The 55,758-nt window shown below is 70.9% G+C and carries 54 protein-coding genes and 1 riboswitch (1 of these 55 only partly in view); of the genes, 27 read left to right on the top strand and 27 right to left on the bottom strand.

Annotated elements, in window-relative coordinates:
- Positions 1-189 carry the beginning of a trypsin-like peptidase domain-containing protein gene (locus HW130_RS30295; protein WP_177152959.1) on the bottom strand. Its footprint begins 1,914 nt before the window's first position, so only the first 189 of its 2,103 coding nucleotides appear in the window; it begins with the start codon at positions 187-189; its stop codon lies beyond the left edge, outside the window.
- Positions 182-574 carry a CU044_2847 family protein gene (locus HW130_RS30290; protein ID WP_177152958.1) on the bottom strand — a complete coding sequence of 131 codons (393 nt, stop codon included), beginning with the start codon at positions 572-574 and terminating at the stop codon, positions 182-184. The genes HW130_RS30295 and HW130_RS30290 overlap by 8 nt, the downstream gene beginning before the upstream one ends.
- Positions 575-735: 161 nt before the next feature.
- Here HW130_RS30290 and HW130_RS30285 point away from each other — a divergent pair, with 161 nt between their 5' ends.
- The 3 genes from HW130_RS30285 (at position 736) to HW130_RS30275 (ending at position 3,658) form a co-directional block, all read left to right on the top strand.
- Positions 736-918 (top strand): DUF6104 family protein, encoded by a 183-nt coding sequence (locus tag HW130_RS30285; protein WP_019075209.1) that lies wholly within the window; start codon positions 736-738, stop codon positions 916-918.
- A 909-nt stretch (positions 919-1,827) separates the two neighbouring features.
- Positions 1,828-2,688, top strand: a complete 861-nt coding sequence (locus HW130_RS30280; RefSeq protein WP_177152957.1) for a DUF4097 family beta strand repeat-containing protein — start codon at positions 1,828-1,830, stop codon at positions 2,686-2,688.
- Position 2,689: 1 nt separating this feature from the next.
- Positions 2,690-3,658 (top strand): PadR family transcriptional regulator, encoded by a 969-nt coding sequence (locus tag HW130_RS30275; protein ID WP_177152956.1) that lies wholly within the window; start codon positions 2,690-2,692, stop codon positions 3,656-3,658.
- A 42-nt stretch (positions 3,659-3,700) separates the two neighbouring features.
- On the opposite strand, the gene HW130_RS30270 is transcribed toward HW130_RS30275, so the two are convergent.
- The 4 genes from HW130_RS30270 to HW130_RS30255 form a co-directional block, all read right to left on the bottom strand.
- Complete coding sequence (locus tag HW130_RS30270; protein WP_177152955.1) at positions 3,701-6,457, bottom strand: ABC transporter substrate-binding protein; 2,757 nt, start codon at positions 6,455-6,457, stop codon at positions 3,701-3,703.
- Between the two features lie 101 nt (positions 6,458-6,558).
- Entirely contained in the window at positions 6,559-7,959 is a 1,401-nt protein-coding gene (locus tag HW130_RS30265) for a glycoside hydrolase family 5 protein (protein ID WP_177152954.1), read from the bottom strand.
- 72 nt (positions 7,960-8,031) lie between these two features.
- Complete coding sequence (locus HW130_RS30260; RefSeq protein ID WP_177152953.1) at positions 8,032-8,997, bottom strand: zinc-binding dehydrogenase; 966 nt, start codon at positions 8,995-8,997, stop codon at positions 8,032-8,034.
- Between the two features lie 210 nt (positions 8,998-9,207).
- Positions 9,208-10,419: an NADP-dependent malic enzyme gene (locus HW130_RS30255; RefSeq protein WP_177152952.1), complete on the bottom strand. Its 1,212-nt coding sequence runs from the start codon at positions 10,417-10,419 to the stop codon at positions 9,208-9,210.
- 524 nt (positions 10,420-10,943) lie between these two features.
- Between HW130_RS30255 and HW130_RS30250 the strand changes: the two genes are divergently transcribed.
- The 4 genes from HW130_RS30250 (at position 10,944) to HW130_RS30235 (ending at position 14,504) form a co-directional block, all read left to right on the top strand.
- The gene (locus HW130_RS30250) at positions 10,944-11,909 is read left to right on the top strand and encodes an ABC transporter substrate-binding protein (protein ID WP_177152951.1); all 966 of its coding nucleotides are present in this window, start codon (positions 10,944-10,946) and stop codon (positions 11,907-11,909) included.
- 43 nt (positions 11,910-11,952) lie between these two features.
- Positions 11,953-12,906, top strand: a complete 954-nt coding sequence (locus HW130_RS30245) for an amino acid ABC transporter permease (RefSeq protein ID WP_177152950.1) — start codon at positions 11,953-11,955, stop codon at positions 12,904-12,906.
- A gap of 3 nt (positions 12,907-12,909) precedes the next feature.
- The gene (locus tag HW130_RS30240) at positions 12,910-13,671 is read left to right on the top strand and encodes an amino acid ABC transporter ATP-binding protein (protein WP_305737814.1); all 762 of its coding nucleotides are present in this window, start codon (positions 12,910-12,912) and stop codon (positions 13,669-13,671) included.
- Between the two features lie 218 nt (positions 13,672-13,889).
- Positions 13,890-14,504 carry an ABATE domain-containing protein gene (locus HW130_RS30235; protein WP_177152949.1) on the top strand — a complete coding sequence of 205 codons (615 nt, stop codon included), beginning with the start codon at positions 13,890-13,892 and terminating at the stop codon, positions 14,502-14,504.
- On the opposite strand, the gene sodX is transcribed toward HW130_RS30235, so the two are convergent.
- Positions 14,423-14,848, bottom strand: coding sequence for a nickel-type superoxide dismutase maturation protease (sodX, locus tag HW130_RS30230; protein WP_177152948.1), 426 nt, complete (start codon positions 14,846-14,848; stop codon positions 14,423-14,425). The genes HW130_RS30235 and sodX overlap by 82 nt on opposite strands.
- 149 nt (positions 14,849-14,997) lie before the next feature.
- Between sodX and sodN the strand changes: the two genes are divergently transcribed.
- Positions 14,998-15,393, top strand: a complete 396-nt coding sequence (gene sodN, locus HW130_RS30225) for a superoxide dismutase, Ni (RefSeq protein WP_089511141.1) — start codon at positions 14,998-15,000, stop codon at positions 15,391-15,393.
- A gap of 301 nt (positions 15,394-15,694) precedes the next feature.
- Here the strand turns inward: sodN and HW130_RS30220 are convergent, their stop codons facing one another.
- Both HW130_RS30220 and HW130_RS30215 read right to left on the bottom strand, forming a co-directional pair.
- Complete coding sequence (locus HW130_RS30220) at positions 15,695-16,138, bottom strand: DUF6304 family protein (protein ID WP_177152947.1); 444 nt, start codon at positions 16,136-16,138, stop codon at positions 15,695-15,697.
- Positions 16,139-16,661: 523 nt separating this feature from the next.
- Positions 16,662-18,080 carry a family 2B encapsulin nanocompartment shell protein gene (locus HW130_RS30215; protein WP_177152946.1) on the bottom strand — a complete coding sequence of 473 codons (1,419 nt, stop codon included), beginning with the start codon at positions 18,078-18,080 and terminating at the stop codon, positions 16,662-16,664.
- Positions 18,081-18,227: 147 nt separating this feature from the next.
- Between HW130_RS30215 and HW130_RS30210 the strand changes: the two genes are divergently transcribed.
- Positions 18,228-19,166 carry a 1-aminocyclopropane-1-carboxylate deaminase/D-cysteine desulfhydrase gene (locus tag HW130_RS30210; RefSeq protein ID WP_177152945.1) on the top strand — a complete coding sequence of 313 codons (939 nt, stop codon included), beginning with the start codon at positions 18,228-18,230 and terminating at the stop codon, positions 19,164-19,166.
- Here HW130_RS30210 and HW130_RS30205 read toward each other — a convergent pair.
- Positions 19,148-20,743 (bottom strand): Na+/H+ antiporter, encoded by a 1,596-nt coding sequence (locus HW130_RS30205; protein ID WP_177152944.1) that lies wholly within the window; start codon positions 20,741-20,743, stop codon positions 19,148-19,150. The genes HW130_RS30210 and HW130_RS30205 overlap by 19 nt on opposite strands.
- 43 nt (positions 20,744-20,786) lie before the next feature.
- On the opposite strand from HW130_RS30205, the gene HW130_RS30200 reads away from it, so the two are divergent.
- The 3 genes from HW130_RS30200 (at position 20,787) to HW130_RS30190 (ending at position 22,674) form a co-directional block, all read left to right on the top strand.
- Positions 20,787-21,047: a UBP-type zinc finger domain-containing protein gene (locus HW130_RS30200; protein WP_177152943.1), complete on the top strand. Its 261-nt coding sequence runs from the start codon at positions 20,787-20,789 to the stop codon at positions 21,045-21,047.
- 245 nt (positions 21,048-21,292) lie between these two features.
- Positions 21,293-21,706: an anti-sigma regulatory factor gene (locus HW130_RS30195; protein ID WP_018845530.1), complete on the top strand. Its 414-nt coding sequence runs from the start codon at positions 21,293-21,295 to the stop codon at positions 21,704-21,706.
- Entirely contained in the window at positions 21,595-22,674 is a 1,080-nt protein-coding gene (locus tag HW130_RS30190; protein WP_375256601.1) for an RNA polymerase sigma factor SigF, read from the top strand. The genes HW130_RS30195 and HW130_RS30190 overlap by 112 nt, the downstream gene beginning before the upstream one ends.
- Positions 22,675-22,718: 44 nt before the next feature.
- Here the strand turns inward: HW130_RS30190 and HW130_RS30185 are convergent, their stop codons facing one another.
- Positions 22,719-23,129 carry a hypothetical protein gene (locus HW130_RS30185; RefSeq protein WP_177152941.1) on the bottom strand — a complete coding sequence of 137 codons (411 nt, stop codon included), beginning with the start codon at positions 23,127-23,129 and terminating at the stop codon, positions 22,719-22,721.
- A 70-nt stretch (positions 23,130-23,199) separates the two neighbouring features.
- Between HW130_RS30185 and HW130_RS30180 the strand changes: the two genes are divergently transcribed.
- Both HW130_RS30180 and HW130_RS30175 read left to right on the top strand, forming a co-directional pair.
- The gene (locus HW130_RS30180; protein ID WP_177152940.1) at positions 23,200-24,168 is read left to right on the top strand and encodes a diacylglycerol kinase family protein; all 969 of its coding nucleotides are present in this window, start codon (positions 23,200-23,202) and stop codon (positions 24,166-24,168) included.
- Positions 24,169-24,486: 318 nt separating this feature from the next.
- Entirely contained in the window at positions 24,487-24,744 is a 258-nt protein-coding gene (locus tag HW130_RS30175; RefSeq protein ID WP_003953983.1) for a WhiB family transcriptional regulator, read from the top strand.
- Positions 24,745-24,909: 165 nt separating this feature from the next.
- Here HW130_RS30175 and HW130_RS30170 read toward each other — a convergent pair whose 3' ends face one another.
- From HW130_RS30170 to HW130_RS30150, 5 genes are all read right to left on the bottom strand, one after another.
- The gene (locus HW130_RS30170) at positions 24,910-26,385 is read right to left on the bottom strand and encodes a sensor histidine kinase (RefSeq protein WP_177152961.1); all 1,476 of its coding nucleotides are present in this window, start codon (positions 26,383-26,385) and stop codon (positions 24,910-24,912) included.
- A gap of 517 nt (positions 26,386-26,902) precedes the next feature.
- Positions 26,903-28,450, bottom strand: a complete 1,548-nt coding sequence (locus HW130_RS30165; protein ID WP_177152939.1) for a glycoside hydrolase family 3 protein — start codon at positions 28,448-28,450, stop codon at positions 26,903-26,905.
- Between the two features lie 9 nt (positions 28,451-28,459).
- Complete coding sequence (locus HW130_RS30160) at positions 28,460-29,326, bottom strand: carbohydrate ABC transporter permease (protein ID WP_177152938.1); 867 nt, start codon at positions 29,324-29,326, stop codon at positions 28,460-28,462.
- Positions 29,323-30,318: a carbohydrate ABC transporter permease gene (locus HW130_RS30155; protein ID WP_177152937.1), complete on the bottom strand. Its 996-nt coding sequence runs from the start codon at positions 30,316-30,318 to the stop codon at positions 29,323-29,325. The genes HW130_RS30160 and HW130_RS30155 overlap by 4 nt, the downstream gene beginning before the upstream one ends.
- A 121-nt stretch (positions 30,319-30,439) precedes the next feature.
- Positions 30,440-31,741 (bottom strand): sugar ABC transporter substrate-binding protein, encoded by a 1,302-nt coding sequence (locus tag HW130_RS30150; RefSeq protein ID WP_177152936.1) that lies wholly within the window; start codon positions 31,739-31,741, stop codon positions 30,440-30,442.
- Between the two features lie 463 nt (positions 31,742-32,204).
- Here HW130_RS30150 and HW130_RS30145 point away from each other — a divergent pair, with 463 nt between their 5' ends.
- The 6 genes from HW130_RS30145 to HW130_RS30120 all read left to right on the top strand — a co-directional run bounded on the left by HW130_RS30145 (position 32,205) and on the right by HW130_RS30120 (position 39,400).
- Positions 32,205-32,972, top strand: coding sequence for a GntR family transcriptional regulator (locus HW130_RS30145; protein ID WP_177152935.1), 768 nt, complete (start codon positions 32,205-32,207; stop codon positions 32,970-32,972).
- A 207-nt stretch (positions 32,973-33,179) separates the two neighbouring features.
- A complete protein-coding gene (locus HW130_RS30140) occupies positions 33,180-33,461 on the top strand; it encodes a DUF3311 domain-containing protein (protein ID WP_177152934.1) in 282 nt (93 codons plus the stop codon).
- The gene (mctP, locus tag HW130_RS30135) at positions 33,458-35,092 is read left to right on the top strand and encodes a monocarboxylate uptake permease MctP (protein WP_177152933.1); all 1,635 of its coding nucleotides are present in this window, start codon (positions 33,458-33,460) and stop codon (positions 35,090-35,092) included. The genes HW130_RS30140 and mctP overlap by 4 nt, the downstream gene beginning before the upstream one ends.
- A gap of 82 nt (positions 35,093-35,174) precedes the next feature.
- Positions 35,175-35,675 (top strand): GNAT family N-acetyltransferase, encoded by a 501-nt coding sequence (locus HW130_RS30130; RefSeq protein ID WP_177152932.1) that lies wholly within the window; start codon positions 35,175-35,177, stop codon positions 35,673-35,675.
- Positions 35,676-35,721: 46 nt separating this feature from the next.
- Positions 35,722-35,854: riboswitch (cobalamin riboswitch) on the top strand.
- Between the two features lie 139 nt (positions 35,855-35,993).
- Positions 35,994-38,387, top strand: a complete 2,394-nt coding sequence (locus tag HW130_RS30125; protein ID WP_177152931.1) for a ribonucleoside-diphosphate reductase subunit alpha — start codon at positions 35,994-35,996, stop codon at positions 38,385-38,387.
- Entirely contained in the window at positions 38,387-39,400 is a 1,014-nt protein-coding gene (locus HW130_RS30120) for a ribonucleotide-diphosphate reductase subunit beta (RefSeq protein WP_177152930.1), read from the top strand. Before HW130_RS30125 ends, HW130_RS30120 begins: the two co-directional genes overlap by 1 nt.
- Positions 39,401-39,464: 64 nt before the next feature.
- On the opposite strand, the gene HW130_RS30115 is transcribed toward HW130_RS30120, so the two are convergent.
- From HW130_RS30115 to HW130_RS30075, 9 genes are all read right to left on the bottom strand, one after another.
- Entirely contained in the window at positions 39,465-40,202 is a 738-nt protein-coding gene (locus HW130_RS30115; RefSeq protein WP_177152929.1) for a D-Ala-D-Ala carboxypeptidase family metallohydrolase, read from the bottom strand.
- A gap of 170 nt (positions 40,203-40,372) precedes the next feature.
- Entirely contained in the window at positions 40,373-41,005 is a 633-nt protein-coding gene (gene def / locus HW130_RS30110) for a peptide deformylase (protein WP_177152928.1), read from the bottom strand.
- 81 nt (positions 41,006-41,086) lie between these two features.
- A complete protein-coding gene (locus HW130_RS30105; RefSeq protein WP_177152927.1) occupies positions 41,087-42,067 on the bottom strand; it encodes a hypothetical protein in 981 nt (326 codons plus the stop codon).
- 117 nt (positions 42,068-42,184) lie between these two features.
- Positions 42,185-43,477 (bottom strand): HD-GYP domain-containing protein, encoded by a 1,293-nt coding sequence (locus tag HW130_RS30100; protein ID WP_177152926.1) that lies wholly within the window; start codon positions 43,475-43,477, stop codon positions 42,185-42,187.
- Entirely contained in the window at positions 43,474-44,811 is a 1,338-nt protein-coding gene (locus HW130_RS30095; protein ID WP_309140628.1) for an HD-GYP domain-containing protein, read from the bottom strand. The genes HW130_RS30100 and HW130_RS30095 overlap by 4 nt, the downstream gene beginning before the upstream one ends.
- 162 nt (positions 44,812-44,973) lie before the next feature.
- Positions 44,974-45,270: a mycothiol system anti-sigma-R factor gene (rsrA, locus tag HW130_RS30090; RefSeq protein ID WP_177152924.1), complete on the bottom strand. Its 297-nt coding sequence runs from the start codon at positions 45,268-45,270 to the stop codon at positions 44,974-44,976.
- Positions 45,267-45,932 (bottom strand): sigma-70 family RNA polymerase sigma factor, encoded by a 666-nt coding sequence (locus HW130_RS30085; RefSeq protein ID WP_177152923.1) that lies wholly within the window; start codon positions 45,930-45,932, stop codon positions 45,267-45,269. Before HW130_RS30085 ends, rsrA begins: the two co-directional genes overlap by 4 nt.
- Positions 45,933-46,179: 247 nt before the next feature.
- On the bottom strand, positions 46,180-46,815 hold the full coding sequence (locus tag HW130_RS30080) for an alpha/beta family hydrolase (protein WP_177152922.1): 636 nt from the start codon (positions 46,813-46,815) through the stop codon (positions 46,180-46,182).
- 36 nt (positions 46,816-46,851) lie between these two features.
- Positions 46,852-47,667, bottom strand: coding sequence for an SOS response-associated peptidase (locus tag HW130_RS30075; RefSeq protein ID WP_177152921.1), 816 nt, complete (start codon positions 47,665-47,667; stop codon positions 46,852-46,854).
- A 50-nt stretch (positions 47,668-47,717) separates the two neighbouring features.
- Between HW130_RS30075 and HW130_RS30070 the strand changes: the two genes are divergently transcribed.
- The 4 genes from HW130_RS30070 (at position 47,718) to HW130_RS30055 (ending at position 51,288) form a co-directional block, all read left to right on the top strand.
- Positions 47,718-48,458, top strand: a complete 741-nt coding sequence (locus HW130_RS30070; protein ID WP_177152920.1) for a M50 family metallopeptidase — start codon at positions 47,718-47,720, stop codon at positions 48,456-48,458.
- 40 nt (positions 48,459-48,498) lie between these two features.
- On the top strand, positions 48,499-49,836 hold the full coding sequence (gene aroA / locus HW130_RS30065; protein WP_177152919.1) for a 3-phosphoshikimate 1-carboxyvinyltransferase: 1,338 nt from the start codon (positions 48,499-48,501) through the stop codon (positions 49,834-49,836).
- Between the two features lie 4 nt (positions 49,837-49,840).
- Positions 49,841-50,854 (top strand): ribosome small subunit-dependent GTPase A, encoded by a 1,014-nt coding sequence (gene rsgA / locus HW130_RS30060; RefSeq protein ID WP_177152918.1) that lies wholly within the window; start codon positions 49,841-49,843, stop codon positions 50,852-50,854.
- A 110-nt stretch (positions 50,855-50,964) separates the two neighbouring features.
- On the top strand, positions 50,965-51,288 hold the full coding sequence (locus tag HW130_RS30055; protein WP_177152917.1) for a multidrug efflux SMR transporter: 324 nt from the start codon (positions 50,965-50,967) through the stop codon (positions 51,286-51,288).
- Here the strand turns inward: HW130_RS30055 and HW130_RS30050 are convergent.
- Positions 51,254-51,910, bottom strand: coding sequence for a TetR/AcrR family transcriptional regulator (locus HW130_RS30050; RefSeq protein ID WP_177152916.1), 657 nt, complete (start codon positions 51,908-51,910; stop codon positions 51,254-51,256). The genes HW130_RS30055 and HW130_RS30050 overlap by 35 nt on opposite strands.
- 136 nt (positions 51,911-52,046) lie before the next feature.
- Between HW130_RS30050 and hisN the strand changes: the two genes are divergently transcribed.
- Both hisN and HW130_RS30040 read left to right on the top strand, forming a co-directional pair.
- Positions 52,047-52,856 (top strand): histidinol-phosphatase, encoded by an 810-nt coding sequence (hisN, locus tag HW130_RS30045; protein ID WP_177152915.1) that lies wholly within the window; start codon positions 52,047-52,049, stop codon positions 52,854-52,856.
- Positions 52,857-53,024: 168 nt separating this feature from the next.
- On the top strand, positions 53,025-53,423 hold the full coding sequence (locus HW130_RS30040; protein ID WP_177152914.1) for a cyclic nucleotide-binding/CBS domain-containing protein: 399 nt from the start codon (positions 53,025-53,027) through the stop codon (positions 53,421-53,423).
- A gap of 102 nt (positions 53,424-53,525) precedes the next feature.
- On the opposite strand, the gene HW130_RS30035 is transcribed toward HW130_RS30040, so the two are convergent.
- Positions 53,526-55,004 (bottom strand): catalase, encoded by a 1,479-nt coding sequence (locus tag HW130_RS30035; protein WP_177152913.1) that lies wholly within the window; start codon positions 55,002-55,004, stop codon positions 53,526-53,528.
- 131 nt (positions 55,005-55,135) lie between these two features.
- Here HW130_RS30035 and HW130_RS30030 point away from each other — a divergent pair, with 131 nt between their 5' ends.
- Positions 55,136-55,552 (top strand): Fur family transcriptional regulator, encoded by a 417-nt coding sequence (locus HW130_RS30030; RefSeq protein WP_177152912.1) that lies wholly within the window; start codon positions 55,136-55,138, stop codon positions 55,550-55,552.
- The last annotated feature ends 206 nt before the right edge of the window (positions 55,553-55,758 follow it).

Raw genomic sequence — 55,758 nt, 5'->3', positions numbered from 1 at the left:
CACCCGGCTGCCGTCCGGCATGGTGACGGTATAGCTCTCGCCGCCCGCGGCGCGGACGACGTGCGCGGCGGTGAGCACCCAACCAGGCGCGACGAGTCCGCCGGAGCCCCAGTGTGTGCCGTCGTCGGCGCCCAACGCAACGGTCGCGGCCCGGACCAGCCGGTCCAGGCGGGACGTCTGCTCAGGCATGCCCCTGCGTACCCTGGCCGCCGCCGTCACGGTTGTCGCCGGGACGCCAGGTGAGCGTGACGGACAGCGACGCCTTGGCCTCGCCGTCCGCGAGGAACGCGACGACCTTGCCCGACTTCGCCGCCAGCTCCACGCCGAAGCTCACGCTCACCTCGTCGGGCCTCGCCGCCTCCCGTGCGGCGTCGAGCACCGAGGTGCCGACGGTACGGATCACCCGCTGCACGCCGTCCACCCGGTCGAGGAGGGTGTCCAGCGCGCCGACCTCCTCCTCGTCGCCGTACTCGGTGGGACGTCCACGCAGGTCGAGGTCCTCGGGGTCGAGCGTCTCGACCCGGGCGAGCACGGTCTCCCCGCCGATCTCGACCTCGCGCACCCGGTATGCCATCAACGCCCCCGTGTTCGTCCAACTCGTCGCCCCGGCCGTCGGTTCGGGCTCGCACAGGCTACTGCAGCCCATGGCCGCCGGCAGGCGGTTCGCCGACACCGCCGGCACGCGGCATACGCTGGGGGAAGGCACCGGCCCGCATCACCCGAAGGAGCGCTCTCTTGTACTTCACCGACCGCGGCATCGAGGAGCTGGAGAAGCGGCGCGGCGAGGAGGAAGTCACCTTCGAGTGGCTCGCAGAGCAGCTGCGCACGTTCGTCGACCTCAACCCCGACTTCGAGGTCCCCGTCGAACGCCTCGCCACCTGGCTGGCCCGCCTCGACGACGAGGACGACGACGAGTAAGCCGCTGCCCGTGCGCCCGCTGCGACGCCGGGGCGTGCGCCCCGAGTGGGCCCCCGGGGCCTCCGGAGTGGGCATCCGGGCCCTTTCCGCCTGCGGGATCGTCCCGGTACCTCACGACGCGTTACGTCCGGGCAGCTCTGTCCCCCGCCTCGGTGGAGAGACGCCCAAGGCCGCCCCGGAGGACGTGGGCCCCTCGGCACGAAACTGCTGCGGGGCCCGTCCCGTACGGGAAGGCACGGGGCCGACGAAGGCTGCGGCGCGCAGCTGCCGCGTCCGGGGTTGGGGGCATCAGCCCGTGATCCCCTCCCTCAGGATCTGAGGACGGAGCCAAAGCCCGCAAAAGCGCCCGGCGGCGCGGTAATGCCGCCGCCGCAGCGCGGCACGCAGTGCCGCCCCAAGGGCGTGGACACAACGCCGCGCGCGCCCCGCACGCTCTTGGGAGGGACGAAGCCCAGGCCGCCGACGCAGCGCGGCTTCCCCGTGCCGCCCCAAGGATGTGGACGCAACCCAGCGTGCCGTCCCCCGCACGTCTGGCGTCGGAATTCCCAGGCCAGGAAATGACCCTGCGGCGCGAAGCTGCCGCAACCGGACGAAGGCGGCCGTCTCCGCCCCTCCACGGAGGGGTCTGGAGCCCCCAGTGTCGGCAAGGGCGGGGTGGGGGAGCCTCCGCAGCGCGAAGCCGCGCGTCCGCGTCCCCCCGTAGGGGCCGAGAGCCGAGGCCCCGGTTTCGCGAAGGAGCGGGGTCGGGGAAGGCCCCGAGCCTTCGGACGGGGGCGCAACCCCCTGATGAACCCCGTTCCCGCGGGCCCGGGGAATCGCGGCCCTTGACAACCCGTAACCGCGATATATCGTGTCACCAGGAGACGCGATATGTTGCGTCGCGCCCCTTGGGACCGGGAGGTCATCGCCATGGCAGAGACGACATGGGACGTCGCCGAGCCGAAGAAGCTCACCTTCGACGAACCGGTCACGACGGTCAACGTGCGCATCGTCAACGGAACCGTCAACGTCGTCGGGACCGACGAAGGTTCCACCCGGCTGGAGGTCTCCGAGATCGAGGGCCCCCCGCTCGTCGTCACCCGGAACGGGGCCACGCTCACCGTCGCCTACCCGGACCTGCCCTGGCAGGGCTTCCTCACGTGGCTCGACCGCAAGGGCCGCCGCCGCAGCGCGGTCGTCTCCCTCGCCGTCCCCGCCGAGGCCACCGTCGAGGTCGGCGTCGTCGGGGCGAACGCGGTCGTCTCCGGCGTCCGGGGCCCCGCCGTCGTACGCGGCGTCACCGGTGACACCACCCTCGTCGGGCTCTCCGGTGCCGTCCGCGCCGAGACCGTCTCCGGCGACCTCGAGGCGCAGTCGCTCAGCGGCGACCTGCGCTACCACTCCGTCTCCGGCGACCTCACCGTCATCGCGGGCTCCGGCCGCTCCGTGCGGGCCGACTCCGTCAGCGGCGACATGGTCGTCGACATCGACACGGCCGGCGGCCCGACCGACATCGCGCTGAGCACCGTCTCCGGCGAGGTGGCCATCCGGCTGCCCCATCCCGCCGACGCCCGCGTCGAGGCGAACACCGCGAGCGGCGCCGTCTCCAACGCCTTCGAGGACCTGCGGGTCGCGGGCCGGTGGGGGGCCAAGCAGATCACCGGCACCCTGGGCGCGGGCACCGGCAGACTCAAGGCCACCACCGTCTCCGGCTCGATCGCGCTGCTGCGCAGGCCACCGGCCGAGGAGGACGAGGCGTACGCCGACGCCCCGACCGGGAAGGTTCTCTGACATGCCCCCCGTATTCGCCCACGGCCGCCTGCGGCTCTACCTGTTGAAGCTGCTGGACGAGGCTCCGCGCCACGGCTACGAGGTCATCCGTCTCCTGGAGGAGCGTTTCCACGGCCTGTACGCGCCGAGCGCCGGCACCGTCTACCCGCGGCTGGCCAAGCTGGAGGCCGAGGGCCTGGTCACGCACGCCACCGAGGGCGGCCGCAAGGTGTACTCGATCACCGACGCGGGCCGCGCCGAGCTCGCCGGACGCAGCGGGGAACTGGCCGATCTGGAGCTGGAGATCCGCGAGTCCGTCTCCGAACTCGCCGCGGAGATCCGCGACGACGTGCGGGGCGCGGCGGGCAAGCTGCGCAGCGAGATGCGGACCGCGGCGAGCGAGACCCGCCGGGAGTCGGCGGGCCCGCGCAGCGGCGGGGGCGACTTCGCCGACAAGGAGTCCTGGCGGGCGGCGAAGGAGGAGCTGCGCCGCGCGAAGCAGGAGTGGAAGGAGCAGGCGCAGCGCGCCAAGGACGAGTCGCGCCGGGCGCGTGAGGACGCCAAGCAGGCGCGCCGCCAGGCGCAGGAGGCGGCCGACGCCGCCCGAGCGGAGATGCAGCGCATCGCCCAGCAGGTGCAGGACCAGGTCCAGGACCACTTCGCGCGCGGCGACTGGCCGACCGGCGTGCGCGAGGGCCTGTCGGAGCTGGCCGGTCAGCTCGGCGGTCTGGCGCGGGGCACCGCCTGGCCGCCGTGTCCGAAACCGGACGCGGCCGGCACCGGCCCCGACTGGGCGAAGGACACCGTGGACGTCAAGGATTCGGCCGACCCGGCACGTGATCTCGAACGGCTCCTGGACCGCTTCCGGGACGACGTACGGGACGCGGCGCGCGACCACGGCGTGACACAGGAGCAGCTGGGCGAGGCCTGTCGGCACCTGTCGACGGCGGCCGCGCACATCGTGGCCCTGCTGCGCGGCCCCAAGGAGTAGCGCGGCAGGCGGGGCCGGACGACCGTCCGGCCCCGCGCGCGGTCACGGGCAGGGATGCCGCTCCGGTCCCCAGGTCCGGCGTACGTCACCACGCCCGACCGTCCCGCACAGCAGCACTGTCTGCGCCCCTTTCGGGCCGCCCCGCTCGACCGCTATGAGCTTCTTCTCGCTGACCCGGCCGCCGCCCGCCGCCCCGTGCGCGTCGATCCGCCCGGTGGCGCCGTCGAAGCCCCCGCCGCCGAGCCCCTGGTAGAGCACCGCCTGGAGCAGCCTGCGGTCGAGACGCTCGTCGTGGCCGCCGGTGCCCCGCCACGCCTGGTCCACGCCCTCCGCGAGGTAGCGCATCGCGTCCCAGGCGAGCGCCACATGAGCGTCCTGCCGCATCGCGCCCGTACGAGTGCCGTGGTCCTCGGCGTACGTGCGGTCGTACGCCGAGAGGAAGGCCGCCGCCTCGCCGCTGACCTCAGCCAGTGCCGGGGCGCGGCCGTGCGAGACGTAGAAGAGGGTCAGTCCGGCGAAGACCTCCCAGGGGCGCCGCTCCTCCGTGAGGGCGTTGGTGACGTCGTCGCCGCCGAGCACGCTTATTTTCGGGCAGTCGCGCGCGGCACGGCTCAACTCGCCGAGGAACAGCTGGAAGTGGCTGCCCCGGCCGGCCCACACCACGGCCGTGCGCGGCTCCTCGGCCACCGCCCGGCACACCTCGCGCGCCAGGTCCTCCACCGCCGCGATCGGGGTCCCCGCCGGGGCCCCGGGCAGCGGCGTGGGTTCGGGGGCGTCCGTCGGCGTGTACAGGAGCGACTCGGTCCGCTTCTCGTCGTACGCCGCCCGGAACGCCGCCGCGAGGCTCGCGCTGTAGGCGTCCGAGGGGTCGGCGATCAGCCGTACCCGCACGGCGGGTTTCCCGTCCACCATGGGTGCGTGCTCGGCGAAGGCCGCCATCACCTGCCCGGCTCGCGTGTCGGTCGGCGCGGTCTGGTAGTAGTGCCCGCCCTGGCGCAGCAGTTCGTCGGCGGTGCCCGAGGTGCCGACCATCGGCAGGCCGGCCTCGTCGAAGATGCGCATCGCCTCGTACGTACGGCGGCGGCTCTGGCCGAAGCCGACGACGCCGACGATCGAGCGGTCCTTGTCGGCGAGTTCGACGATCCGGTGGGCGACGGCCGGGGCGTCCTTGAAGCGGTCGCCGGCGTTCGCGGCGAGGACGCGCAGCGGGACACGCTCCCCGGAGCGCAGTGCCTGCCCGTTGGCGTACGCCTGGGCGAGGGCGAGACCGCGCAGTTCGGCGAGGGTGCCGCCGCGGACGGGGTCCTCGGCGTCCTTGCCACCGCTGAGCGGGCCGAAGTAGACGACGGTGCGGGCGTCCGGCCGCGGGTCGTCGGCACGCCGACCCGTGAGTTCCTTCTCGACCTCCTTGTTCTGCCGCTCGATGCGCTGCAGGACGTCCCGTACGGCCCGCTCGCTGTCCCCCGTGCCGAAGGACGCCGCGCCTTCCGCGACGCCGACGCACTGCCCGTCCGTACCGAGGAACGTGGAGCCGAGACACGGGTCGGGACCGATCCTGGTGAAGGGGACGCCGGCGACGAGACCGGCGACGACCGCGAGGGCGATCACACCCCCGGTGGCGGCCACCGCCACGTCGGTGCCGGGCCCCCAGCGCGTCGCGGGCGGGGCGAGGGTGGGCCAGCGACCCAGCCAGTACGTCGCGGCCTGGTCGTCCGCGGGCCCTTCGGAGACCGGAACCACCATTCCGGAGGGCCGCCCCGGCGGGGTGCCGCGCTGGGCGATGTTGGCCAGCTCGGCGCCGGCGGCGGACAGGCCGGGGACCTCGATGTCGGGGATACGGCTGGCGAGCGTGCGCACGCCTGCGGCGACGGCGACCACGGAGGTGCACCGCAGGTCCTCCATGGCGGCGCGCAGTTCGCGCAGGAAGCGCTGGACGCGCGACTCGGCGGGGCCCGCCTCCTCCACCAGGAGCACGAAGCGGCTGACGCGCCGGCGCCGCCAGGGGTTGAACATCCGCTTGCGGGCCGCGCCTTCCAGGTCGGCGAGCAGAGCGTGCACCAGGATCCGGTCGAGCTGTTCGGGGTCGCCGTCCGGGCCGCCGCCCACGAGGTCGAGGGCCGAGCGGAAGAAGTCGGTGGGCGGCGTGCCCTGCTGCTGGCGCACCCACTCGGCGTACCAGCGGCGTCCTCCGTGCCGGCTCCTGCCCAGCATCGTGCGGCCCGCCCGCCTGCCGTACAGGGCGCGTGGCAGCCGCTGGAAGAGCGGCCCCGCGACGAAGTTCCACAGCAGTTCGAGCAGGGTGCCGCCGTTGGCCTGGTCCCGGCCGCCCAGCCACCACAGCCCCCGGGCGAGCGCGGAGACCTCCCGGTGCTCGGCGTAGCAGTGGTCGCGCAGTTCGCCGGGGCGGCGCTCCATGAGGCCGCCGACGGCGGGCGCGGTGACGACGGCGCGCAGCAGCCGGTAGGACGGCAGGCGCAGCCGTCCCGTGCCCGGCGGCATCGTCGCGTCCAGTTGGAAGGCGATCTGCTCGAAGAGGTCGAGCGGCGGCGCGGCCGGGTCCGCCGTGGCCCCGTCCAGGCAGGCGTGCGGGGCGAGCCGGCCCTCCCGCCCGCGCAGCCGCGACCGTAAGCCGGCGACGATCCGGCGGCCGGCCTGTCCGTCCCCCGGTTCGCTCAGCAGCACCACCGGGACGCGGCTGCGGCTGCGGCGCGGCTGCACCACGAGTTTGTCGAAGGCGTCCACGAATTTCTCGACGCCCGGATAGGCCGGGACACGGCTCTGCTGATCCCCCGTCGACATGTTCTCCTCCCCCTTCACGCGCGATCACGTGAGTGTCAAGGCTCGTGCCCCGCACGGCTGGTGCGCAATCGTCGCCCGGCGCACCCGACCGGCGCGGGGATTCATCGTGGGGCGCGTGGAGTGACCAGAGCCGTGACGTGCGCGCCGGGCCGTGCGTGCACGCGCGCGGTCGCCGCGCGGTCCGCGGGCAGCACGGGCGTGGCGGTCCGGGCGGGTCCGGTCAGCTCGATGCGCCAGCCGCCGGGCCGGGGCGGCACGGAGATCTCGGTGACGCCGCCCGCGGCCCGGTACGCGAGCCGGTAGGCCGCGGTGTCCGGCTCGAACGCCTCGGCGGTGATCCGGCCGGCGACCGCGGGGGCGTACGGGGCCGCGGTCTGCTCCTTGTTGGTGCGGAACCGCCCCTCGGCGTCGACGGCGCAGTATCCGCCGCCGTAGCACCAGACGTAGCCCGCCCAGCCGGAACCGTAGCGGTTCAGGGACCGCAGGGCGTCGCGGTAGAAACGGCCCATGTTCGGCAGCGCGTTGTTGAGCGGGCCCCACTCCCCCACGACGACCGGGACGCGGTACTGCCGCGGGTAGACGGTCACGGCCGACTCGTACGCCTCGATCCAGCCGGCCGAGGGGTCGTAGTCGGCGCCCGCCTCCATGGCCGTGTTGTAGAAGTGGGGTGCGTAGACGGCCCTGGGGTCGTCGATACGGCCGAGGCCGGTGGGGACGCCCTCCCCCACGATGGGAGTCGGCTCGAAGAAGACCCAGGTGTCGTCGTCGGCGGACCGGACGGCGTCCGCGAGGCGGTTGTACATGGGGGTGAGCTGCTCGCGCTCGATACGGCGGGCGGCCGCCGGAAGGTCCTCGCCCTGCGCGATCTCGCCCATGGGCTCGTTGATCAGGTCGTAGCCGACGACGGCAGGGTGGTCCGCGAGACGGCCGGCGAGCACCCGCCACATGTCCGCCTGGGCGCGCCGCAGGTCCGGGTCCTCGTAGAGATGGGTGAACGCGCGCTGCACGGCCGGTTCGAAGTACTCGGCGAACCAGTCGTCGGGGTGCGGGGTGAACGGCAGCCCGTCGGTCCTCGTCGCCCACTCCGGGATGCCGCGGTGACCGAAAGCGGGCCCGAAGACGTCCTGGTGGGCGTCGACCAGGACCTGGACACGGTGCTTGTGCGCCCAGCCGAGGACACGCTCGATCCTGCGGAGGTACGCCTCGCTGTAGCGGCCCCGCTCGGGCTCCAGGTCGTCCCAGAAGACGAGCAGCCGCGCGAAGCCGAAGCCCTGGGCGCGCAGGTCGCGGAAGTGGCGCTCGGTGATCGCGGACAGGGCGGCCTCGCCGCGATGGGTCTTGTCCTCGACGTTCCAGCCGCGCAGGGTGAGGACGCGGCCCCTCTCGTCCGTGAGGCGGGGTATGTCCGGAGGTGTCTCCCGGCCGTCGGCGCTCTTCGCGTGAGCGGCTGACGTGGACAGGACGGCGGCGCAGACGAGGGCGACGAGCAGACGGCGGTACATGGGGCCTCCGGCACGGTCGGTCGACAGTGCCGGAGATCCCATCAGCAGAACTGACGGCCCATCAAGAGTCCGTCACGGATTGGTCAGGACGATCTTTCCGAACAGGTCGCCGGAGGCCAGCTTCTCGAAGCCCTCCCGGGCCCGGTCGAGCGGCAGCACCTGGTCGATCACCGGCCGCACACCGGTGGCCGCGCAGAACGACAGCAGGTCCTCCAGCTCGTCCTTGGACCCCATCGTCGAGCCCACGACCTTCAGCTCCAGGAAGAAGATGCGGGTCAGCTCGGCGTGCGAGGGCCGGTCGCCACTCGTCGCGCCCGAGATCACCAGCGTGCCGCCGGGCCGCAGCGACTTGACCGAGTGGGACCAGGTGGCCGCGCCGACCGTCTCGATGACGGCGTCGACGCGCCGGGGCAGCCGCGCGCCCGGCTCGTACGCCTCCTCGGCGCCGAGCTCGACCGCCCGCTTGCGCTTGGCCTCGTCCCGGCTTGTGGCGTACACCCGCAGTCCGGCCGCCCTGCCGAGCACGATCGCGGCGGTGGCGACGCCACCGCCCGCGCCCTGCACGAGGACGGAGTCACCGGGCCGGACGCCCGCGTTGGTGAACAGCATCCGGTACGCGGTCAGCCAGGCGGTCGGCAGGCAGGCGGCCTCCTCGAAGGTGAGCTCCTTCGGCTTGGGCAGCACGTTCCAGGACGGCACCGTGACCTGCTCGGCGAAGGTGCCCTGGTAGCGCTCGGTGAGGATGGAGCGGGGCTCGTCGGGGCCGACGCCGTGGCCGCTCTGGCCGATGACGGAGTGGAGGACCACTTCGTTGCCGTCCTGGTCGACGCCGGCGGCGTCGCAGCCGAGGATCATCGGCAGCTTGTCCTCGCCGAGGCCCACGCCGCGCAGCGACCACAGGTCGTGGTGGTTGAGGGAGGCGGCCTTGACGTTCACGGTCGTCCAGCCGGGACGGACCTCAGGAGCGGGGCGCTCGCCCAGTTCGAGTCCGTTCAGCGGCTGGTCGCGGTCGATGCGGGCGGCGTAGGCGGCGAACATGACCTTGAGACTAGGACGGCCCGGTGCGTGGCGGAACCACACATCGGTGTGACGCGCGCTGCTTTCTTCGGGCTCAGCTCGCCCCTGTGCGGTACGCGGCCGGAGCGGCAGTCCCCGCACCACCACCCGTTCGGCCCTGCGCGCCCCCAAAAATGCGCGACGGGCCGCGGCCCACCCCCGCACGGGGTGACCGCGGCCCGTCGCGGCGCGTCAGCGCCGGGCGACACCCTCCGCGCGCGCGGCGGCGGCGACCGCCGCCGTGACCGCGGGGGCGACCCGCTCGTCGAACGGGGACGGGATCACGTAGTCGGCCGACAGTGCGTCACCGACCACGTCCGCCAGCGCGTTCGCAGCGGCGATCTTCATGCCCTCGGTGATGCGGGAGGCCCGCACCTGGAGCGCGCCCGCGAAGATGCCCGGGAACGCGAGGACGTTGTTGATCTGGTTCGGGTAGTCCGAACGGCCGGTGGCCACGACCGCCGCGTACTTGTGCGCGACGTCCGGGTGGACCTCCGGGTTGGGGTTGGCCATGGCGAACACGAACGCGTTCGGGGCCATCGACGCGACCGCTTCCTCCGGCACCGTGCCGCCCGAGACGCCGATGAAGACGTCCGCGCCGGCGAGCGCGCTCTCCAGGGAGCCCGACAGGCCCGCCCGGTTGGTGAGCTCGGCGAGCTCGCGCTTGACCGGGGTCAGGTCCTCGCGGTCACGGCTGACGATGCCCTTGCGGTCGGCGACCGCCACGTCCCCGAGTCCCGCCTCCAGCAGGAACTTCGCGATGGCCACACCGGCAGCGCCTGCGCCCGAGATGACCGCGCGCAGGTCACCGAGCCCGCGCTCGGTCAGCTTGGCCGCGTTGCGCAGGGCCGCGAGGGTGACCACCGCGGTGCCGTGCTGGTCGTCGTGGAAGACGGGGATGTCGAGGCGCTCCTGGAGCTTGCGCTCGATCTCGAAGCACCGCGGCGCCGAGATGTCCTCGAGATTCACTCCGCCGAAGGACGGCGCGAGGCGCACGACGGTCTCGACGATCTCGTCCGTGTCCGTGGTGGCGAGGGCGATCGGAACCGCGTCCACGCCGCCGAACTGCTTGAAGAGGATCGCTTTGCCCTCCATGACCGGGAGGGACGCCTCCGGGCCGATGTCGCCGAGGCCGAGCACCGCGGTCCCGTCCGTCACGACGGCGACGACCTGGGACTTCCAGGTGTAGTCGTGAACGAGCTCGGGCTTCTCGGCGATAGCCGTGCACACCTTGGCGACACCAGGCGTGTACGCGAGGGACAGGTCGTCCTTGTTCCGCACCGGCACGGTGGCCTGGATGGCCATCTTGCCGCCGCGGTGCAGCGCGAACGCCGGATCGAAGGGCTCGTCGGAACTCTCCGTGCCGGTGTTGTCGCTGCGAGGATTGACGATCTCCGCTGCCATTGTGGTTGACCCCTTAAGTCTTCATCAGTTGAGGGTGGCCGCTCCTGGTTGAGGAGGGGTGGGCGGGCACCGCGTCCGTCCGCTGCACCGGGCGGTTGGCCCGCCCCGGCAGAGGGTTCTCACGCACGCGCGGGCGCGCCGCACAACGCGCCCGTAGCCCCGGATGAGGGGTGTAAGGATCCTTCATACCGGACAGACCGCACCGCGGACGAGTCTGTATCGGCGCGGTGACGTGGCTCATAGCGCCAAAACGGACAACTCAACCCTCTGTTATGTACCTGACCAGATCATGGGGCGACGGGAGATCTTCCGGCCGGAGGGCGGTATTCCAGCGAATGGTCCGGCCTTGATGTACCGGCCCGCTGAGGTTCGGGGGTTTCCCGTTATCCGATTTTGACATGCGCGTCCCCCTGAATGGGGCAGTCCGAATGGCAAGATGCCGAAAACACACAAGCTGGCGACACTCGAAGGTGAGTGCACAGCTGCTCGTAACGCCCCTCTACACATGCCGGAGGACCCCGATCATGACCGCAAGCTTCACCCGTCGTACGACTGCCGCCAGGTCCCGGATCGCCGCAGTCAGTGCGCTCGCGGTCGCCGGCGCGCTGGCGCTCACCGCCTGCGGTGACCAGACGAACTCCGGATCCGAGACCGCCCAGACCGAGGGCACCAAGTCCACGAGCGCCCCGCTCTTCGACAAGCTTCCGAAGAAGTACCAGGACTCCGGCGTGATCAAGGTCGGCACGGACGCCGCCTACGCCCCGATGGAGTACGAGGAGGGCGGCAAGATCGTCGGCATCGACCCCGACATCGCCGCCGCCATGGGCAAGGAGCTCGGCGTCCGGTTCGAGTTCACCAGCGGTACCTTCGACGGCCTGATCTCCTCGCTCAACACCGGCCGCCAGGACATCGTCATGTCCGCCATGAGCGACACGAAGGCCCGCCAGGAGGGTCTGGACGACAAGGGCAAGAAGACCGGCGAGGGCGTCGACTTCGTCGACTACTTCAACTCCGGTGTCTCACTGCTCGTCAAGAAGGGCAACCCGGAGAACATCAAGTCCCTCGACGACCTGTGCGGCAAGAAGGTGGCCGTCCAGCGCGGCACGACCTACCACGACACGTTCAAGAAGCAGGCCACCAAGTGTGAGCAGGACGGCAAGGGCAAGCTCACCATCGAGGCGTTCGACACCGACGCCGAGGCCCAGACCCGTGTGAAGTCCGGTGGCGCCGTGGCCGACCTCAACGACTACCCCGTCGCCGCGCACATCGCGAAGACCGCGGGCGGCGGCAACGACTTCGAGGTCACGGGCGACCAGACCGAGGCCGGCCCCTTCGGCATCGCCGTCGACAAGGACAACACCCAGCTGCGCGACGCACTCAAGGACGCCCTGAACGCGATCATCGAGAACGGCGAGTACGCGAAGGTCCTGGAGAAGTGGGACGTCAAGGACAGCGCCGTGACCGAGGCGACCATCAACGCCGGCCAGTGATCCGACGTACCAGCCTCAAGCGTTCCACTGAAGGGCAGTCACTGTGACTGACAAGTTCGACAAGACACCCGCCGACGGGCCACCGGCGACGACGGCGGTCGACAAGGGGGCCTACACGCCCCCTGAGCAGATCAAGGCCATCCCGGTCAGGCACTGGGGCCGCTGGATCAGCGGTGTGGTCGTCGTGGCCCTGCTGGGCACGCTCGCCTACTCGTTCTCCCAGGGCGACGTCACCTGGGGGACGGTCGGCGACCTCATCTTCGACGACCGGATCGTCACCGGCATGGGCCGCACGCTGCTGATCAGCGTGCTGTCGATGCTGATCGGTCTGTTCCTGGGCATCCTCTTCGCCGTCATGCGGCTGTCGAAGAACCCGGTGACCGGTGCGGTGTCCTGGCTGTACATCTGGTTCTTCCGCGGCACGCCCGTGTATGTACAGCTCCTCCTGTGGTTCAACCTCGCGCTGATCTTCCCCGTCCTCAACCTTGGGTTCTACAAGGACGAGATGGTCGACGTGATGACCCCGTTCATGGTCGCGCTGCTCGGCCTGGGCCTGAACGAGGGCGCGTACATGGCCGAGATCGTCCGGGCCGGCATCCAGTCGGTCGACGAGGGCCAGACCGAGGCCTCGCACGCGCTCGGCATGTCCAGCGGCAAGACCATGCGGCGCATCGTTCTCCCCCAGGCGATGCGGGTGATCGTGCCGCCGACCGGCAACGAGTTCATCAACCTGCTGAAGACCTCGTCCCTGGTCTCCGCGGTCCAGTACACGGAGCTGCTGCGCGCCGCGCAGAACATCGGCTCCACGTCGTTCGCCATCATGGAGACCCTGCTGGTGGCCTCCGTCTGGTACCTGGCCCTGACCAGCGTGTTCAGCGTCGGTCAGTACTACGTCGAGCGGTACTACGCACGCGGCTCGCTGCGGCAGCTGCCGCCGACACCCTGGCAGAGGGTCAAGGCCAATCTGCTGTCCCGCAACAGCCCCAGGGGGGTGTGACACATGACCCCCATGGTGAAGGCCGAGGGCGTCCACAAGTCCTACGGTTCCGCCCACATCCTGCGCGGCATCGATCTCGAGGTCGCACCGCGTGAGGTGTTCTGCCTGGTCGGCCCGTCCGGCTCCGGCAAGTCCACCTTCCTGCGGTGCATCAACCACCTGGAGAAGATCAACGCCGGCCGGCTGTCGGTCGACGGCCACCTGGTCGGCTACCGGCAGAAGGGCGACAAGCTCTACGAGCTGAAGGACAGCGAGGTCGCGGCCCAGCGCCGGGACATCGGCATGGTCTTCCAGCGCTTCAACCTGTTCCCCCACATGACGGCGCTCGCCAACGTCATGGAGGCGCCGATCCAGGTCAAGGGCGAGACCAAGGCCGTCGCCCGGGAGCGGGCCGAGCGGCTGCTCGACCGTGTCGGGCTCGCCGACAAGGCCGGGAACTACCCCTCGCAGCTCTCCGGCGGTCAGCAGCAGCGCGTCGCCATCGCCCGTGCGCTGGCGATGGAGCCGAAGCTGATGCTCTTCGACGAGCCGACCTCGGCCCTCGACCCGGAGCTGGTGGGTGACGTCCTCGACGTCATGCGCGGCCTCGCCGAGGACGGCATGACGATGATCGTCGTGACGCACGAGATGGGCTTCGCGCGCGAGGTCGGCGACTCGCTGGTCTTCATGGACGGCGGCGTGGTGGTCGAGTCCGGCCACCCGCGCGACGTCCTGACGAACCCGCAGCACGACCGCACGAAGTCGTTCCTGTCGAAGGTCCTGTAGGGCGCGAAGGCTCTGGAGAGCTTGAGTGGGGCGGTACGGACGCGAGGTCCGTACCGCCCCTTTCTCCGTGCCGGCGGGCCTGCTGAGCGCGAGCACCGTTGATGCGGGGCGTCGACTCGTCCTTCTGTGGTCGCCGAACCGGATCCCTCTCGTCCGTAATACCCTCGAAGCGACAGCAGCTGTTACGCCGACACCGGACCGCCGCGTAAGGACTACAAGTGGAACTGGCCTATTACTCGGACTACGCCGTACGCCTGGTCAACACCGAGGAGCCGGGCCGCAACAAGGACTCCCTCACCTCCGTCGAGGCCGTCAGGGATCTGTTCGGCCCCTCGACGCAGGCCGCGCGCCGCGCCACGGACTCGGACGTCACCCGCTTCCGGTCGGTACGCGCCCGGCTGCGCGCCGTCTTCACCGCGGCGGACGCGGGCGAGGAGACCCAGGCGGTCGACCTGCTCAACTCGCTGCTGCTGGAGTTCCCGGTCAGCCCGCAGATCTCCGGACACGACCACCGGGACGAGGACGGCCGGCCCAAGTGGCACATGCACCTCGCCGACCACCCGTCGAACGCGACTGCGGGATACGCGGCCATCGCGGCGATGGGCCTCGCCTTCCACCTGACCGAGTACGGCGTGGACCGCCTCGGCCTGTGCCAGGCCGCCCCCTGCCGCAACGCCTACCTGGACACCTCGACCAACCGCTCGCGCCGCTACTGCTCCGACCGCTGCGCCACCCGCGCCAACGTGGCGGCCTACCGCGCCCGCAAGCGCCTGGAGACCGAGCGGTCGGCGAGCACGAGCCTCAGCGCGGAGACGGCCCAGGACCCCACGTAGAAGGGGGTGCGCCGACGCCCGGGCAGCATGGGCCGGTACCGGGCGTACACCCGCGCGAGAACCAGCTCGTCCGGCACGGTGCCGAACGCGCGGCTGTCCACGACCTCGGCGTCCGGATTGTCCCCGAGGACCCACCAGCCGCCGTCACGCCGCTCGATCAGCCGCTTCACGATGAGCAGGTCCTGCTGCAGGGGATGACGCAGTACGGCCACGTGCCCCGGGCGCACCTCGGCGCCGTTGTGCACGAGCAGCTGGTCGCCGTGCCACAGCGTCGGATACATCGAACGGCCGGTCACCTCGGCGATGCCGAACGGCGCTCTCGCCTCATGCCCCTGCTCACTCATCGGCCACCTCCGGCTCCACCGTACGTTCCGCCACCGGTCCCATGGTGGCCCCGGACTTTTGTCCTAAGCCCCTGGGGGCACTCGCGAAAACCCGACGGTCACGGAGTAATCTCCCACCTGAGAAGACGATCACGAGGAAGGACAGCTCCATGCTCTCCCGCCTGTTTGCCCCCAAGGTGAAGGTCAGCGCCCACTGCGACCTGCCCTGCGGTGTCTACGACCCGGCCCAGGCCCGCATCGAGGCGGAGTCGGTCAAGGCCGTCCAGGAGAAGTACCAGGCCAACGAGGACCCGCACTTCCGCGCCCGCGCCACGGTCATCAAGGAGCAGCGCGCGGAGCTCGCCAAGCACCACGTGTCGGTGCTGTGGAGCGACTACTTCAAGCCCCCGCACTTCGAGAAGTACCCGGAGCTGCACCAGCTGGTGAACGACGCGCTGAAGGCCCTGTCGGCCGCGAAGGCGTCGACCGACCCGGCGACGGGCCAGAAGGCCCTGGACTACATCGCCCAGATCGACAAGATCTTCTGGGAGACCAAGAAGGCCTGACGTCTGGCCCGGGCTGCCCGACCCGTCCGTCCGCGGGTCCCCTCGCCCAACCGACCGCACCCGGTCCGCAGGCCGCCGAGCACGGCGTCCATGCCGGACCCGGTGCGGTCGTTTTCCTCGCACCGTCGCGGTGATCGCGGAAGGCCCTGAGGCGGGCGACCCGCTGCGTTCCCTTCGGAAGTGGCTGGCCGACGTCGAGGAGCTGAGGGGCCGCGGCGACGGCGTTCGCCACCGGGCTCAGCGCCTGGCTGCCCACCCACCGGGGAGACGTCCACATCGAGGTGAAAGGCCTGTCCGGCGCTCAGGCCTGGGCCGGCTCGCGGCTGCCGAGCGCGGTGCCCGGCGGCAACTGGCCCCGGATCCGCCCGAGCGCATCGTCGAAATCGCCGTCCGCGACGCACGCTTCGTACGCGGCGCCGCCGCAGTGGAGCGTCAGGTTGAGCTCCGCCCGGTGGGGCCCGGCCCCGTCCCGCGCGGGCTCCCCCAGGGTCAGCAGGCAGCTCAGCGTCGCCTGCTGCACGCCCCCGTCGACGTGGACGGGCAGCGGCATGTCCCATTCCAGTACGCAGGAGGACAGCACGCCGCCCCCGCCCTCCGCCTGCAGTGCGGCGAACGTCGCGCCCTCGTACTCAACACCTCTGATGCGCGTGCGCACTTGGCCGCCGGCCGCGGTTATCGTGACCGCTTCCGCGCCGGCCCGGTCGCGGTACCAGCCCGCGCAGACCTCAGTCGACTCCGATGACATGCGCGGACTGTAGCGCTAGGCCGTCCTCCGGCGCGCAGGAGGTGCCGCTTCACGCCCTGGGCGTGCGCCGTGGATGGCGCGGCTCAGGTCTGACCGACCTCTTCGCCGGATGCGCCGTCTCCGGATGCGCCGCCGTCCTTCTCGACGCTCAGGGGACAGTCGGGGTTGCGGCAGGGCCCGGGCTCCCAGACCGGTACGAACGCCCCGAGCGTCTTGTGCCGTTTGACGACCGTGCCGACAGGCCGGCCACAGGCAGGGCAGACATGCTCGTCCTGCGGACGCCTCGGGACGCGGTGCGAACCATGTCCTTCACTGTCCATATGGCCAGAATATTCCGCTACGGGCACCTGGGACAGCGGGACCGAGCCGCCCGGAACTCCCTCGCACACGGGACCGGCCCCTCCACCTTGCGCCCAGTCACGATCCCCGGCCCCGGCATGGTCAAGGGGCGGTCCCTTCCTCGGGGAGCGGTCGGCTGTGCGGGCCGGGGGCGCGGCGGGCGTGCCCCCGGTGCGGCACAAGGTCAGCGCCAGCGGCTCACCTCGACGTTCTCCAGGACTCCGAGGGCGTCGGGGACGAGGACGGCTGCGGAGTAGTAGGCCGTGACCAGGTACGAGATGATCGCCTGTTCGTCGATGCCCATGAAGCGCACGGACAGGCTGGGCTCGATCTCGTCCGGGATGCCGGTCTGGTGCAGCCCGATGACGCCCTGGTCGGCCTCGCCCGTACGCATGCAGATGATGGACGTCGTGCGGGCGTCCGAGATCGGGATCTTGTTGCACGGGAAGATCGGCACACCGCGCCAGGCCGGCACCTGGTGACCGCCGATCTCGACGCTGTCGGGGACCAGCCCCCGCTTGTTGCACTCGCGGCCGAAGGCGGCGATCGCGCGCGGGTGGGCGAGGAACAGCTTCGAACCGCGCCGCCGCGACAGCAGCTCGTCCATGTCGTCCGGGCTCGGCACACCGTCGTGCGGCTGCAATCGCTGACCGTAGTCGCAGTTGTTCAGGAGGCCGAACTCGCGGTTGTTGACGAGCTCGTGCTCCTGGCGCTCGCGCAGCGCCTCGACAGTCAGCCGCAACTGCTGCTCGGTCTGGTTCATCGGCTGGTTGTAGAGGTCGGCGACGCGGCTGTGCACCTTCAGCACGGTCTGCGCGACGCTCAGTTCGTACTCGCGCGGGGCCGCGTCGTAGTCGACGTAGGTGTGCGGGACGACGGCCTCGCCGACATGTCCGGCGGACAGGTCGATCGCCGCCTCGCCGTACTTGTTGGTCCGCTGCCGTGGCAGTGCGGCGAGGCTCGCCAGGTGCGTGCGCAGCGACTCCGCGCGGTCGGCGAGGTTGAGCACGTCGTACCTGGACAGCACGAGCACGGTGCAGGCCGTGGCCGCGCGCGCCGTGTACCGCCAGACGGCCTCGCGGTCCGTGAGGGAGTGATCGCCGAAGTACGCCCCGTCAGCGAGGACTTCGACCACGGCCTCGTCCCCGTAGGGGCCCTCGCCGATCTGCTCGACCCGGCCGTGCGCCAGCAGGTAGACCCGGTCCGCGGCCTCCCCGCCGGTGGCCAGCACCTCTCCGGGCGCGAACTCCTGCTGCTCGCACCGCCGCGCCAGCTCCGTGAGGGCGGTCTCGTCGCCGAAGTCGCGCAGCGCCGGCAGCTCGCCCAGCTCGGCGGGGATGACCGTGACCTGGCCGCCGGTCTGCACGAACGTCACCCTGCCGTCGCCGACCGAGTAGCTCAAGCGGCGGTTCACGCGGTACGTGCCGCCCTGCACCTGCACCCAGGGCAGCATGCGCAGCAGCCACCGCGAGGTGATCTCCTGCATCTGCGGGGCGGACTTGGTGGTGGTCGCGAGATTCCGCGCGGCGGCGGTGCCGAGACTCTGCTGGGGCCCCTGCTCACGCACGTCCTCGCCGACGGAACCTGCCGAACCGACCGTCATGTGACTCCCTCCCGATCATGTCTCTGACCTGCGAGGCAAGCCTTTCAGCACAGTGCGTCGTCGCACCATTACACAAATGAGTGGGACTGCATCACCGCGACCGGGGCAGTGGCCGGATCGCCTCGTACACCGGGCGACAATCAAGAGGTGAACAGGGAGACGTCCGACCTCGCCGCCGCGCTGCGGCCCCGGCTGCCCTCACCGCTGCAGCCCGTCGCGGACGAGCGTTTCGAGAGGCACGGAGTGCGGCTGCTGCTCAAGCGCGACGACCTGATCCACCCCGACCTGCCGGGCAACAAGTGGCGCAAGCTCGCTCCGAATCTGCGCGCCGCCGCCGGCCGGCCGGTGCTCACCTTCGGCGGCGCGTACTCCAACCACCTGCGGGCCACGGCCGCGGCGGGACGCCTGCTCGGCTTCCCCACGATCGGCGTCGTACGGGGTGACGAACTGGCCAGGCGCCCGCTGAACGGGTCCCTCAGCCGCTGCGCGGCCGACGGCATGCGCCTGCTGTTCGCCGACCGCGCCGCCTATCGCGCCAAGGGCGACCCCGACGTGCTCGCGCGGTTCCTCCGCGCCGCCGGCGTAGGGGCCGACGACGTGTACGTGGTCCCCGAGGGCGGCAGCAACGCCCTCGCCGCGCAGGGCTGCACGGAACTCGGCCGCGAACTGCGCGACGAGGACGTCGATGTCGTGGCCGTCGCCTGCGGGACGGGAGGCACGCTCGCCGGTCTCGCCGCCGGCCTCGGGCAGGGCAGGCGCGCCATCGGCTTCCCCGTCCTGCGCGGCGGCTTCCTCGGCGAGGCGATACGCGCCCTGCAGCAGGAGGCGTTCGGCGGCCCGGCCGGTGACTGGTCGCTCGACGACCGCTTCCACTTCGGCGGGTACGCCCGCACGCACCCCGTACTCGACGCGTTCGCCCGGGACTTCGGGGAGCGGCACGGGCTGCCCGTGGAACGTGTCTACGTCGCCAAGGCTCTCTACGGACTGAGCGTGCTCGCCGCCGAGGGCGCCCTCCCGGCCGGCAGCACGGTCGTCGCCGTGGTCACCGGCCGGGAGGACGGGTCGGATCAGGCCTCCTCGCGGTAGGCCGCGGCCTCCTCCAGATCCAGCCGGCGCAGCAGCGTGCGCATCATCTCGTCGTCGATCCGGCGACGGTTGCGCAGCTCGACGAAGACGTCCCGCTCCGCGGCGATCATCTCCCGCGCGAGGCGGCGGTAGGTGTCGTCGGCCGACTCCCCGGTGATCTCGTTGACCGTGCCGAGCCGCTCCCACACGGCGTTGCGCCGGCGCTCCAGCACCGTGCGCAGCCGGTCGGCCAGCGGCTGGGGCAGCGCGTTGCGCTCGTCGGCCAGCAGCTCCTCCAGTCGCCGTTCGGCCGCCGCGGACGCCTCGCTCTGCGCCTGGGCCTCGGCCAGCGTCTCGGCGTACGTGTCCCGTCCGGGCAGCTTCACCGCGCGGATCAGCGTGGGGAGGGTCAGGCCCTGCACCACGAGGGTGCCGATGACGGTGGTGAAGGTGAGGAACAGGACGAGGTTGCGGGCGGGGAACGCCTCGCCGTCCGCGGTCGTCAGCGGGATGGAGAACGCGATGGCGAGCGACACCACGCCCCGCATGCCGGCCCAGCCGACGATCAGCGGCGCGGTCCAGGTGGTGTCCGGCTCCCGCTCCCTGATCCGCCTGGACGCCATGCGGGGCAGGAAGGTCGCCGGGTAGACCCAGACGAACCGCACGACCACGACGGTGACGAACACCCCGGCGGCGTACCAGAGCGCCTCCCCGACGCCGTATTCGCCGAGGTCCTCCACCACGATCGCCAGTTGCAGCCCGATCAGCGCGAAGACGACGGACTCCAGGACGAAGGAGACCATCTTCCACACCGCCTCCTCCTGGAGCCTGGTCGCGAAGTCGACCTGCGAGGAGTGGTGCCCCAGGTAGAGCGCGACGACGACCACCGCGAGCACCCCGGAGGCGTGGACCTGCTCGGCGGCGGCGTAGGCGATGAACGGGATGAGCAGCGACAGCGTGTTCTGGAGGAGCGCCTCCCTGAGGTGCGTGCGCAGCCAGTGGATGGGGATCATCAGGACCAGTCCCACGCCGATGCCGCCGAGCGAGGCGACCGCGAACTCTCCCAGGCCCCCGGCCCAGCTCGCGCCCTCGCCGATCGCGGCCGCGAGGGCCACTTTGTACGCGGTGATCGCGGTCGCGTCGTTCACCAGGGACTCCCCCTGGAGGATCGTGGTGATGCGGCTGGGCAGTCCGAGTCTGCGGGCGATGGCGGTGGCGGCGACCGCGTCCGGCGGTGCGACGACCGCGCCGAGCACGAGCGCGGCGGTCAGCGGCAGGTCGGGCACGAAGAGGTAGGCGAGGTAGCCCACGGCCAGCGTCGCGAAGAGGACGTAGCCGACGGAGAGCAGCGCGACCGGGCGGATGTTGGCGCGCAGGTCGAGGTAGGAGCTGTCCAGGGCGGCGGTGTGCAGCAGCGGGGGCAGCAGCAGCGGCAGCACGATGTCCGGGTCGAGGTGGAAGTCGGGGACGCCCGGCACGTACGAGGCGATCAGTCCCACCGCGACCAGCAGCAGCGGTGCCGCGACCGGTGTCCGGCGGGCGGCGCCCGCGACCGCGGCGCTCACCGCGATGAGTCCCACCAGTGGCAATGCGTCCATCACACCGACCTCGTATCGTCGCCTGCGTCGTAACCTGGCAATCATGAGCGAGTGTCCCCATGTAGCAGAACTGCCACGGCCCGAGCCGGTGCCGCTGAGCGAGACCTGCCCGGAGTGCCTGGCGGTGGGCAGCCACCCGGTCCAGCTGCGACTGTGCCTGGTGTGCGGCCACGTGGGCTGCTGCGATTCCTCGCCGCTGAAACACGCGAGCTCGCACTTCCGCGAGACGGCGCACGCGGTGATGCGCAGCTTCGAGCCGGGGCAGGCGTGGCGGTGGTGTTTTGTCGACGGTTCGATCGTCTGACGCCTGGGTACGTCAACCATCCCCCGGTTCTGCGCAATTGGGCGGCGCAGACCTCTAGCCACTGTCCGTACTCATGTGCTTACCATGAGTGACAGTTATCAGCTCGGGGGTCCCGGCGACACGGCACCATGGATCGCGATAGCGTCGCCAGGCCAGTACCGGCTGCGTAATCGACTACGTACCGCATGGCCGCGGGTGCTTTCACCCACGGCCCAGAAAGAGCTTGTGCCACCTTGGAGGTGAGGGTGTCCCAGATCGCAGGCGAGCCCGGGACTCAGGACTTCGTGGAAGTCCGGCTGCCGGCTGCGGGTGCCTACCTGTCCGTGTTGCGTACGGCCACGGCCGGTCTCGCAGCGCGCTTGGACTTCACCCTCGACGAGATCGAGGATCTGCGGATCGCGGTCGACGAGGCGTGCGCGATCCTGCTCCAGCAGGCCGTTCCCGGGTCAGTCCTGAGCTGCGTGTTCCGGCTCGTCGACGACTCGCTGGAGGTGACGGTCTCGGCGCCCACGACCGACGGCCGCGCCCCGGAGCGCGACACGTTCGCCTGGACGGTGCTCTCGGCACTGGCCGGCAAGGTCGACTCCTCGGTCGCCGACGACCGTACTGTCTCCATCAGCCTGTACAAACAGCGCGGCGCGGGACCCGGGCCGGCGTGAGCAACGGAAACGGGGATGGTCCGATGCGGGAGGACGAGGAGCGTGCCCCCCGGGTGCTGAGCGCGTCGGCCGGCATCCCGGAGCAGCACGCACGGCCGCACCCGGTGGTGGACGAGCCCGACGGCCGGACGGCCTCGGCGGAGCAGGCGCGGGCAGATCAGGCGGACCGTATGAGCGAGCACGAGCACGGCCACGAGCGGCATCACCACGACGCCCACGACCGCAGCGGGGCACGGGCGATGTTCGTAGAGCTGCGCAAACTGCCCGAGGGAGCCCCCGAGCGGGCGGAGCTGCGCAACCAGCTCGTGCGGATGCACCTGCCGCTCGTCGAGCATCTCGCGCGGCGCTTCCGCAACCGCGGCGAGCCGCTGGACGACCTCACGCAGGTCGCCACGATCGGGCTGATCAAGTCGGTGGACCGGTTCGACCCGGAGCGCGGCGTCGAGTTCTCGACGTACGCGACCCCGACGGTGGTGGGCGAGATCAAGCGCCACTTCCGCGACAAGGGCTGGGCGGTGCGGGTGCCGCGCCGGCTCCAGGAGCTGCGGCTCGCCCTGACCACGGCGACGGCGGAGCTCTCCCAGCAGCACGGCCGCTCTCCGACGGTCCACGAGCTGGCCGAGCGCCTGGGCATCTCGGAGGAGGAGGTCCTGGAGGGCCTGGAGTCCGCGAACGCGTACTCCACGCTGTCCCTGGACGTCCCCGACACGGACGACGAGTCGCCCGCGGTGGCGGACACGCTCGGCGCGGAGGACGAGGCGCTGGAGGGCGTCGAGTACCGCGAGTCGCTGAAGCCGCTGCTGGAGGACCTTCCGCCGCGGGAGAAGCGCATCCTGCTGCTCCGCTTCTTCGGCAACATGACGCAGTCGCAGATCGCACAGGAGGTCGGCATCTCGCAGATGCACGTCTCGCGGCTGCTGGCCCGGACGCTGGCGCAGCTGCGGGAGAAACTGCTCGTCGAGGAGTAGCGGAGCGGGCCGTGCCCACGGGGCGCGGCCCGCCGCGGTACGCGTCAGTCGCGGGCCACGCCGATGCCCAGCGCCCGGGCCGTGGTCGGGTGGACCAGCAGCACCAGGCCCGTCACGGCCACCGCCGCCAGCACGATGCCCAGCGGGATCAGGGCGCCTGAGGCGCGCAGCAGGGTCCAGGCCGGGATGAGGGCGATCAGCTGGGTGATGATCGCGGGCCCGCGGCTCCACGAGCGTCGGCGCAGCAGCCCGCGGGCCGCCAGCAGCGGGATCACGGCGAGTGCGATCAGTGTCACACCGCCCGTCTGAGCCTGCGAGGGGCTGTCGGGCCGGCCCAGCAGGCCCATCACGAGCATGTAGACGCCTCCGGCGGCGAGCGCCAGACCCTCGGCGGCGCACACGGCGGCCGCGGCCGTCAGGCGGGCGGGGCGGGGGGTGGTGTCGTCGCTGCTCACCCCTGCAGGGTAGCCGTCGCCCGGCACCCGGGACTGGGCCAGGTACCCCCCGGTAGGTACGCTGCATCGCATGCGCGCACTTCTCGTGGTCAATCCGGCAGCAACCACCACCAGTGCCCGCACACGCGACGTGCTGATCCACGCGCTCGCGAGCGAGATGAAGCTCGAGGCGGTGTCCACCGAGTACCGCGGGCACGCCCGTGACCTCGGTCGCCGGGCCGCGGAGTCCGACGACATCGATCTCGTCGTGGCGCTCGGCGGCGACGGCACGGTCAACGAGGTCGTGAACGGTCTGCTGCACAACGGCCCCCATCCCGAGGGCCTGCCCCGCCTCGCCGTCGTGCCCGGCGGCTCCACGAACGTCTTCGCCCGGGCCCTCGGCCTGCCGAACGACGCGGTCGAGGCGACGGGCGCGATCCTGGACGCCCTGCGCGACCGGACCGAGCGGACGGTCGGTCTGGGCCTGGCCGCCGGCACGCCGGGGACCGAGGACGAGGGGGTGCCGCAGCGCTGGTTCACCTTCTGCGCCGGGTTCGGGTTCGACGCGGGTGTCGTCGGCCGGGTCGAACAGCAGAGGGAACGCGGCAGACGCTCCACGCACGCGCTCTACGTCCGCCAGGTGCTGCGCCAGTTCCTCGACGAGCCGCACCGCCGGCACGGCACGATCACGCTGGAGCAGCCCGGCGCGGACCCGGTGAGGGACCTGGTGCTGTCCATAGTCTGCAACACCTCCCCCTGGACCTACCTGGGCAATCGTCCGGTGTACGCGTCCCCGAAGGCCTCCTTCGACACCGCTCTGGACGTGCTCGGGCTCTCGAAGCTCTCGACGCCGGCCGTGGCCCGTTATGCGACCCAGCTGCTGACGTCGAGTCCCGAGCGCGGCCCGCACGGCAAGCACGCCGTCACACTCCATGATCAAACCGACTTCACCTTGCATTCCAAGGTCCCGCTGCCCTTCCAGATGGACGGCGACCACCTGGGGCTGCGCACGAGCGTGACGTTCACAGGCGTACGCCGTGCACTGCGTGTGATTGTGTGAGCGGAACGCGCAAAAGTCCTTTATCTCGAACGTATGGGCTGCCATCCACCCCATAGAAGTACGGCTGTGACCTAGTCGACACCGAGGAATCAAAAAAAACTTTCCGGAAGGGGTTGTATCCGCCGCCGAGGTTTGCGAATCTCTACATGGCGATCGGGACGGCCCGCAACAACGGCCCCACAGACCGCCGGAACCCCTCCACGAATCCAGGACCCAACGCCGGGCAACTGGCGATCGGCCCTTCCCTTGCGGGGGGATTCGTGAAAGCGTTCACATTCACAAGCAACCCGCATGTCATATCAAGGAGAGGTAGCAGCCATGGACTGGCGTCACAACGCCGTTTGCCGCGAGGAAGACCCCGAGCTCTTCTTCCCCATCGGCAACACCGGTCCTGCGCTGCTGCAGATCGAGGAAGCCAAGGCCGTCTGCCGCCGCTGCCCCGTCATGGAGCAGTGTCTGCAGTGGGCGCTCGAGTCCGGCCAGGACTCCGGCGTCTGGGGTGGCCTCAGCGAGGACGAGCGTCGCGCCATGAAGCGCCGTGCCGCTCGCAACCGGGCGCGTAACGCCAGCGCCTGACGCCCCCTGCTACGAGCCTGAGCCGGCGGCGCGTGCAGCGAGCACGCACTTCACCGCCTTCGAGCCGCAGCGCGCAGTACCCCCGATGCGCATCGCGAATGCGAGCAACGAGCTTCGAGCCCCGGACCGTGTGACACGGTCCGGGGCTCTTCGCTGTGTACAGCGCTAGCGCTTGTCGGATACGGGGATGTCGAGGACGACGCGGGTGCCGCGCGACGGCTCGGGGACCGGCACCATGTCGAAGCTGCCGCCCAGCTCGCCCTCGACCAGGGTCCGCACGATCTGCAGCCCCAGGTTGCCCGCGCTCTTGGGATCGAAGCCCTCGGGCAGACCCCGGCCGTCGTCCTGGACGGTGATCAGCAGTCGGGCCTTCTCCGCGCGGCTGTCGCCGCGGACCGCCGACACCTCGACCGAGCCGTGCTCGCCCGGTGCGAAGGCGTGTTCCAGGGCGTTCTGCAGGACCTCGGTGAGCACCATGGACAGCGGGGTCGCGGTCTCGGCGTCGAGGATGCCGAAGCGGCCGGTGCGCCGGCAGTCGACCTTGCCCGGGGAGATCTCGGCGACCATCGCGATCACCCGGTCGGCGATCTCGTCGAACTGGACGCGCTCATCCAGGTTCTGGGACAGCGTCTCATGGACGATGGCGATCGAACCGACGCGCCGGACCGCCTCGTTGAGCGCCTCGCGGCCCCGCACGGAGTCCATGCGCCGGGCCTGGAGGCGCAACAGTGCGGCCACCGTCTGGAGGTTGTTCTTCACCCGGTGGTGGATCTCCCGGATGGTCGCGTCCTTGGTGATCAACTCCCGCTCCCGGCGCCGCAGTTCCGTGACGTCCCGCAGGAGGACCAGGGAACCGATGCGTACGCCCTTGGGCTTGAGCGGGATGGCGCGCAGCTGGATGACGCCGCCGTTGCCCTCGACCTCGAACTCGCGGGGCGCGTACCCGCTCGCCAGTTTGACCAGCGCCTCGTCGACGGGGCCGCGGGAGGGGGCCAGTTCGGCGGTGACCTGGCCGAGGTGCTGCCCGACGAGGTCGGAGGCGAGACCGAGCCGGTGGTAGGCGGACAGGCCGTTGGGGCTCGCGTACTGGACGACTCCGTCGGCGTCGAGGCGGATCAGACCGTCGCCCACGCGCGGCGAGGCGTCCATCTCGACCTGCTCGCCGGGGTAGGGGAAGGCGCCGGCCGCGATCATCTGGGCGAGGTCGGAGGCGGACTGGAGGTAGGTGAGCTCCAGCCGTGAGGGCGTGCGCACGGTGAGCAGGTTGGTGTTGCGGGCGATGACGCCGAGGACGCGGCCCTCCCGGCGCACCGGGATCGACTCGACCCGTACGGGCACCTCCTCGCGCCACTCCGGGTCGCCCTCGCGCACGATCCGGCCCTCGTCGAGCGCGGCGTCGAGCAGGGGCCTGCGGCCGCGGGGCACGAGGTGGCCGACCATGTCGTCCTGGTAGGAGGTCGGGCCCGTGTTGGGCCGCATCTGGGCGACGGACACGTAGCGGGTGCCGTCGCGGGTGGGGACCCACAGGACGAGGTCGGCGAAGGACAGGTCGGAGAGCAGCTGCCACTCCGAGACCAGCAGGTGGAGCCACTCGAGGTCGGACTCACTCAGAGCGGTGTGCTGGTGGACGAGATCGTTCATGGAGGGCACGTCTGCGAGGGTACCCGCGGGCCGCGGCGCCGTGACGGGACCCTCAACCCGTCCGGCACCGCAGCCCGGAGTTGCCCGGCCGGCAGGTGTGCGGTCCCGCTCGGCCGTGTGGAGGTCTCGGCGCAGTCAGGGCAGAGAGCGCCGGGGACCTCGTTCCACCCTCCTGTGCGGGGAGGGCGGACGCTTGTGTTCAGTTTCATTCTGGACTAGACCACTAGGGCTGTCCATGCATCAGCCGAGTTTAGTTCCCGCGCCATACTTATGCACCGGTCAAAAGGGACGGCCTGCGGATCAGCGCGTTTCCGTGACCTTCGCCGGCGCCCGGGGATGCGCCGCAGGACCGCGGGCTGCTGTGCCGTCTCGCCGGACATGATCCGGCCCGGGTGCTCGTGCTCGCTGTGCTCGGCCGGAGTCGTGGCGGACATTGCCGGGCGCCTCCATCAGGGCGGTCCAGGCGCCGGGCGCCGGAGCTCCCGGCGCTCGCCGGCACAGCACTGTCGCGCTGCGGTCAGATCCCGGCGACCTTGCCGGTGATGACCTCAGCGGCGGCGCGTCCGCAGACGCGGGCCGCGCCGTGGGTCGCGATGTGCACGGCCCCCCTCGGCGGTGCCGCGTCGACGCCCATCTCGACCACGACCGTGTCGGGGCGGGCCTCGATCAGGGCGTCGAGGGCGGCAGCCATCCAGGGATGGCGGTGGACGTCACGCACCACAGCGACGATCCTACGGTCCGCCGCAGCGGCCAGCACATCTGCCACCAAAGCGGATGTTCCGGCCTCGCTCGTGCAGATACCGGTCGTGGTGCCGGGCAGCAGCGCGGACAGTTCGGCCGCGACGCCCCAGGGCGTGTCGTCACCGACGGCGATGTTGGCGACCGGCGCGAAGGCGGCGATGTGGGGGGCGGCGGTGACCGGCCCGCAGGGCCGCTCCCCGACGGTGACCCGCACCGCGCGCCGCGCGGCGACGAGGCCGATCTCGGTGCCGGAGCCGGGCGCGGTCCCCTCCTGTGAAGCCGCGCCCGGCTCTGCTGCAGCCCCCCTGGCCCGGCGCGTCCAGTCGGCGAGGGCGCGCACGCGCGCCGCCGCGTCGGCCAGCCGCTCCTCGGGCAGGTCGCCGTCCCGTACCGCCGTGACGAGCGCGTCGCGCAGTCGCAGTACGGTCTCCTCGTCGGCCAGGCCGCCGCCGACGCAGATCGCGTCGGCTCCGGCGGCGATCGCGAGGACCGAGCCGCGCTCGATGCCGTACGTGGACGAGATGGCCTGCATCTCCATGCCGTCCGTGACGATCAGGCCCTGATAGCCCAGCTCTTCGCGCAGCAGACCGGTGAGGATCTGCGGGCTCAGGGTCGCGGGACGGTCGGGGTCGAGCGCGGGCAGCAGGATATGCGCGCTCATCACCGCTTTGGAACCCGCCGCGATCGCCGCGCGGAAAGGCACCAGCTCACGGGTGTGCAGTGTGGCGAGGTCCACATCGATCCGGGGCAGCGCGTGGTGCGAATCGACGCTGGTGTCGCCGTGTCCGGGGAAGTGTTTCGCGCACGCGGCGACTCCGGCGGACTGGAGTCCCTCGATGTACGCCACGGTGTGCCGGGCGGCGAGCTCCGTCCCGGCGCCGAAGGACCGTACACCGATGACCGGGTTGTCCGGGTTCGAGTTGATGTCGGCGGACGGCGCCCAGTTGAGGTCGACGCCGCACTCGGCGAGCCGCCGGCCCAGCTCACGGGCCACGGCCCGGGTGAGGTCCACGTCGTCCACCGAGCCGAGCGCGTAGTTGCCGGGGAAGGAGGAACCGGTGCGGACCTCCAGCCGGGTGACGTCACCGCCCTCCTCGTCGATGGCGACGAGCACGTCGTCGCGTTCGGCCCGCAACCGGGCGGTGAGGGCGGCCAGCTGTCCGGGCGTCGCGATGTTGCGGCCGAAGAGTCCGACGGAGGACAAGCCTTCGCCGATCCGGCGCAGCAGCCAGTCCGGCGCGGTGGTGCCGGTGAAGCCCGGCTGGAGGACGGTGAGGGCGTCGCGGGTGAGGGTGTCGGATGATCCCCGTACGAGAGTCGTCATGAGGCGGCGTTATCCCTTCACTGCGCCCGAGGTGAGTCCCGCCGCCATCTTCTTCTGGATGACCATGAAGAAGGCCACGACGGGAATGGCGATGAGCGTCGAGGCGGCCATCAGCGCGCCGTAGTCCACACCGCGCGAGGTGGTGAAGTTCGCCAGCCACACGTTGAGGGTGTACTTCTCGTTGTCCTGCAGCACGATGTAGGCGAGCAGGTACTCGTTCCAGGCATTGATCAGCGAGTAGATGGACGCGGCGGCCAGTCCCGGCGCGAGCAGCGGGAAGACGACGCGCCAGAAGGCGCCCATCTGGCTGCAGCCGTCGACCATCGCGGACTCCTCCAGCTCCTTCGGGATGTTGATCACGAAGCCGCGGATCATCCAGGTCGCGAACGGCAGGGTGGAGACGAGGTAGATGACGATGACGCCCCAGTACTCGTTCAGCGCGCCCAGGTCGTTGAGCTGGAGGTAGATCGGGATGAGCATGGCCGTCGGCGGCAGCAGCTGGACCAGGATCAGCACGATCATGAAGAGTTTGCGGCCGGCGAACCGGAAGCGGCCGATCGCGTACGCCGCGATGGTCGCCATCACCATCGCGCCGACGACCGCGGTGACACAGATGATGAGGCTGGACTGGACGGCGGTGCCGAAGTTGGCCTGGTCCATGGCACGGCCGAAGTTGTCGAACGTGACCGACGACGGCCACAGGGTCTGGTCGTAGCTGCGGATCTCGGCGTTCGGGCGCAGGGCACTGATGATCAGCCAGTACACCGGGAAGATCATGACCACGAAGGTCAGCAGCCCGACGACGTTGTAGACGTGCCTGCTCTTCTTCCTGCGGTCGGGGCGGATGGCCTTCGGGGCGGAGCTGAGGGCGCTCACTCGACCTCTCCGATCTTGAGCAGCTGGCGCAGGTAGTAGACGGCCACGCCGGACAGCAGGAGCACCGTGATCAGAGAGATCGCGGCGCCCTGGCTGAAGGAGTTGGACTCGAAGGCTTTGTTGAAGGCGTAGAGGCCGAGCACCTCGTACTCGGGCTCGGGCTTGGTGCCGCGCATCAGCCAGACCTGGCCGAGGACGTTGAAGTCCCAGATGACGGACAGCGTGGCCACCATCTGGAACACCGGCTTGATGACCGGGAAGATCACGTAGCGGAAGTTCCCGAACGCGCCCACGCCGTCGATGGCCGCGGCCTCCTCCAGTTCCTTGGGGACCTGGGTGAGCGCGGCGTACAGCGTGATGGCGACGAAGGGGATCGCGCCCCAGACCACCACGGCGCCGATGACGAGGAAGCCCTGCCTGTGGTCGAGGAACCAGTTGTGCCCCTGGAAGTCCAGCCCCAGGTACTTCGACAGGACCATGTTGGCGACGCCGTAGTCCGAGTCGGCGAACCAGCGGAAGATCGAGGCCGCCACCATCAGCGGGATGGACCAGGCGGCGATCAGCGCCGCGGTCAGCAGCAGCCGCGCCCAGGTGGACATGCGCTGCATCATCAGCGAGATCGCGAGGCCGGCCGCGAGCGTGGTGACGACACAGGCGGCCATGAACACGACGGTGAGGACGACCGAGTCCCAGAAGGCGCCGTCCCGGAAGATGTCGGTGAACTGCTGGAAGCCGACCCAGGGGGCCGGTTCGCCGGTCCACAGCTCCTTGCGGCCGACGTCCTGGAAGGACATGACCGCCGTCTTGACCAGCGGCCACACGAAGACCGCGGCGATCGCGAGGATGGTCGGGCCGATGAGCAGGTACGGCAGCAGCGCACCGGCCTTGCGTGGCCCGGGCGCCTGCCCCTTCGGCTGCTGGGTGACAGGCCCCTCGGGGTGCCGCGCTACGGGCACCACCGGGTCGGCTGCTTTCATGTCGGCGGCACTCATGGGTGCTGAGCCTTCCGTTCGGACGTACGGGCCGGGAGGTACCGGAGTGCGGGGGCGGCGCCCCGTGCCGAGGCACGGGGCGCCGCCCCCGCCGCCGGTCGACGCGGTGAGAAGTCCGGTGTCAGGACTGCTCGTTGATCAGCTTGTCGATCTCCTCGTCGGCCTTCTTGGTGGCTTCCTCGACCGGCGTGCCCTTGATGATGTCCAGCAGCATCAGCTCCAGGACCTCCTTCTTCTCGATCGCGGCCCAGCCCGGCGCGATCGGGGTGAACCAGGCGTCCGGCACCGCGGCCGCGATCGCCGCCGTCTCCGGCTTGGCCTTCAGCGGCTCCAACTGCTTGGTGTTGTTCGGCAGGATGTTCTTGGAGGCCAGCACCTCCTGCGACTTGGCGCTGGTGAACATCGAGATCCATTCCTCGCCGAGGTCCTGGACCTTGGACTTGGAGATGGTGGCGAGGTCGGAGCCGCCGATGAAGGAGGGGAGCGCCTTGCCGTTCGGGCCGGGCATGCCCGCGGTGAGGATCTTGTCCTTGAGCTCGGCGTTGCCGTTGCCCGCCGGGTCGGTGATGCTGCCGGCCTCCCAGCCGTTGCCGTAGAGCAGCGCGGCCTTCTCGTTGGCCATGACGTTGGCGTGGTCCTGCTCGTCCTTCGTCTTGTCGCCGTGGTTGTACTTCTCGACCAGGTCGACGAAGTGCTTGATGCCCTTCTGCGCCTCGGGCGTGGACAGAGCGGCCTTCCACTCCTTCCTGCCCTCGTCATAGGTGGCGATCTCGCCCCCGTACGCGGCGACGTAGGACATGGCGGCGTACCAGTAGCGGCCGGGCAGGTAGAGCGGCGAGAACGCCTTGTCCTTGCCGTACTTCTCCTGGACCTTGTCGAGGGCGGCGGTCAGCTCGGCCTCGGTGCTGGGCAGCGTCTCGGCGCCCGCGCCCGCCTTGAACATGTCCTTGTTGTAGATGGCCACGCGCGCACCGGCGTAGTACGGCACGCAGTACTGCTTGCCCTCGTAGGAGCAGGTGTCCTTGAGGCCGCCGATCCAGGTGTCCGAGTTCTCGTACTTCTTCGGGTCGATCTCGCCGAGCGCCCCGTTGAGGATGTACGTCATGGTCTCGGTGTTGCCGAGCTCGACGACGTCCGGGAACTTGTCGCCGGACAGCGCCGCGTCGAGCTTCTTGGTCTTGTCCGCCCACTGCTGGTACTGGACGTTGACCTTCACGCCCGGGTACTTGGCGTTGAACCGGTCGTTGACGTCCTTCACCAGCTCGGGCCACGTGGACTGCGCGTCGACCATCAGCCAGACGGTCAGCGTCTCCTTGCGGTCCTTCGGGTTCTTGGCCGCCTCGCCGCCGCCGTCCGAACCGCACGCCGCGACCGAGGCCATCATGGCCGCCACACCCACCGCTGCTACGAGATTGCGCTTCACGCCACCCTCCTCAAGGGATGCAAGAGTCCCCCCCACCACCCGGGAGTCGCGCAGCACTTGACAATGGCGCGCCGGATTCTGCCCTGGGGCCGGGATCTGGTCTTTAATGGTTTAGACCAGTACCGGGAGCTTGGCCTAGACCTTTAGGGGTGTCAAGGGTGTATAAGAAGGGCAGTCGCGTCCGTTATCGGACCGACACCTGAGGGAGGGCGACGACCCGCGAGCGGTCCGTGCCACCATGTGAGCCGCTAGGTCCCGTCCGGTCGACAGGCCGGATCAGTGAGCGGGGTCTGGTGCGTGCGATCGCAAGGCGGAGGATTGAGTCGACGCGGAGCGTCGGCGATTGACGACAACGCAGCGAGCGTGCGTGCCAGGGCACGCGAGCCCGGCAGGATCGGCCGGACAGGGCCTGGAGACGGAGGAGCCGGTGACGGCAGGAGCGCAGCAGTCGGGAAGGCGGGGCATGACCACGGACGGGGCCGGCACCGAAGCCGAGAGCGGGGCAGCAGGCGCCCGTACCGCGCGCGTGCCCAAGTACTACCGGCTGAAGCGGCACTTGCTCGACATGACCGAGACACTGCCGCCCGGGACTCCGGTGCCGCCGGAGCGCACGCTCGCCGCCGAGTTCGACACCTCGCGCACGACCGTGCGGCAGGCGCTCCAGGAGCTCGTCGTGGAGGGCCGGCTGGAGCGCATCCAGGGCAAGGGCACGTTCGTCGCCAAGCCCAAGGTCTCCCAGGCGCTGCAGCTCACCTCGTACACCGAGGACATGCGGGCACAGGGCCTGGAGCCCACGTCCCAGCTGCTGGACATCGGATACGTCACAGCCGACGACAGGCTGGCGGAGCTGCTCGACATCTCGACGGGCGGGCGGGTCCTGCGGATCGAGCGCCTGCGGCTGGCCAGCGGCGAGCCCATGGCCATCGAGACCACGCACCTCTCGGCCAAGCGCTTCCCCGCGTTGCGGCGCTCGCTCGTCAAGTACACCTCGCTCTACACCGCCCTCGCGGAGGTGTACGACGTCCATCTCGCCGAGGCCGAGGAGACGATCGAGACGTCTCTCGCCACCCCGCGCGAGGCGGGGCTGCTCGGCACGGACGTCGGCCTGCCGATGCTGATGCTCTCGCGCCACTCGCTCGACGCCCAGGGCGAACCGGTGGAGTGGGTCCGCTCGGTGTACCGCGGGGACCGCTACAAGTTCGTCGCTCGGCTCCAGCGGCCGAAGGACTGAGACACGCGGCCCCGGGCCGCACGTCCCCCACCTGACAGGGTGTCCGGCATGGCGTCGCAGCGTGTTGCGACGCCATGTCATGTTTTGCGCAGCCGTGGCGCGAAGTCGTTGCCGTACCGATATGCGGACGGGGGGTGACGGGACTCGAACGGCTCGCCTAGATTTCCTGCGCATTACAACAGGTGACCAGTGAGGGGACGGAGCCGCATGTCAGCAGTGCCCGAGGCGCCGGACGCGCCTGAAGCGCCCGAAGCGAAACAACCGGTCGTCACACCGGTGCGCGTGATCATCGCCCTCTGTCTCTTCGCACCCTTCGTGGCGATGCTCTGGGTCGGTTCCTACGCGAAGGCCGAACCGACGTTCATCGGCATGCCGTTCTTCTACTGGTACCAGATGCTCTGGGTCCTGGTGTCGACGGCGCTGACGATGATCGCCTACATGCTGTGGCAGCGTGACCAGCGCGCCCGCAAGGGAGGTGCCTCCCGATGAAGGACGGCGTGAACGGCGTCGCACTCGGCGTCTTCATCTTCTTCTTCCTGGCCGTGACGGTCATGGGCTTCCTGGCCGCCCGCTGGCGCAAGGCCGAGAACGAGCACAGCCTCGACGAATGGGGCCTGGGCGGCAGATCGTTCGGCACCTGGGTGACCTGGTTCCTGCTGGGCGGCGACCTGTACACCGCGTACACCTTCGTCGCCGTCCCGGCGGCGATCTACGCGGCGGGCGCGGCCGGTTTCTTCGCCGTGCCGTACACGATCCTCGTCTACCCGCTCATCTTCACCTTCCTGCCGCGCCTGTGGTCGGTGTCGCACAAGCACGGGTACGTGACGACTGCCGACTTCGTCCGCGGACGTTTCGGCTCCAAGGGCCTGTCCCTGGCGGTCGCGTTCACCGGCCTCCTCGCCACGATGCCGTACATCGCGCTCCAACTGGTCGGCATCCAGGCCGTGCTCGACGTCATGGGCGTCGGCGGTGGCGAGAACACCAACTGGTTCATCAAGGACCTGCCGCTGCTGATCGCCTTCGGTGTGCTCGCGGCCTACACGTACTCCTCGGGACTGCGTGCGCCGGCGCTGATCGCCTTCGTCAAGGACACCCTGATCTACATCGTCATCGCGGTGGCGATCATCTACATCCCGATCAAGCTCGGCGGCTTCGACGCGATCTTCTCCGCCGCCGGCGAGAAGTTCTCGCAGATCAACCCGGCCACGGACAAGCCCGTCGGCGCCCTGGTACCCGGCGAGATGGGCCAGTGGGGCTACGCCACCCTCGCCCTCGGCTCGGCGCTCGCGCTCTTCATGTACCCGCACTCCATCACGGCGACGCTGTCCTCGCGCAGCCGTGAGGTGATCCGCCGCAACACCACGATCCTGCCGCTGTACTCGCTGATGCTGGGACTGCTGGCCCTGCTCGGCTTCATGGCCATCGCGGCGGGCGTGAAGGTCACCAACGGTCAGCTGGCCATCCCGCAGCTGTTCGAGAACATGTTCCCGGACTGGTTCGCGGGCGTCGCCTTCGCCGCGATCGGCATCGGCGCGCTGGTCCCCGCGGCCATCATGTCCATCGCCGCGGCCAACCTGTTCACCCGGAACATCTACAAGGACTTCCTCAAGCCCGACGCTACCCCGGCGCAGGAGACCAAGGTCTCCAAGCTGGTCTCGCTGCTGGTGAAGGTCGGCGCCCTGGTCTTCGTCCTCACCATGGACAAGACCGTGGCGATCAACTTCCAGCTGCTGGGCGGCATCTGGATCCTGCAGACGTTCCCGGCCCTGGTGGGCGGCCTGTTCACCCGCTGGTTCCACCGCTGGGCGCTCATCGCCGGCTGGGCGGTCGGCATGATCTACGGCACGGTGGCCGCCTACGGCGTGGCGAGCCCGACGCAGAAGCACTTCGGCGGCTCGTCGGCCGAGATCCCCGGCATCGGCGAGATCGGCTACATCGGCCTCACCGCGTTCGTGCTGAACGTCGTCGTCACCGTGGTGCTCACCTTCGTCCTGAGGGCGGCCAAGGCCCCCGACGGCGTCGACGAGACCAGCCCGTCGGACTACACGGCGGACGCGGGCGACCCGGGCGTCAAGGTGGAACTCCCGCCGGCCACGGCGGGCGCCCCCGGCGGCCACTGACGGATAGCGTACGCAAGGGCCGTCGCATCTCCCCAGGGAAATGCGGCGGCCCTTCGTCGTGCTCTGATGCACACTGCCGGGCATGGACATCACGATCAGGCGGATCGAACCCGGGGAGCACGGGGCGCTGGGGGAGCTGACCGCACAGGCGTATCTGCGCGGCGGAATGCTCGACTTCGGCGAGGAGGACCCGTATCTGGAGGTGCTGCGGGACGTCGCGGGACGCGCCGCGCACACGGAGGTGTACGTCGCCGTGGACGGGCGGGGAACCGTGCTCGGCGGGGTGGCCTTCGTTCCCGCCGGCGGCCCGTACGCCGACCTCGCGGGGCCGGGCGAGGCCGAGTTCCGGACGCTGGCCGTGGCCGAGGAGGCTCGGGGGCGCGGGGTGGGCGAGGCGCTGGTGCGGACCTGTGTCGACCGGGCCCGGGCGGTGCCCGGGTGCGTGCGCGTGGTGCTGTCGACACAGCCGATGATGCACGCGGCGCACCGGATATACGCCCGCCTGGGCTTCGTACGCACCCCCGAGCGGGACTGGGCGCCGGTCGAGAACGTTCCCCTGCTGACGTACGCCCTGGAGCTCTGAGCCCGCGGGAGACACAACATGTGGGGGCATGCGTAGCACCCCGCCCCCACATGTATGCTCATGTGGCTGTCGCCGCAGGGGAATCCGGTGCGAATCCGGAACTGTCCCGCAACGGTGTGATCCGGTGCGCTGTGCGTACCCGACGAGTCCGAGGACCTGCCGACGGTGCATCCGGCTCGACCGAACCGGGTGCCGAGACGTCCGGGCCTCGCGGTAGGGCCGGTGGACGCCGTGCCTCGTGCTGCCCGTCCGCGGGCCCGCGCCGGCATGGTCCCCGCCTCCCCCGCCGGCCCAGAGCCGAGCGAGGGAGAGCATCACATGACCATCGCGCCAGCCGATCCGGCTTCAGGCACCGCGGAGCAGACCACGGCCGGTCCCGGGACCAGCCTGCTGCGGACCCTCACGGACCTGACGGCCGATCTGCCCGACGCCGACCCCGGCAGGGTCGCCGCCGCCGCGCTGCGCGGGCGGCACGCCGGGTCGGACGAGGCCGAACTGCGCTCCCTCGCCACCGATGCCGCCGCCGGTCTGATCTCCGAGGACCCGGCCTACTCCCGTCTCGCCGCCCGGCTGCTGACCCGCACGATCGCGGACGAGGCCGCAGGCCAGGGCGCGGTGTCGTTCTCGGCCTCCGTCGCGGTCGGGCACCGCGAGGGCCTGATCGCGGACCGCACCGCCGCGTTCGTGGCGCTGCACGCGGCCCGGCTCGACGCGCTCGTCGACCCGGCCGCCGACGACCGCTTCGGCTACTTCGGCCTGCGCACGCTCTACAGCCGCTACCTGCTGCGTCACCCCATCAGCCGTCACGTCGTCGAGACGCCGCAGCACTTCATGCTGCGCGTCGCCTGCGGTCTCGCCGAGGACGACAGCGTCCGCTCGGTGGACGAGGTCGCCGACCTGTACGGCCTGATGAGCCGGCTCGACTACCTCCCCTCCTCCCCCACGCTCTTCAACTCCGGCACCCGCCACCCGCAGATGTCGTCCTGCTACCTGCTGGACTCGCCGCTCGACGAGCTCGACTCGATCTACGACCGCTACCACCAGGTCGCGCGCCTGTCGAAGCACGCGGGCGGCATCGGGCTCTCGTACTCGCGCGTCCGCGCCCGCGGTTCGCTGATCCGCGGCACCAACGGACACTCCAACGGCATCGTCCCGTTCCTGAAGACACTCGACGCCTCGGTCGCCGCCGTGAATCAGGGCGGCCGGCGCAAGGGTGCCGCCGCGATCTACCTGGAGACCTGGCACGCGGATGTCGAGGAGTTCCTGGAGCTGCGCGACAACACCGGCGAGGACGCCCGGCGTACGCACAACCTCAACCTCGCGCACTGGATCCCCGACGAGTTCATGCGGCGCGTCGAGGCGGGCTCCGACTGGTCGCTGTTCTCGCCGGCCGACGTGCCCGAGCTCGTCGACCTGTGGGGCGAGGAGTTCGACGCGGCGTACCGCGCCGCCGAGGCCAGGGGCCTGGCCCGCAAGACCATCCCGGCGCGCGACCTGTACGGCCGCATGATGCGCACGCTCGCGCAGACCGGCAACGGCTGGATGACCTTCAAGGACGCCTCCAACCGCACCGCCAACCAGACCGCCGAGCCCGGCCACACGGTCCACTCCTCCAACCTGTGCACCGAGATCCTGGAGGTCACCGACGACGGCGAGACGGCCGTCTGCAACCTCGGCTCGGTGAACCTTGGAGCCTTCGTCGAGCAGGGAGCCGACGGCGGCGGGATCGCCTGGGAGCGGCTTGACGCCACCGTCCGCACCGCGGTCACCTTCCTCGACCGGGTCGTCGACATCAACTTCTACCCGACCGAGCAGGCCGGGCGCTCCAACGCCAAGTGGCGGCCCGTGGGGCTGGGCGCGATGGGCCTCCAGGACGTCTTCTTCAAGCTGCGGCTGCCCTTCGACTCGCCCGAGGCACGCGCCCTGTCCACCCGCATCGCCGAGCGCATCATGCTCGCCGCGTTCGAGGCGTCCGCCGACCTCGCCGAGCGCAGCGGCCCGCTGCCGGCCTGGGACAGGACGCGCACCGCGCGCGGCGTTCTGCACCCGGATCACTACGGCGTGGAGCTGAACTGGCCCGAGCGCTGGGCCGCCCTGCGCGAGCGGATCGCCGCCGTCGGCATGCGCAACTCGCTGCTCCTCGCCATCGCGCCGACGGCGACGATCGCCTCGATCGCGGGCGTCTACGAGTGCATCGAGCCGCAGGTCTCCAACCTCTTCAAGCGCGAGACCCTCTCCGGCGAGTTCCTCCAGGTCAACTCCTACCTGGTGGACGAGCTGAAGAAGCTCGGCGTGTGGGACGCGCAGACCCGCGAGGCGCTGCGCGAGTCCAGCGGCTCGGTGCAGGGCTTCACCTGGATCCCGGCCGAGGTGCGCGAGCTGTACCGGACGGCCTGGGAGATCCCGCAGCGCGGCCTGATCGACATGGCGGCGGCCCGTACGCCGTTCCTCGACCAGTCGCAGTCGCTGAACCTGTTCCTGGAGACGCCGACCATCGGCAAGCTGTCGTCGATGTACGCGTACGCCTGGAAGCAGGGCCTGAAGACGACGTACTACCTGCGCTCGCGCCCGGCGACGAGGATCGCCCGCGCCGCCCAGGCGACGATCCTCCCCCAGCCTTCGGCGGAGGTGCCCCCGGTCCAGGCGGCGGCCGACCCCGACGCCGTCGCCTGTTCCCTCGAAAACCCCGAGTCCTGCGAGGCCTGCCAGTAATGACCGTGGAGAACAAGAACCTGCTCGACCCGGGCTTCGAACTGACCCTGCGTCCCATGCGCTACCCGGACTTCTACGAGCGCTACCGGGACGCCATCAAGAACACCTGGACGGTGGAGGAGGTCGACCTCCACTCCGACGTCACCGACCTCGCCAAGCTGACGCCGGGCGAGCAGCACATGATCGGCCGGCTGGTCGCGTTCTTCGCGACGGGCGACTCCATCGTGGCCAACAACCTGGTGCTGACGCTCTACAAGCACATCAACTCCCCCGAGGCGCGGCTGTACCTGAGCCGCCAGCTCTTCGAGGAAGCCGTGCACGTCCAGTTCTATCTGACGCTGCTGGACACCTACCTGCCCGACCCGGACGACCGCGCCGCCGCGTTCGCCGCCGTCGAGAACATCCCCTCCATCCGCGAGAAGGCGCAGTTCTGCTTCACGTGGATGGACTCGGTCGAGAAGATCGACCGCCTGGAGACGCGGGCCGACCGCCGCCGTTTCCTGCTCAACCTGATCTGCTTCGCCGCCTGCATCGAGGGGCTGTTCTTCTACGGCGCCTTCGCCTACGTCTACTGGTTCCGCTCGCGCGGCCTGCTGCACGGACTGGCGACAGGCACCAACTGGGTGTTCCGCGACGAGACGATGCACATGAACTTCGCCTTCGAGGTCGTGGACACCGTCCGCAAGGAGGAGCCTGAGCTGTTCGACGACGAGCTGCGGCAGCAGGTCACGGACATGCTCCACGAGGCCGTCGAGGCGGAGCTCCAGTTCGGCCGTGATCTGTGCGGCGACGGGCTGCCGGGCATGAACACCGAGTCGATGCGCGAGTACCTGCAGTGCGTCGCCGACCAGCGCCTGACACGACTGGGCTTCGCCCCGGTGTACGGCTCCCAGAACCCGTTCTCCTTCATGGAGTTGCAGGGCGTCCAGGAGCTGACGAACTTCTTCGAGCGGCGCCCGTCGGCGTACCAGGTCGCGGTGGAGGGCTCGGTCTCCTTCGACGACGACTTCTGATCCGCACGGACACAGGCCGCGGCCCGCACCTCGCACGGGGGAGGTGCGGGCCGCTTGGGTGGTGTCAGATGCCGCAGCTGGGTGCCGACCAGTAGCGGCTGCTGCGGTGGTCGACGTGCGTGTGGTCGTTGTGGCCCGGGTAGCCGGGGCCGAGGATGCCGTTGAAGCCGTGGTAACGGGCCTGCTGGGCCAGCTTGCACAGGGAGTGCGGTCCCGCGCCCAGGTCCGCGGCGTCGCCGTAGAGGTGGCGGCTGCTCGACGCGCCGCCGACCGCCTCGTTGCAGGCGTACGACCGGAAGCCGCTGGTCACGGTGATGGGCTGGTCGCCGAGCGCGTGTCGCATGGCCTCCAGCTTCCACATGGTGCGCAGGGCGTTGGACTTGGCGGTCGCGGCGCTCACCGCGCCGCCGGACCAGGTGGAGTTGCAGTCGTTGAGTTCGGCGTAGCTGAAGTGGGCAGGGGTGCAGTCGCTGTCCTGGAGCGCGTAGATCTTGCTGTACGTCGCGGGTCCGGCGACACCGTCGGCGGCGAGGCCGTAGGCGGACTGGAAGCGCTTGACGGCGGCGGTGGTCGCCGGGCCGTAGTCGCCGTCGACGGCGAGGACGCCGCCGTAGCCGGGGTAGCCCGCCACCCTGATCTGGAGCTGGGTGACGTCCGCGCCGGACGCGCCCTGCGAGAGGGTGCGCGACCAGGTGTAGCAGTCGTCGGCCTGGGCGGTGCCGGCGGTGGCGACGACCCCCGCCAACCCGGCAACCATGAGCATGACAATGGACAGCAGAAGCCGTGCTGTACGTCTCAGCATGAAGTCTCCCTGCGATGAGAGCCGTGAGAGCGGTCCACAGCAGAGACTGGCGGGAGGGTCGACGCGCGTCAACAGCCCCCGGGCTGCCGCCATTTGTCGGTCCAATGACGGGCGGGTGACGCACGAGGGCCCCGCTCGCACGGAGCGGGGCCGGCCGTGGGTCGTGCGGATCAGTCGTTGGCGACGACGGGGTAGCGCGGGGTGCCCTCCGCCATCTGCCGCAGTGCGTCCTTGCGCTCGCGCTTGGAGAGCCGGTCGATGTAGAGGTACCCGTACAGGTGGTCCGTCTCGTGCTGGAGGCACCGGGCGAAGTAGCCCGTGCCGCGCACCCGGATCGGGTTGCCCTGGGCGTCCTGCCCGCGCACCACCGCGTAGTCGGGGCGGGCCAGCGAGGCGTACGCCGTCGGAACGGAGAGGCAGCCCTCGTTGGAGTCGTCGAGGTTGCGCAGCTCCGGGGGAAGCTCCTCCAGCACCGGGTTGCACACGACGCCGACGTGGCGCACGCCCTCGTCGTCGGGGCAGTCGTAGACGAAGACCTTCAGGTCCACGCCGATCTGGTTCGCGGCGAGGCCGACGCCCTCCGCAGTGCGCTGGCTGGCGAACATGTCGTCGATGAGGGCGGCGAGCTTGTCGTCGAACTCGGTGACGTCCTTGCACTCCTTGTGCAGCACGGGGTTGCCCACGACCGTGATCGGGCGGGAGGTGCCGCGCTCGCGGTACGCGCGCTCGCGCTCCTCACAGTTCTCCGTGTCCACGACGAAACCGTCGTCGACCTGCTGGTCCGTCTCGTGCTGCGACGCCATGTCAGCCGTACGCCCTTCTCAGTACCCGTCCCCGGCCCGATGCCCGGTCACCTGCGTGTCCGTACAGCGTACGGGCAGGCGTCAGCAGACTTCCTCGAGATCCCGCCATTCCCGGCTGTCCGGACTGTCCGCGACCCAGCCGTCCAGCAGTCCGCGCACGAGCCCGGCCGGCGCGGCGATTCCGCATTCGCGCTCCGGCGACCACAGGTCGCCCGCCGTGCGGTGGCCCAGCGGGCCCGGGTGGCCCGGTTCGCTGTGGTCGTGCGGGTCCAGGTGCTCGCCCTCGCCCTCGGCGCTCGGCATCCGGCCCTCCGAACAGGCCCGGCACAGCAGCCGCACCGAGGACGACCAGTCCTCGGCGGCGAACCCCGCGTCGGCCGCCAGCTTCTCCAGCGCGTCCCGGTCGGCCTCGGTCGCCGCCTCCAGCAGCACCACCCAGGTCGGCACGGGCGAGGGCGCCCACAGCTCGATCTCGTCGAAGACGGGGTAGGAGGGCCCCGCGCTGGTCGTGCGCTCGCCGTGCGGCACACCGTCGTGCAGGACCACCTCGCCCCAGCGCCGCCCGGACGAGGGCAGCGGGATGGAGAGCACTTCTATCCGGGCCGGGTCGAGCCTGCGGCCCCAGACCACCTCGGCCTCGCCCTCGGGCGACAGCCGTACGGCGGCGCTGCCGAGATCCATGCCGACGGGCTCACCGTTCGGCGCGGCGGCTCCGGGCACCTTCAGCCCGTACGCCTGCCAGGCGCGGCGGGCCAGGGGCCAGTCCTGCAGGGCGGTGGCGGCGATGCCGACGTTCCACCAGTCCGGGGCGCCGGTCTCCTTGTCCAGCAGGGCGACGGCCCGCAGCCCCGCGGCCCGCGCCTGCTCCCAGTCGTGCCGGAACTTGTGCAGCAGCGCCAGGTTGAACCAGGACTCCGAGAGCCAGGGCTCGAGATCCGCCGCCCTGGTCAGCAACGCCCCCGCGTCCTCGTACCGGCCGTCGCCGATCAGCGTGAACGCGCGGTCGGTGGCCTGCCGCCACGAGGCGGACGGCCGATGCCGTACCTTCCCGAAGATCCTCACGATTCCCGCCTGCCGGTCGCTCGGGTGTCTGTCCCGGACGCATGCCTGAGTGCCCGCTTCTGTGCCTTCTTTCGCATCCAACCATGCCCGGTCGCAGGCTCGCTCATTACCCATGGGTTACCCAGGTGGGACCGGGCCGAGACCGCCTCGGGCAAGGACTCTGGCAAGGGATTCCACGACCTCGGGCTCGTAGTCGTGGCCCGTGCCGAGGCGCAGCCGCTCCAGTGCCGCGAGCGCTCCGCCCGCACTTCCTCCGCTTCCCTGTGCCAGGTCCTCGTACGCGTTCACGGTGCGGACTATCCGCGCGGGCAGGGACTGCTCCCGGTAGGGATCGGCCTGCTGCTCCACCACGGCCGCGACGGCGGTCGGCACCCCGGTCCGGCGCACGACCGCACCGCCGAGCAGCGCGATACGGCGCTGTTCGGCAGCCGGGAGCACGGCGGTGGCCCCGTCGGGGACGGGGTCGACCAGGGACAGCTGGCCGATGTCGTGCATCAGGGCCGCGTACTCCAGCACCGTCAGCTCGGGGCCCGACAGCCGCATCTCCCGGCCCACGGCCGTGCTGAGCGCGGCGACCCGCCGGGCGTGGCCGGGCGGGGTGTAGCCGGCGATCTCGGTGGCACGGGCGAGGGAGGCGATGGTCTGGCGGTAGGTCGTGCGGACCGCGGCGTACCGGCGGAACGACAACTGGGTCAGCAGCAGCGGCACGCAGAAGACGGGCAGCGCCCACAGGCCCGCGACCGCGACCGCGAGGGCCATCACGGCACCGGTCGCGCACACGGCGGACCCTATGCCGGGCAGCGCGCGCAGCTCGTCGCGCAGCATCGGCCCGTACGGGTACCCGGGACGGGCCGCCAGGAGGGCCGACAGCACCGCGTCGCACAGGAGGGTGAGCACGAGGAGCACCAGCAGGAAGAGGGCGTAGAAGGGACCGTGTCCGATGCGGTGCTCCAACGCGCCGGAGTTGTACAGCGGCTGGAAGCACACCGCGGCGAACCCGACGGTCAGCACCCGCCGGGCCACATGGTCCGGCCCGGGTCCGCGTCCGCGTGCGACGTGCGGCACGGCCCCGGCGAGCGTGCCCGCGACGACGACGGCGACGACCTGGAGGGGGCCGTGGACCGTCGACCGGCCGGCGCACTCGCCGAGGAGGGCGTACGCGAGGGCGCCGGCGGCCGCGAGCGGGGCCGGCTCCCTGCCCCACGCCCCCTCCGGTGCAGGCGGCGCTCCCCTCCCCGGCACGTCCACCCAGCGCGCGAGCTCCCCCACAGCGATGAAGATTCCGAAGCCGAGCGCGTTCGCGGGCTCTGCCAGGCCGTTCCAGGCGACCCCGCCGAGGGCTGCGGCGGCGAGACAGGCGGCGGCCGCGTACACGGCGACAGCGGCCCGGTCCGGCAGGGCCGCCGTCATCCGGGCCGCACCCGGTGCGGCCCGCTCGGCGCCTCCTGCCGCGGCGGACCCACCGGTGCCGCCTCGTCCGAGGTGACGGCCGTCTCCCAGCCCTCGCGTTCCAGCGCCCGCACCAGCGCGGCCACCATCCGCGGGTCGAACTGCGTCCCCGCGCAGCGCTCCAACTCCTCGAGCGCCACTGACACCGGGCGGGCCCGCCGGTAGGAGCGGGTCGAGGTCATCGCGTCGAACGCGTCCGCGACCGCCACCACCCGCGCGAACTCGGGGATCTGCTCACCCGCGAGCCCGTACGGGTAGCCGCTGCCGTCCAGCCGCTCGTGGTGGTGCAGGATCGCCGCCCGCGCCTCGCCCAGGAAGCCGATGCCGCGCACCATCTCGTGCCCGTACTCCGGATGCAGCTCGATCACGCGCCGCTCCTCGGGCGTCAGCGGCCCGTCCTTGCGCAGGACGCGCGTGGGCACCCCGAGCTTGCCCACGTCGTGCAGGATCCCGGCGAACCGGAGCAGTTCCAGCCGCTCGTCCGCCATGCGCAGCTCGCGCGCGATCAGTACGGAGGCCCGGCCGACCCGCTCGCTGTGACCGCGGGTGTAGCGGTCCTTGAGGTCGACGGCCTGGACGAGCGCGCGGATGGTCGCCTGGTGGGCCGCCCGCTCGCGGTGGTACTGGGCGTACATCCAGCTGGAGACGTACATGGGCAGCAGGACGAACAGCGCGGACACCGGCCCGTAGGGGCTGCGCCACAGGACGGCCGTCATCAGCCCGGCGAGGCCGTGCACGCAGTACGGGGCGGGTGACACGGACAGCAGCGCCCGCCCGGCCCGGCGCAGTGGCAGGTGCTCGGCCGCCGCGCGGATGGCGCCGTCGAGGACGGAGAGCACCAGGCAGAAGGCGAGCGCTCCGGCGAGCGCGTGCACCAGGACGGGAGGGAAGTCGGGGGCGGTCAGGCCGCGTTCGCCGCCGGCGAGGCGGTACGCCCGCGCCGCGGCCCAGGTCGACAGCGCCAGCTGAGCGGCGCGCCAGACGCGGCGGGCCCCCGGCGCGGGCCGGCCGGCCCGGCCGACGAGGGCGCCCGGGACGGGGACGAGCGCGGCGGCCGCGGCCGGCAGCAGGAAGGCGGCCGCCAGCAGCACGGGGAAGAACGGACAGGCCCCGACCAGCGGCGAGTGGCCGGGACGGAAGCGGGCGGGCATCTCGCACAGCGCGTAGAGCCCGGCGAGCAGCGCGACCGCGGTCCAGGGCACATCGGCGGCCGTCACGGCCGGGGCCGCACAGACCGCGGCGCCGAGGACGGCACCCGCGATGAAGGCGTGTGCCGCCTTCGGTATGGCCGTCACTGCCCCGCCCCCTCCTCGATCCAGCGCACACGCTAGCGAGATGAGGGGTGAGGGGCGGCCGTACGGGACCCGTTCGCACGTACGGGTGAACATCACGGCATCACGTGAGGCGCGCCACGAGTCGTGACGCGCCTCAGGGTCCTGCGTATGTCTGCGGCGGAGCTACTCCTGTGCCGTCGCCACGTCCTGGTCGGGAACGGCCTGGCCCGAACGGATCAGGTCGATACGGCCCATGACCTTGGCCCGCAGGTCGCTGGGCACGTCGTCATGCCCGCAGCACCGCTTGACCAGCTTCTTCACCGCCTGCTCCAGACCGTACTTCTCCAGGCACGGGGAGCACTCCTCGAAGTGCACCTCGAACTTGGTGCAGTCACTGTCGGGCATCTCGTGATCGAGGAACTCGTAGAGATGGTCCAGGACTTCAGAGCAGTCCGTCTCGTGCGGCTCTCCGCAGCTCATGAGCCCGAGCCTTTCGCGTCGTTCGACTCCCCCGCACCGGCCGGGACGAGCCCCCGCTCGCGGGCGTAGTCCTCGAGCATGCCGCGCAACTGACGGCGGCCCCGGTGCAGGCGGGACATCACCGTACCGATGGGTGTTCCCATGATGTCCGCGATCTCCTTGTACGCAAAGCCCTCTACGTCGGCGAGATAGACCGCGATCCGGAACTCCTCGGGGATCGCCTGAAGAGCTTCCTTGACGTCCGAATCCGGCAGATGGTCGAGGGCCTGCGACTCCGCGGAACGCAGCCCCGTCGACATGTGCGACTCGGCGCGCGCGAGCTGCCAGTCCTCGATCTCCTCCGCTGCGCTGCGCTGGGGCTCGCGCTGCTTCTTGCGGTAGGAGTTGATAAAGGTGTTCGTGAGGATCCGGTACATCCACGCCTTGAGGTTGGTGCCCTCGCGGAACTGGTGGAACGAGCCGTACGCCTTGGCGTACGTCTCCTGTACGAGGTCTTCGGCATCGGCGGGGTTGCGCGTCATGCGCAGCGCGGCCGAGTACATCTGGTCGAGGTAGCCGAGGGCGTCCCGCTCGAAACGGGCATTGCGCTCGGCGGCCGTCTCCTCGGACTGCTCCGCCCGGCCGTCGTCGGTCCCTGCGTCGGTCCCAGTGACCGCACCCACCTCCTCCAACGCTGTGACGGACCCCAGAGCGGACCCGCTCGAATCGGAGAATAGTCGACCATGCTGCGACGGGGCCTGCCGATTCCCACCGCCCACCGCCGGAACCGGCCCGCTCTTGCCCTGCGAGAGCACCGTCCACTCCAGCCCGGTGGAGCGCTCGGCTGTCGGGCAGAAGGTCGTACCCATGCGGTGGACTCCCTACTCATGCTCTGTACTGACATCCGCCACAACAGTGCGCACCCGTGTCTCATTCCCGGAGCGCGGCTGTCCAACGGGTCACAGCATCGGTGATCGTTCCGAGGGTCTCGGCCTCCGGGATCCCGGCCTTCCTGGGCACGGCGAACCCGTGATCCCCGAGCGGCACTTCGACGAGTTCGTAGGGCCCGTCGGGGAACTCCTCGGGCCTGCCGAAGGGGTCGCTCCCGCCCTGCACGACGAGGGCGGGCACGCCCGCGCCCAGCAGTTCGTCCGCGCGGGACTTCTCGGGGCGGCCGGGCGGATGCAGCGGGAAGCTCAGCGCGAGCACGCCGGCGGCGCCGAGCTCGACGGCCGTGCGGCAGGCGACGCGCGCCCCGGCGCTGCGGCCGCCGGCGACGACGGGCGGCCCCGCCTTCGCCAGGGCGGGCCACACACCGCGCCATCCGGTGTCGAGCGTCTTCGGCGCGGGGGCGACCTTCTTGCCCGCGACGCGCCAGGGCTGCTCGACGAGGGCGACGGTGACGCCGTGCGCGGGCAGGGCACCGGCGATCGCCTTCAGGTCGCGCGCCTCGATCCCGCCCCCGGCGCCGTGCCCGAGTGCCAGCACGAGGCGCGCCCGCCTCGCGGGGAACCAGGTGATCCGGGCGTCACCGCCGGAGACCTCGACGATCTCTTTCCGCTCCATGCGGCCATTGTGACGCGGAGCACGCCGAGGGCGGCGTCAGAACAGCACCGGCTCCTCGGGGCCCGCGAGTTCCTCCAGCAGTTCCGGCCCGTTGTTGCGCACGTTGCTGACCGCCGTCGTGACCGGGTACGCCCTCATCAGTCCCTCCGGCGGCGGCGCGAGCAGGGAACGGACCTCGTCGGGGTCGGTCGTCGACGGGTCGAGCCAGGCGTCCCAGCGGTCGGGCACGAGCATCAGGGGCATCCGGGGGTGGATGTCGGACAGTGACCGCGGCCCCTCGGCCGGCGCCACGCCGAGCGGCCCCTTCTCCGCATCCGTGGTGATCACCGAGCAGGTAACCCACCAGGCCTGGGGATGACCGTCCGGAAGCGTGCGGTCGCGCCAGAACTCGTACAGGCCCGCCATCGCGAACACCGAGCCGTCCGCGGGGGTGACGAAATACGGCTGCTTCCGCGGGCGCTTCTTCTTCCCCTCGACCTCCAGCTCCCGCTCCCCGGTCCCGGTCACCCACTCGTAATAGCCGTCGGCCGGCAGGATGCAGCGGCGGGTCAGGAAGGGCCTGCGGAACGACGGCTTCTCGTGCACCGTCTCGGCGCGCGCGTTGATCATCCGGGCCGCGCCCTCGGGCGTCTTGGCGAACGACGGCACGAGGCCCCACTTCAGCGTCCGCATCTGCCGAACCGGACGCTTGTCCGCCGCGTCCTTCACAGGACGCTCGAGAATCGCGTAGACCTCCTTGGTCGGGGCCACGTTCCAGTCGGGGGCCAGGGTCTCCTCCGGCTCCCACTTCTCGACCCGGAACACCCCGACCAGATCCTCGGGCCTACGACTTGCCGCATACCGTCCGCACATAGGTGCCACACTGCCACTTCCGTACGCCGTCCGAGGGAGCCGCCCGCGAAATGCTCACGACACACACCGCCACGCTCCTCGCCGGGGCCTCCGCGCAGAACCTGTGGGAACGGCTCACCGGCACCCAGGACGCCCCCGAGCCCTGGCTCGTCGTCGTCACCGGCCTCGTAGCCCTCGCCGCCGTCATACCGACCGCCCTGTGGCGGGTGACCCGCAACGCGGTCACCATCGCGCACGAGGGGGGCCACGGCCTGATCGCCCTCGTCACCGGCCGCTCGCTCCAGGGCATCAGGCTGCACTCGGACACCAGCGGCCTCACCGTCAGCCGCGGTAAACCCACCGGGCTCGGCATGGTCCTGACCGCGGCCGCCGGATACACCGCCACCCCGCTGCTCGGCCTCGGCGGCGCCTGGCTGCTGGCCGCGCACCACATCACGCTGCTGCTGTGGGTGGCCACGGCGCTGCTGCTGGCGCTGCTGGTCATGGTCCGCAACGCGTACGGCGCCCTCACGGTGACCGTGACCGGCGCCGCGTTCGTCCTCGTGTCCTGGCTGACAGAACCCGGCGTGCAGTCCCTCTTCGCCTACACGGCCGTGTGGTTCATGCTGCTCGGCGGCGTGCGGCCGGTGTTCGAGCTGCAGTCCAAGCGCCGCCACGGAGGGGCGCCGGACTCGGACGCGGACCAGCTCGGGCGGCTCACCCATGTGCCGCCCGTCGTGTGGCTGGCGTTCTTCCATCTGGTGGCCTTCTGTTCGCTGATCGGCGGAGGCCGGTGGCTGCTCGGGCTCTGACCTCGAAGGCGGTGGGCGCCGAGCCACTAAAGTGATGGCCATGACCGACAGCACCGTGCACCCCGCCCTCTGGCCCGCCCCCTACGCGACCGGAGCCGTCGAAGCGACCGTCACCGTGCCCGGATCGAAATCGGTCACGAACCGCGCGCTCGTGCTGGCCGCCCTCGCCGCCGAGCCGGGCTGGCTGCGCCGCCCGCTGCGCTCCCGCGACACCCTCCTGATGTCGGCCGCGCTCCAGGCGATGGGCGTCGGCATCGAGGAGACCGTCTCCTCCAGCACGACGGGCGGCGCCGGCGAGGCGTGGCGCGTCATCCCCTCGGGTCTGCACGGCCCGGCCACGGTCGACGTCGGCAACGCGGGCACGGTCATGCGGTTCCTGCCGCCCGTCGCCGCGCTCGCCGACGGCCCGATCCGCTTCGACGGCGACCCGCGTTCCTACGAGCGCCCCCTCGGCGGCGTGATCGGTGCGCTGCGCACCCTCGGCGCCCGTATCGACGACGACGACCGCGGGGCGCTGCCCATGACGGTGCACGGCGGCGGTGCGCTGGACGGCGGTCCGGTGCGGATCGACGCCTCGTCGTCGTCCCAGTTCGTCTCCGCGCTGCTGCTCTCGGCACCGCGTTTCAACCAGGGCGTCGAGGTACGCCACGTGGGCGGCCGGCTGCCCTCGATGCCGCACATCCGGATGACCGTCGACATGCTCCGCGCGGTCGGCGCCCAGGTCGACGAGCCGGAGACCGGCGGCGAGCCGGACGTCTGGCGTGTCTCGCACAGCGCCCTGCTGGGCCGCGACCTGACGATCGAGCCGGACCTGTCCAACGCCCAGCCGTTCCTGGCGGCCGCGCTGGTCACCGGCGGCCGGGTCACGATCCCGGACTGGCCCGAGCGCACCACCCAGCCCGGTGACGCGCTGCGCGAGATCTTCACCCAGATGGGCGGCTCCTGCGAGCTGACGACGACGCCGGACGGTACGGCGCTGGTGTTCACCGGCAGCGGCCGCATCCACGGCATCGACGTGGACCTGGGCGAGGTCGGCGAGCTCACGCCGGGCATCGCGGCGGTGGCGGCGTTGGCCGACTCCCCCTCGACGCTGCGCGGTGTGGCGCACCTGCGGCTCCACGAGACGGACCGGCTGGCCGCGCTCACCAAGGAGATCAACGAGCTCGGCGGCGATGTCACCGAGACCGAGGACGGCCTGCACATCCGCCCGCGCCCGCTGCACGGCGGCGTGTTCCACACCTACGACGACCACCGGATGGCGACGGCCGGATCGATCATCGGTCTCGCCGTGAAGGACGTGCAGATCGAGAACGTGGCGACCACGGCCAAGACCTTGCCCGACTTCCCGCGGATGTGGTCCGAAATGCTCGGGGCCTGAGGTCATGCGCCGCTACGGCAAGAACACCGACGAGGACGACATCCGCTCGCGCCCCAACCGCAAGGGGAACCGCCCGCGCACCAGCATTCGGCCCAAGCACGAGGACGCGGCGGAGGGGATGGTCCTCACCGTCGACCGGGGCCGGTTGACGTGTCTGGTCGAGGACCGGGTCGTGATGGCGATGAAGGCCCGTGAGCTGGGCCGCAAGGCGGCGGTCGTCGGCGACCGGGTCGGCATCGTCGGAGACCTGTCGGGCGCCAAGGACACCCTGGCCCGGATCGTACGGATCGAGCAGCGCAGCTCGGTGCTGCGGCGTACGGCCGACGACGACGATCCCTTCGAGCGCGTGGTCGTCGCCAACGCGGACCAGCTCGCGATCGTGACCGCGCTCGCCGACCCCGAGCCTCGCCCCCGGCTGATCGACCGCTGCCTGGTCGCGGCGTACGACGGCGGTCTGGAGCCGCTGCTCGTGCTGACCAAGTCGGACCTCGCCCCGCCGGACGAACTGCTGGGGATGTACGGCGCGCTCGGTGTGCCCCATGTGGTCACCACACGCGAGGAGTTCGTGGACGGCCTCGCGGCGGAGCGCGTCCGCGAGTACCTGGTGGGCCGGACGACGGCGTTCGTCGGGCACTCGGGTGTCGGAAAGACGACCCTGGTGAACGCGCTGGTGCCGCAGGAGCGGCGGCGCAGCACCGGGCTTGTCAACGCGGTCACGGGCCGGGGCCGGCACACGACCACGTCGGCGCTCGCCCTGCCGCTCGCGGGCGAGAAGGGTGGCTGGGTGATCGACACGCCCGGCGTGCGGTCTTTCGGGCTGCACCATGTCGATCCGTCCCGCGTCATCAACGCCTTCCCCGATCTGGAGCCCGGTACGGAAGGCTGCCCGCGGGCCTGTTCGCACGACGAGCAGGACTGCGCGCTGGACGCCTGGGTGGCCGAGGGCCACGCGGATCCCGCCCGGCTGTACTCGCTGCGGCGCCTGCTGGCGACGCGGGAGCGACGCGAAGGTGACTGAGTCGTCCGCGTTTGCGATCCGCGACATTCGGTAAGTGCATAATCGCACCAAGTCGGACCAAGCAGTCCCGGACCGAGCAGTCACCGAATGACGCGGGAGGCGCAAGACCGATGGCGTGGCTGCTGGTGGTGGTCGCCGGGTTGCTGGAGACGGGCTTCGCCGTCTGCCTCAAGCTGTCGCACGGGTTCACCCGGTTGTGGCCGACGATCGCCTTCGCGGCGTTCGCCCTCGGCAGTTTCGGCCTGCTGACCCTCGCGCTGAAGAAGCTCGACGTCGGACCCGCGTACGCGGTGTGGACCGGGATCGGCGCGGCCGGCACGGCCGTCTACGGCATGCTCTTCCTCGGCGACCTGGTCTCCACCCTCAAGATCGTCTCGATCACGATGGTGATCGTCGGCGTCATCGGTCTGCAGCTCTCGGGCTCGACGCACTGACCGCGCCCCCGACCCCGCCGACACAGGCCCGCACCAGCTGGGCGACGCCCTCTCCCACGGGCGCGATCACATAGGACAGCGCGAGGCGTACGGCGAGTTCGCAGCGCTGCGGCAGATCCGCCGGGTCGTCGGTGGCGCGCCCCTCCCGCGACCGCCGCGCCTGCCTGACCGCGGTACGCGACCGGTCCCGTACGGCCGCGAGCAGCTCGGCCGGTGCGGGAAGCCCGGCGTCCGCGCGGCGCTGGGCCGGCACGCCGGGCAGGGTCGCGCCCTCGCGCACCGGGCGCGGGACGGGCAGCCTCTCGCCCCAGCAGCCGGTGAGCAGGGCGCGCAGCAGCGGCCGGGTGCGGGCCTCTTTGACGGTCCACTCGGCGAGGGAGACGAGCCGTTCGCAGGGTTCGGTCCGCTGGGCCAGCAGCCGTTCCACGCCGCGCAGGTAGCGGTCGGCCTCGCGCCGCACCAGAGCGCGGGCGAGGCCGTCCTTGCTGCCGAACTCGTTGTAGAGCGTCTGGCGGGAGACACCCGCGGCTCCGGCGACATCGGCCATCCGCACCCGGGACCAGGGAAGGTCGCCGAGCGCCACGAGCGCGGCGTTCAGCAGGGACTCTCGAGCTGCGGGCATCGTCGCCTCCCCGAGCGGGCATGTGTGGGCACAGGGTTGACGGGCCGACCGGGGCTGTCAAGGGACACGGCAGCGTGCTCGGCAGCCGCCCCGGCCACCGGGAACACCCCGTTCCTGCACCGATAGAGTGGCGACCATGCCGGACTACCACGATGATCTGCGCCTCGCCCATGTCCTCGCGGACGCCGCCGATGCCACGACGATGGAGCGGTTCAAGGCACTGGACCTCAAGGTCGAGACCAAGCCGGACATGACGCCGGTGAGCGAGGCCGACAAGGCAGCCGAGGAGCTGATCCGCGGGCATCTCCAGCGGGCACGGCCGCGCGACGCGATCCTCGGCGAGGAGTTCGGCATCGAGGGCACGGGCCCGCGGCGCTGGGTCGTCGACCCGATCGACGGCACCAAGAACTACGTGCGCGGCGTTCCGGTGTGGGCGACGCTCATCTCGCTGATGGAGGCAGGAGTCGACGGTGCCGCCGGCTTCCAGCCCGTGGTGGGCGTGGTGTCCGCCCCGGCGCTGGGCCGCCGTTGGTGGGCGGCGAAGGGCGCGGGCGCGTACACCGGCCGCAGTCTGACGTCGGCGACGCGGCTCCAGGTCTCGAAGGTGGAGCGGATGCAGGACGCGTCGTTCGCGTACTCCTCGCTGAGCGGCTGGGAGGAGCAGGGGCGCCTCGACGGGTTCCTGGACCTGACGCGGGCCTGCTGGCGCACCCGGGGCTACGGCGATTTCTGGTCGTACATGATGGTCGCCGAGGGGGCCGTGGACGTCTGCGCCGAGCCCGAGCTGTCGCTGTGGGACATGGCGGCCCCCGCGATCGTGGTGCAGGAGGCGGGCGGGTCGTTCACCGGCCTCGACGGCACTCCGGGCCCGCACAGCGGCAACGCCGCCGCGTCGAACGGTCTGCTCCACCGCGAACTCCTGGGCTATCTGAACCAGCGCTACTGACCCGCTCGGCGCACGCCCGCGCCATCGGAGGCTTTCGTGCGCGGCCCAACACGCCGCGCATGCCCCCTTGCTGCCCGGGTGGGGGCCTGCGACTCTGAGAGTCCCCCCGCTTGTGAACTTGTGAATCGGTTCTCTAGCGACCGGTACACCAAGGAGGTGGCTCCGTCCATGCTCGTTCGTGACGCCATGAGCACGGTGGTCCTCACCATCGGACCTGCACACACACTCCGCCAGGCGGCCAGTCTGATGGCCGCACGACGTGTCGGCGCGGCGGTCGTCCTCGACGGCGACCTCGGCCTCGGGATCCTCACCGAGCGCGACATCCTGAACTCGGTCGGCTCGGGTCAGAACCCCGACCTGGAGACCGCCGGAACCCACACCACCACCGACGTCGTGTTCGCCGCACCTTCCTGGACCCTGGAGGAGGCGGCCGGGGCGATGGCGCACGGCGGCTTCCGCCATCTGATCGTGACGGACGACGGCGGCCCGGTGGGCATCGTCTCCGTCCGCGACATCATCCGCTGCTGGGCTCCGGCCAGGCGGCACGCGGGATCGGTCGCGAGCTGACCGGAGTTCACCCGCACGAGCGAACGGGCGCATCCGCACGCAGACACCGAAAGGGCCGGATCCCCGTCCGGGGATCCGGCCCTCCGGGCCACGACAAACGGGTCAGCCGCGCAGGGCCTGGACCGCGGCGTCGAGCCGCTTGCCGAAGTCGCCGTCCGCCTGGCGGAAGTTGTTGATCGCGCGCTCGGCGATGTCGTCGCGCGACACCTTGGCGATGAAGCCGGCGAGGTTGTCGATCAGACGGCCCTTCTCGTCCTCGGACATCAGGCGGTAGAGGTTGCCCGCCTGCACGAAGTCGTTGTCCTCGGCGTGGACGGGCGCCGGGTGGTCGCCGGTCGCACCGGCCACCGGGACCGGCTGCCACAGCGGGCGGTCGATCTGGTGCGGGCCGCCGAAGCTGTTGGGCTCGTAGTTCTTCGCGCCCTTGTGACGGCCGTCGTACAGGAAGCCGTCACGGCTGTTCGTGCGCGCCTCGGTGGCGTGCGGGCGGTTCACCGGCAGGTGGTCGGCGTTGATGCCGACGCGGTAGCGGTGGGCGTCGCCGTACGCGAACAGGCGGCCCTGGAGCATCTTGTCCGGCGAGGGACCGATGCCCGGCACGAAGTGGGCGGGGCTGAAGACGGACTGCTCGACCTCGGCGAAGATGTTCTCCGGGTTGCGGTTGAGCTCCAGCTTGCCGATCTCGATCGGCGGGTAGTCCTCGTGCGGCCACACCTTGGTGAGGTCGAACGGGTTGAAGCGGTAGGTCGCCGCCTCGGCCGCCGGCATGATCTGCACCTGCACGGTCCAGGTCGGGAAGTCACCGCGCTCGATGGCCTCGCGCAGGTCGCGCTGGTGGGAGTCCGGGTCCTCACCGGCGAGCCTGTTGGCCTCGTCCTGGGTGAGGTTCTTGATGCCCTGGTCGGTCTTGAAGTGGTACTTGACCCAGAAGACCTCGCCGGCCTCGTTGTTCCACTGGTAGGTGTGGGAGCCGTAGCCGTTCATGTGGCGGTACGAGGCGGGGATGCCGCGGTCACCGAACAGCCAGGTCACCTGGTGGGTGGACTCGGGCGACAGGCCCCAGAAGTCCCAGACGTTGTCCGCCTCCTGGCTGCCCGTGTACGGGTCGCGCTTCTGGGTGTGGATGAAGTCGGGGAACTTGATGGCGTCCTTGATGAAGAACACCGGGGTGTTGTTGCCGACGAGGTCGTAGTTGCCCTCCTCGGTGTAGAACTTGAGCGCCCAGCCGCGCGGGTCTCGGACCGCGTCCGCCGCGCCCAGGTTGCCCGCGACGGTCGAGAAGCGCAGGAACGTCTCCGTCTGCTTGCCGACCTCGGACAGGAACTTCGCGCGCGTCCACTGCGAGACGTCACGGGTGAGCGTGAAGGTGCCGTACGCGCCGGCGCCGCGGGCGTGGACCACTCGCTCCGGGATGCGCTCACGGTTGAAGTGCGCGAGCTTCTCCAGCAGCAGCTGGTCCTGGACCAGAACGGGACCGCCGACACCCGCCGTCTCGCTGTTCTGGTTGTCGGCGACCGGTGCCCCGGCCTCCGTGGTGAGCGGTCCCTGCGTCACGTGCGCCTCCTGCGTCGTTCTGCCCATTGATCGAATCAGCACTGCCTGCCCTTGGCGTGCGCTGGTCTCGATCCTACGATGGACTTTGTCTAAGTCAAGTGAACGTCCAAAGTCACACCCGTTCGGGACCTGGGTCCCTTCACTGTTAGGCTGGCCCCATGAGTGACCTGTTGGAACGACTCCGCGGCCGCGGCTGGCGCATGACCGCCCAGCGGCGCGTCGTGGCCGAGGTCCTCGACGGCGACCATGTCCACCTGACGGCCGACGAGGTCCACGCGCGCGCGGTGGAGCGCCTGCCCGAGATCTCCCGGGCCACCGTCTACAACACGTTGGGTGAGCTGGTCAGCCTCGGCGAGGTGCTCGAGGTGTCGACCGACCGCCGTGCCAAGCGCTACGACCCCAATGCCCACCGGCCCCACCAGCACCTGGTGTGCGCCCGGTGCGGCGCGATCCGTGACGTCCACCCGTCGGGCAACCCCCTGGCCGACCTCCCCGACTCGGAGCGCTTCGGCTTCACGATCTCGGACGTCGAGGTGACCTACCGCGGCACCTGCCCGAACTGCGCTGCCGCATAGCACGAAACCACTGAGAAGGGCCCCGACGGAAACGTCGGGGCCCTTCTTCGTCAGGTCTCGGGCCGGGCCGGTCACCAGGTCGGATCCCGGGTGATCGGCGGTCCGGTGAGACTGTCGACCGGCCCGACATGCGGCCGGACATGACCGAAGGCCCGGATCTCAAGGATCCGGGCCTTCGTTTCAGTAGCGGGGACAGGATTTGAACC

Origin of the sequence: Streptomyces sp. PKU-EA00015 (genome assembly GCF_013387495.1) — a bacterium.
Classification (GTDB): Bacteria; Actinomycetota; Actinomycetes; order Streptomycetales; family Streptomycetaceae; genus Streptomyces.
This window is presented reverse-complemented; position numbering and strand designations above follow the sequence as displayed.

Excerpts from the sequence above, each read along its gene's own strand:
- HW130_RS30290 (WP_177152958.1), bottom strand. The coding sequence starts at position 574 with ATGGCATACCGGGTGCGCGAGGTCGAGATCGGCGGGGAGACCGTGCTC.
- HW130_RS30280 (WP_177152957.1), top strand. The coding sequence starts at position 1,828 with ATGGCAGAGACGACATGGGACGTCGCCGAGCCGAAGAAGCTCACCTTC.
- HW130_RS30275 (WP_177152956.1), top strand. The coding sequence starts at position 2,690 with ATGCCCCCCGTATTCGCCCACGGCCGCCTGCGGCTCTACCTGTTGAAG.
- HW130_RS30270 (WP_177152955.1), bottom strand. The coding sequence starts at position 6,457 with ATGTCGACGGGGGATCAGCAGAGCCGTGTCCCGGCCTATCCGGGCGTC.
- HW130_RS30265 (WP_177152954.1), bottom strand. The coding sequence starts at position 7,959 with ATGTACCGCCGTCTGCTCGTCGCCCTCGTCTGCGCCGCCGTCCTGTCC.
- HW130_RS30260 (WP_177152953.1), bottom strand. The coding sequence starts at position 8,997 with ATGTTCGCCGCCTACGCCGCCCGCATCGACCGCGACCAGCCGCTGAAC.
- HW130_RS30255 (WP_177152952.1), bottom strand. The coding sequence starts at position 10,419 with ATGGCAGCGGAGATCGTCAATCCTCGCAGCGACAACACCGGCACGGAG.
- HW130_RS30250 (WP_177152951.1), top strand. The coding sequence starts at position 10,944 with ATGACCGCAAGCTTCACCCGTCGTACGACTGCCGCCAGGTCCCGGATC.
- HW130_RS30240 (WP_305737814.1), top strand. The coding sequence starts at position 12,910 with ATGACCCCCATGGTGAAGGCCGAGGGCGTCCACAAGTCCTACGGTTCC.
- sodX (WP_177152948.1), bottom strand. The coding sequence starts at position 14,848 with ATGAGTGAGCAGGGGCATGAGGCGAGAGCGCCGTTCGGCATCGCCGAG.
- sodN (WP_089511141.1), top strand. The coding sequence starts at position 14,998 with ATGCTCTCCCGCCTGTTTGCCCCCAAGGTGAAGGTCAGCGCCCACTGC.
- HW130_RS30220 (WP_177152947.1), bottom strand. The coding sequence starts at position 16,138 with ATGTCATCGGAGTCGACTGAGGTCTGCGCGGGCTGGTACCGCGACCGG.
- HW130_RS30215 (WP_177152946.1), bottom strand. The coding sequence starts at position 18,080 with ATGACGGTCGGTTCGGCAGGTTCCGTCGGCGAGGACGTGCGTGAGCAG.
- HW130_RS30205 (WP_177152944.1), bottom strand. The coding sequence starts at position 20,743 with ATGGACGCATTGCCACTGGTGGGACTCATCGCGGTGAGCGCCGCGGTC.
- HW130_RS30200 (WP_177152943.1), top strand. The coding sequence starts at position 20,787 with ATGAGCGAGTGTCCCCATGTAGCAGAACTGCCACGGCCCGAGCCGGTG.
- HW130_RS30180 (WP_177152940.1), top strand. The coding sequence starts at position 23,200 with ATGCGCGCACTTCTCGTGGTCAATCCGGCAGCAACCACCACCAGTGCC.
- HW130_RS30175 (WP_003953983.1), top strand. The coding sequence starts at position 24,487 with ATGGACTGGCGTCACAACGCCGTTTGCCGCGAGGAAGACCCCGAGCTC.
- HW130_RS30170 (WP_177152961.1), bottom strand. The coding sequence starts at position 26,385 with ATGAACGATCTCGTCCACCAGCACACCGCTCTGAGTGAGTCCGACCTC.
- HW130_RS30165 (WP_177152939.1), bottom strand. The coding sequence starts at position 28,450 with ATGACGACTCTCGTACGGGGATCATCCGACACCCTCACCCGCGACGCC.
- HW130_RS30155 (WP_177152937.1), bottom strand. The coding sequence starts at position 30,318 with ATGAGTGCCGCCGACATGAAAGCAGCCGACCCGGTGGTGCCCGTAGCG.
- HW130_RS30145 (WP_177152935.1), top strand. The coding sequence starts at position 32,205 with ATGACCACGGACGGGGCCGGCACCGAAGCCGAGAGCGGGGCAGCAGGC.
- HW130_RS30140 (WP_177152934.1), top strand. The coding sequence starts at position 33,180 with ATGTCAGCAGTGCCCGAGGCGCCGGACGCGCCTGAAGCGCCCGAAGCG.
- mctP (WP_177152933.1), top strand. The coding sequence starts at position 33,458 with ATGAAGGACGGCGTGAACGGCGTCGCACTCGGCGTCTTCATCTTCTTC.
- HW130_RS30130 (WP_177152932.1), top strand. The coding sequence starts at position 35,175 with ATGGACATCACGATCAGGCGGATCGAACCCGGGGAGCACGGGGCGCTG.
- HW130_RS30125 (WP_177152931.1), top strand. The coding sequence starts at position 35,994 with ATGACCATCGCGCCAGCCGATCCGGCTTCAGGCACCGCGGAGCAGACC.
- HW130_RS30120 (WP_177152930.1), top strand. The coding sequence starts at position 38,387 with ATGACCGTGGAGAACAAGAACCTGCTCGACCCGGGCTTCGAACTGACC.
- HW130_RS30115 (WP_177152929.1), bottom strand. The coding sequence starts at position 40,202 with ATGCTGAGACGTACAGCACGGCTTCTGCTGTCCATTGTCATGCTCATG.
- def (WP_177152928.1), bottom strand. The coding sequence starts at position 41,005 with ATGGCGTCGCAGCACGAGACGGACCAGCAGGTCGACGACGGTTTCGTC.
- HW130_RS30100 (WP_177152926.1), bottom strand. The coding sequence starts at position 43,477 with ATGACGGCGGCCCTGCCGGACCGGGCCGCTGTCGCCGTGTACGCGGCC.
- rsrA (WP_177152924.1), bottom strand. The coding sequence starts at position 45,270 with ATGAGCTGCGGAGAGCCGCACGAGACGGACTGCTCTGAAGTCCTGGAC.
- HW130_RS30080 (WP_177152922.1), bottom strand. The coding sequence starts at position 46,815 with ATGGAGCGGAAAGAGATCGTCGAGGTCTCCGGCGGTGACGCCCGGATC.
- HW130_RS30075 (WP_177152921.1), bottom strand. The coding sequence starts at position 47,667 with ATGTGCGGACGGTATGCGGCAAGTCGTAGGCCCGAGGATCTGGTCGGG.
- HW130_RS30070 (WP_177152920.1), top strand. The coding sequence starts at position 47,718 with ATGCTCACGACACACACCGCCACGCTCCTCGCCGGGGCCTCCGCGCAG.
- aroA (WP_177152919.1), top strand. The coding sequence starts at position 48,499 with ATGACCGACAGCACCGTGCACCCCGCCCTCTGGCCCGCCCCCTACGCG.
- rsgA (WP_177152918.1), top strand. The coding sequence starts at position 49,841 with ATGCGCCGCTACGGCAAGAACACCGACGAGGACGACATCCGCTCGCGC.
- HW130_RS30055 (WP_177152917.1), top strand. The coding sequence starts at position 50,965 with ATGGCGTGGCTGCTGGTGGTGGTCGCCGGGTTGCTGGAGACGGGCTTC.
- HW130_RS30050 (WP_177152916.1), bottom strand. The coding sequence starts at position 51,910 with ATGCCCGCAGCTCGAGAGTCCCTGCTGAACGCCGCGCTCGTGGCGCTC.
- hisN (WP_177152915.1), top strand. The coding sequence starts at position 52,047 with ATGCCGGACTACCACGATGATCTGCGCCTCGCCCATGTCCTCGCGGAC.
- HW130_RS30040 (WP_177152914.1), top strand. The coding sequence starts at position 53,025 with ATGCTCGTTCGTGACGCCATGAGCACGGTGGTCCTCACCATCGGACCT.
- HW130_RS30035 (WP_177152913.1), bottom strand. The coding sequence starts at position 55,004 with ATGGGCAGAACGACGCAGGAGGCGCACGTGACGCAGGGACCGCTCACC.
- HW130_RS30030 (WP_177152912.1), top strand. The coding sequence starts at position 55,136 with ATGAGTGACCTGTTGGAACGACTCCGCGGCCGCGGCTGGCGCATGACC.